Source organism: Streptomyces olindensis (assembly GCF_040645895.1).
Lineage (GTDB): Bacteria > Actinomycetota > Actinomycetes > Streptomycetales > Streptomycetaceae > Streptomyces > Streptomyces olindensis.
In genome coordinates this window covers 1-57,091 of sequence record NZ_JBEYZD010000016.1, presented here as the reverse complement: position 1 = coordinate 57,091, position 57,091 = coordinate 1, and the positions used below count along the sequence as shown (strand labels likewise).

Below are 57,091 nucleotides of genomic sequence, written 5' to 3'. Positions count from 1 at the left end.
CCCGGCCCCGCACCGGATGTTGACTACCCGTCGGAGGTCAGCAACGAGAAATACGCCCCGAAGGAATCCGCCAGGCTCGCCAGGAGTTCCTTCCCCTTTTCCGCCGAACCCAGCGAAGCACGGCCGATGACACCGGAATCGGTATAGCCGGACATGCCGAGGGTGAGCAGATGACGCCGGTCGTCGGCAACGAAATCGGAGGTCTCATAACCGGGTCGGAGCATTTCGGGATGAGCGTGCAGAAGGATGGAGGTTTCTATTTCCCCCGCGTGCATGTCGGTGAGCAGCGAGGTGACCACACCCGCCCGCTCCCGCGCCGCCTCCCAGTCCTCGGGGGCCGGGAAGAGCGCCATCCGCTCGCCGCGGGCGGAGGACTCCTGAACGACATTGCCCAGCACGTAGTTCCCGCCGTGCCCGTTGACCACCACCAGGGCGTCGACACCGGACCGGCGGAGCGAATCCGCTATGTCCCGTACCACCGCATGAAGGGTCACCGAGGAGATGCTGACGGTCCCCGGCCAGGCCGCGTGCTCGTGCGAGCACGAGATCGTCACCGGAGGAAGGAGGTGCACCGGGTACGCGCCGGCTATCTCCCGCGCGACGGCACAGGCCACCAGCGTGTCGGTCGCCAGCGGAAGGAACGGACCGTGCTGCTCGAAGCTCCCCACGGGAAGCACCGCGACCTGCCGTGAGACACCGGCGCCTCGCGTCCGTATGTCTTCCGTGGTGTCCGCCGGTACCAGATCACTCATAACTCCACGGCCTTTCGTCTCTGCTTAGGAACTCGAGAATCATGACAGAAAAAATTGGCGTACTCGGCAAGAAGTCCCCGCAGCGGACCGGCGTGGAACGCGTCGTCAATGCCCCTCTGCCCACCGTGTACGGGAAATTCCAGGCGGTCGGCTACCTGGACCACGACCGCGGTGACGAACAGGTGGCGCTGGTCTACGGCGAGATCGGCGCGGAGGACGTCCTCATCCGGCTGCACTCCGAGTGCCTGACGGGCGACGCCTTCGGCTCCCAGCACTGCGAGTGCGGCGACCAGCTCGACGCCGCCCTGCGCGCGGTCGTCGCCGAGGGCGCCGGTGTCGTCGTCTACCTCAGAGGGCATGAAGGCCGCGGCATCGGCCTGCTCGCCAAGCTGCGCGCGATGGCCCTGCAGGCGGAGGGCCTGGACACCGTCGAGGCCAACCTCGCCCTCGGCCTGCCGGTCGACGCCCGCGACTACGGCGTGGCCGCCCGGATCCTGGAGGACCTGGGCGTGAACTCCGTCCGCCTGATGTCCAACAACCCGCGCAAGCGCGAGGCCCTGGTGAACCACGGCATCCGGGTCGCCGAGCAGGTGCCGCTGCTGATCCCGCCGTGCGAGAACAACATCACCTACCTGCGCACCAAGCGGGAGCGCCTCGACCACCACCTGCCCCACCTGGACGCGGTGGTCAGCTCCTCCTGAAGGCGCCGGCCCCGCAGCGGCTGGTTCCGGTCCTCCGCGACGTGACCTGGGCGAATCCGTGCGCGACCCGTGGGCGGGCCGCGTACGCTTCGTGGACGTCCGCCCCTTGAGCGTCGGCCCCGCAGCGGCCGACGCCTCACGTCCGGAGGCCCACCTGGTATGACCGAGCTCCATCTGTGGCTGCGCCACGAGGCCCGAACGACCGAGCGACGCACTCCGGTCGTTCCCGACGACGCCCGGCGCCTCGTCGAGAACGGAGTGGAACTGACCGTCGAGGAGTCCCCGCAGCGGATCTTCCCGATCGAGGAGTACCAGGCGGCCGGCTGCCGCGTCGCCCCCGCGGGCTCCTGGGTGACGGCGCCGCCGGACGCCGTCGTGCTCGGCCTGAAGGAACTGCCCGACGAGCCCGCCGAACTGACCCACCGGCACATCTTTTTCGGCCACGCCTACAAGGGCCAGCCGGGAGCGGCCGGCCTGTTGCGCCGGTTCGCCGCCGGGGGCGGGGCGCTGTTCGACCTGGAGTACCTGGTCGACGACACCGGACGGCGCCTCGCCGCCTTCGGCTTCTGGGCCGGCTACCTGGGCGCGGCCCTGGCGGTCCTGCAGCACCGGGGCCGGCTGCGGGCGCCGCTCGTGCCCACCACCAAGGACGAACTCGACGAGACCCTCAAGCCCGCCGACACCGACGCCGACTTCACCGGCCTGGTCATCGGCGCCCTGGGACGCAGCGGCCGCGGCGCCCGCGTGGCCTTCGCCGCCGCCGGTGTGGACCCGACCTGCTGGGACCTCGCCGAGACCCGCGACCTGGACCGCGCCGCCCTGCTGCGGCACGACGTGATGGTGAACGCGGTGCTCGCCACCAGCCCCGTCCCGCCCTTCCTGCGCGAGCGGGACCTCGACACCCCGGACCGCCGCCTGCGCACCCTGTGCGACGTGACCTGTGACGTCGGCTCGCCGCTCAACGTCCTGCCGGTGTACGACGACACCACCGACTGGGAGGCGCCGGTCCGCCGGCTGCGCGCGGAACCCCCGCTCGACCTGATCGCCATCGACAACCTGCCGTCCCTGCTGCCGCTGGAGTCCAGCGCCGACTTCTCGGCCGCGCTGCTGCCCCACCTGCTGGACTTCGGTGTCGCCGGGGCGTGGGCGCGCTGCCTGGACCGGTTCCGCCAGGCGTTTCGTGAACACGGTCTCGACGAGGGGGAGTCCCTTGACCACTGACCCGGTACCCGCGAGCGGCACGGTCCACTGGATCGGCGCCGGACTGTCCACCGGCAGCGGCCTGGCCGCACTGTGCGACACCGCCGAGCGCGTCCGGCTCTGGCACCGCACCGAGAGCCGCGCCGCCGACGCCCTCGACCGGCTGGGCCTGGCCGGACGGGCCGAGCCCCGCGCCTACACGCTGTCCGCGCTCGCCGCCGAACTGGCGCCCGGCGACGTCGTCGTGTCGATGCTGCCCGCGCCGGAACACGCCCCGCTGCTCGCCGAGTGCGTACGGCTGGGCGCGCACTTCGCGTGCTCCAGCTATGTGTCCGAGGCGGTGCTGGAGCAGGTGCCCGCCGCCGAGAAGGCCGGGGTGGTCGTCCTCACCGAGTCCGGGCTCGACCCGGGCATCGACCACCTCTTCGCGCACGCCCTCGTCGCCCGGGCCCGGGAGGCCGTCGGCGACGCCACGCCCGCCTCGTACACCCTCACCTCGTACTGCGGCGGCGTCCCCGCCGTCCCGAACGACTTCACCTACCGCTTCAGCTGGGCACCGGCGGGCGTCCTCAACGCCCTGCGCTCCCCGGCCCGTTACATCGACCAAGGCGCCGAGACCGTCGCCGAACGCCCCTGGGAGGCGACCCGGCGGCACGTCGTCGACGGGGAGACCTTCGAGGTGTACCCCAACCGCGACAGCGTCCCGTTCGTCGCCCAGTACGGTCTTCCGGACGCCTGGACACCGCGCACCTTCGTGCGCGGCACCCTGCGCCTCGAGGGCTGGCTGCGCGCCTGGGACGCCGTCTTCGAGGAGCTGAAGACCGGCGACGACGCCCGGATCACGGCCCTGGCCGGGGAACTGGCCGCCGCCCATCCCACCACGGACGACGACCGCGACCGGGTCGTGCTCGCCGTGTCCCTGGAGGTGCGGGCCGAGACGGGAGCGACCTGGACGGGCGGCTACCTCCTCGACCTGGTGGGCGACGCCGAGGAGAGCGCGATGGCCCGCTGCGTCTCGCGCACCCTCGCCCTGGGCGTCCGGCACGTCCTGGACGGCTCCCTGCCGGCGGGCCTGAACCGCGCCGCCGAGACGGCCGGCCGGTCCGAGCAGTGGCTGCGTGAACTCGCCCGGGACGGAATCGAGTTCACGCTCCGCGTCGACCGCTGAGCGGTGTCCGGCCGGACAGGGCCTCGTGGACCAGCCGCTTGAGGTCCTTGAAGACCGTGTGCGAGGTCCTGGGCCGCACCTGCGTCATGAACTGCACCGTCAGGTCGCGGCCCGGGTCCACCCAGAACGTCGTCGTGGCCACCCCGCTCCAGCCGTAGGCGCCGAGTCCGGACGGCACCTGCGTGCGGGACGGGTCGATCACCACGGAGCAGTTGAGGCCGAAGCCGACGCCTTCGTTGCCGGGCTCGTCGTGGGCGGGACGGCTGCCGAAGCTGCGCAGATCGGCGCCGCCGGGCAGGTGGTTGCGGGTCATCAGGTCCACCGTCTCCGGGGCGAGCAGCCGGACCCCGTCCACCTCGCCCCGGCGGCGCAGCAGTTCCATGAAGCGGTGGTAGTCGTGGGCGGAGCACACCATGCCGCCGCTGCCCGACAGGAACCGCGGGCGGCCCCGCAGCGGCAGCCCCGGGATCGGCTCGATGCCGCCGCCGCCCTCCTTCTCCCCGTACATCTCGGACAGCCGGGGCGCCTGCTCGTCCGTGACGTGGAAACCCGCGTCGGTCATGCCGAGCGGCGTGAAGATCCGCTCGGCGAAGAACGCGTCGAGCGGCTGTCCGGACACCACCTCGATCACCCGGCCCAGGACATTGCTGGCGACCGAGTAGTTCCACTCGGTGCCCGGCTCGAACTGCAGCGGCAGGCTCGCGTAGACCTCGACGGTCTCGGCGAGGTCCGCGCCCGGCGGCACCGACGACTCCAGGCCGGCCGCGCGGTACAGGGCGTCGACGGGGTGGGTGTGGTAGAAGCCGAAGGTCAGGCCCGAGGTGTGGGTCAGCAGGTGCCGGACGAGTATCGGGCCGGCGGCCGGGCGGGTCTTCACCTCGGACCCGGAGCCGCTCACGTACACCCGCGGGTCGGCGAAGACCGGCAGGTGGTCGGCGACCGGGTCGTCCAGTGACAGCCGGCCCTCCTCCACCAGCAGCAGCGCGGCGACCGCGGTGACCGGCTTCGTCATGGAGTAGACCCGCCACAGCGTGTCGCGCTCGACGGGAAGCCCGGCCGCGATGTCGCGCAGGCCGTGCGTGGTGAGGTGGGCGACGCGTCCGCCGCGGGCGACGGACACGAGGAAGCCCGGCAGCCGCCCCGCCTCGACCAGGCCGGCGAAGTGCCGGTCCAGGCGGCCCAGCGCCTCCGGGTCCAGCCCCGCCTCACCCGGATCCGCCTCTTGTCGCAGCTGTGCCATCGCTCTTCCTCCATCGCGCTCGTCGAGGTGAGATCCGGCATACCCCGCCCGGACCGCCTCCGATCCCATCCTCGTCCAGGAACCCTTCGTGATCGCGCAGGAACAGGTGAGCGAGTGTCATCGGCGCGGAACGGCGATTGATAGGCAAGTCGTCACTTGCCTATCGTGGGGGTCATGGCGGAGGATGTCTTCAAGGCCCTGGCCGACCCCACGCGTCGGCGCATCCTGGACGAGCTGGTGGAGCGGGACGGGCAGAGCCTGTTCGAGATCTGCACCCGGCTGGTGACCAAGCACGGCCTGGGGCTGTCCCGCCAGGCGATCAGCCAGCATCTGGCGGTACTGGAGTCGGCGGGTCTCGTGGTGACCCGGCGCGAGGGCCGCTACAAGTTCCACGACCTGAACACCGAGCCCCTCGAGCGCATCATGACCCGATGGCTCAGGCCCGACCCACCGGAGGACACCCCATGAGGATCCACATCACCAGCGTCTTCGTCGACGACCAGGAGAAGGCCCTGCGCTTCTACACGGACGTGCTGGGCTTCGTGAAGAAGCACGACGTTCCGGTGGGCACGGACCGGTGGCTGACCGTGGTCTCACCGGAGGACCCCGACGGCACGGAACTGCTCCTGGAGCCCTCCGGTCACCCCGCGGTCCCGCCCTACAAGACGGCCCTCGTCGAGGACGGCATCCCGGCCGCGTCCTTCGCCGTGGACGACGTCCCGGCGGAGTTCGAGCGGCTGCGCGGCCTGGGCGTCACGTTCACCCAGGAGCCGCTGGAGATGGGCCCGATCACCGCGGCGGTGCTGGACGACACGTGCGGCAATCTGATCCAGATCGTGCACACGAAGGCCTAGTCTCCAGGGCCCGCGACCCGCGACCCGCGACCCAGGACCCAGGACCCGGGGCCCAGGACCGATGGCCGATGCCAGGCGGGGGCCGGCCTCCTAGGCTGCGGGGGGATCGCCGCCGCAGATCCGCCGCAGATCCGCCGCAGCTCAGGACGCCACGAGACGAGGTCGCCATGCCCGTGAACGGTCGCAGCCACATCCGGATCGCCCGCCCCTCCCGGGACCTGGCGGCGGCCGAGCGCTTCTGGCGCGAGGGACTCGGGCTCAGCGTCGTGTGGCGGTCCGGGGGCGGAGCCGAACCGGGCCGGCACGACCTGCTGATGCTCGGCTGGCCCGATGCCGACTGGCACCTGGAACTCGTGCACGAGCCGGCCCGGCCGGTCGAGCCCCGCCCCACGGAGGAGGACCTGCTGGTGATCTACGCCGACGACCCCGTCCCGGACGGTCTGGTCACCCGCCTGGAGGAGCACGGCGGCAAGCGGGTGGAGTCCCCCAACCCGTACTGGAACGAGTGGGGAGTCACCGTAGAGGACCCCGACGGCTACCGCCTGGTCCTGTGCCGCCGGGCCTGGTCCAACAGCTGAGTGCCGCCCAGGGGCGTGGGGCCCGCGCGACCAGGCCCCACGCCCCGCCCCCGGCGACAACGACGATCAGACCGTCACCTTGTCGGGCCGGACCGCACCCGCGGTGGCGCGTTCGCCCAGTGCCTCGGTGGGCATCCTGTGGGTCTCCCGCGCCGACACCGCGGCCACCACCGGCGGGACGCACAGCGCCGCGGTGAACAGCGCCACCGCCGACCAGTCGTCCCCGCCCGGCCCCGCGATCTGCGCCGCGAACGTCACCGCGAACCCGGCCGCCGCGAACCCGATCTGTGTGCCGATGGCCACGCCGCTCAGCCGCACGCGGGTCGCGAACATCTCGCCGTAGAAGGCCGGCCACACCCCGTTCGCGGCGCTGTACACCACGCCGAAGCAGAGCACGCCGGTCAGGAAGGTCAGCGGGTAGGAGCCCGTGGAGACCGCCCACAGGTACAGGAACATCGTCACCGCGCTGCCCACCGCGCCGATCAGGAACACCGGGCGGCGGCCGATCCGGTCCGACAGCGTGGCCCACAGCGGGATCGCGGCCAGTGCGACGACGTTGGCCAGGGCGCCCACCCACAGCATCGCCGTGCGGGACATGCCGACCGCGTCGCTCGTGGCGTACGCCAGCGCCCACACCGTGAAGATCGTGCTGACCGAGGCGATGAGCGCGCCCGCGATCACCCGCAGCACGTCCGCCCAGTGCTCGCGCAGCAGCACCAGGAGCGGCATTTTCACGACACCCTCCGCGGCGGCCTGCCGGGCGAAGGCCGGGGTCTCGTCCAGCTTGCGCCGGATGACGTAACCGGCGACGGCGACCGCGACGCTCAGCCAGAACGGCACCCGCCAGCCCCAGGACAGCAACTGCTCCTCGGGCAGCGCGGCGACCGGGATGAAGACCAGCGTGGCCAGCAGCTGCCCGCCCTGGGTGCCGCTGAGGGTGAAGCTGGTGAAGAAGCCACGCCGGTCCGGTGGCGCGTGTTCCAGCGTCATGGAGTTGGCGCTGGCCTGCTCGCCCGCCGCCGAGATGCCCTGCAGCACCCGGCAGAGCACCAGCAGCACCGGGGCGAACGTGCCGACCTGCTCCCTGGTCGGCAGACAGCCGATGAGGAACGTCGACAGGCCCATCAGCATCAGCGTGAAGACCATGATCTTCTTGCGGCCGAGCCGGTCCCCGAAGTGGCCGAGGACCAGCGCGCCGACCGGGCGGGCGGCGTACGCGACGCCGAACGTGGCCAGCGACAGCAGGGTGGCCGTGGCCGGGTCGGACTCGTCGAAGAAGACCTCGGGGAAGATCAGCGCGGCGGCGCTGCCGTAGATGAAGAAGTCGTAGTACTCCAGGGCGCTGCCGATCCACGCGGCGGTGGCGGCTTTCCTGGGCTGGCCGGGAGGGGCGGCGGCCCCTTCGGGCATGGCGGGGACGGACACGGCGGCTCCTTAGGGGGCTCCACCCTAGGCGGAGCGGGGATGCGAGGTGAGCTGAGGGGGCGGGCCGGATCGCGGCTAATTAACCCACTGGGTAGTTAGTAGGGGATGGCCAGTGATGCTGCGCCCGAGTGCCGCCGGTGTCAAGGGGTCGCGCGCCCGGCGTTCAGTCCGCCGCGCGCTCCGCCGTCAGGTACGCGATCACCATGTCGCCCAGCATGGTGCGGTAGTGCGCGCGCTGCGCCGGGTCGAGCAGGTCGCGGCCGAACAGGGCGCCGAAGGTGTGCCGGTTGGAGACCCGGAAGAAGCAGAAGGAGGAGATCATCGCGTGCAGGTCGACGGCGTCGACGTCGGCCGTGAACAGGCCCGACTCCTGGCCCGACGCCAGGATCCGGCGGATGACGTCCAGGGCCGGGGAGCCGATCTTCCCGAGCTTCTCGGAGCCGGCGATGTGGTGCGCCTCGTGGATGTTCTCGATGCTGACCAGGCGGATGAAGTCCGGGTGCTGCTCGTGGTGGTCGAAGGTCAGCTCGGCCAGGCGGCGGATGGCCGCCACGGGGTCGAGGTGGTCGACGTCGAGCTGCTGCTCGGCCCGGCGGATCACGCCGTACGCCCGCTCCAGCACGGCCGTGAACAGTTGCTCCTTGCCGCCGAAGTAGTAGTAGATCATCCGCTTCGTGGTGCGGGTGCGGGCGGCGATCTCGTCGACCCGGGCCCCGTCGTAGCCGGCCCGGGCGAACTCCTGCGTGGCGACGTCGAGGATCTCGGCCCGGGTGCGGGCGGCGTCACGGATGCGCTCGCCGGGACGTGCCGGTTCTTCGACGCTGGTCATCAGGTTCCTTCGGGCGGAGGGGCCGGTGCCGGTGATTGTAGAAGCAGGGGCCCGTCCGCCCACGGGGTCTTCCCGAGGCCGCGCTCGGCTGATATAGCTAACGTACTAGTTCGTACATTAGCGAGCCGCTCGGGAGGCGCGCGTGCCCAAGGACTCCTACCTCGTCGGCCTGATCGGTTCCGGCATCGGTCCGTCGCTCAGCCCGGCGCTGCACGAGAGAGAGGCCGACCGCCAGGGCCTGCGCCTGCTGTACCGGCTCATCGACATCGACACCCTCGGTGTGCCGCCCGAGGCGGTGGGCGATCTGCTGCGGGCCGCCCGCGACCTGGGCTTCGACGGGCTCAACATCACGCACCCGTGCAAGCAGCTCGTCCTGGAGCACCTGGACGCCCTCGCCCCGCAGGCGGAGGCGCTGGGCGCGGTCAACACGGTCGTCTTCGAGGACGGCCGGGCCGTCGGCCACAACACGGACGTCACCGGCTTCGCCGCGTCCTTCGCGCGCGGGCTGCCCGACGCGCCGCTGGAGCGGGTGGTGCAACTGGGCGCCGGCGGTGCGGGCGCGGCCGTCGCCCACGCCCTGCTCACCCTCGGCGCCGGGCACATCACCGTCGTCGACGCCCTGCCCGAGCGGGCCGCCGCGCTCGCCGGCTCCCTGAACCGCGCCTTCGGCCAAGGCCGCGCGGCCGCCGCGCCCCCCGACCGGCAGGCCGACCTGCTCGCACCCGCCGACGGCATCGTCCACGCCACGCCCACCGGCATGGCCGCCCACCCCGGGCTGCCGCTGCCCGCCGGACTGCTCCACCCGGGGCTGTGGGTCGCCGAGGTGGTCTACCGCCCGCTGGAGACCGAACTGCTGCGCACCGCCCGCGCGCTGGGCTGCGCCACCCTCGACGGCGGCGGCATGGCCGCTTTCCAGGCCGCCGACGCGTTCCGCCTCTTCACCGGGCGGGAACCCGACGCCCCGCGCATGCTGGCGGACCTGACGCGGCTGGCCGGGGCCGTGGGCGCACGGAACTAGGAAGGGACACCGACGTTGCGTACGTCCATCGCCACCGTCTCCCTCAGCGGGTCCCTCACCGAGAAGCTCGACGCCGCCGCCCGGGCCGGCTTCGACGGGGTGGAGATCTTCGAGAACGACCTGCTGGCCAGCCCCCTCACCCCCGAGGACGTCCGGGCCCGCTGCGCCGACCTCGGTCTGGGCATCGACCTCTACCAGCCGATGCGGGACATCGAGGCCGTCCCCGAGGCGGAGTTCGCCCGGAACCTGCGACGGGCCCGGCACAAGTTCGAGCTGATGCGCAGGCTGGGCGCCGACACGGTCCTCGTCTGCTCCAGCGTCTCCCCGCAGGCGGTGGACGACGACGCCCTCGCCGCCGAGCAGCTGAGCCGGCTCGCCGACGCGGCACGCGAGTCCGGCGTCCGGGTGGCCTACGAGGCGCTCGCGTGGGGTCGGCACGTCAGCACGTACGACCACGCCTGGCGCATCGTCGAGACGGCGGGGCACCCGGCCCTCGGCACCTGCCTGGACAGCTTCCACATCCTCTCGCGCGGCTCGGACCCCAAGGGCATCGAGGACATCCCCGGCGAGAAGATCTTCTTCCTCCAGCTCGCGGACGCCCCGCTGCTCGCCATGGACGTCCTGCAGTGGAGCCGCCACTACCGCTGCTTCCCCGGCCAGGGAGGCTTCGACGTCGCCGGCCTGGTGCGGCACGTGCTGCGCACCGGCTACGCCGGGCCGCTCTCCCTGGAGGTCTTCAACGACGTCTTCCGGCAGGCCGAGGCCGGCCCGACCGCCGTCGACGCCCGGCGCTCCCTGCTGGTCCTCCAGGAGGCGGTGGGCCGGGCCGCCCTGCCCGAGCCCGTCGTCCCCACCGGCGTGGCCTTCGCGGAGCTGGTCACGCCCGACGCCGAACCCCTCGCCGCGCTGCTCGGCGCCCTGGGCTTCACCCGCACCGCACGGCACCGCGGCAAGCCCGTGGCCCTGTGGGAGCAGGGGGACGCCCGGATCCTCGTCAACACCGGCCCGGCCGCCCGCCGCGACGGCACCCAGCTCGCCGCGATCGGGCTGGAGTCACCGGACCCGGCCGGAGCGGCCCGGCGCGCCGAGGCCCTGCTCGCGCCGGTCCTGCCGCGCCGCCGGGCACCCGAGGACGCCCCGCTCGACGCGGTCGCCGCACCCGACGGCACGGAACTCTTCTTCTGCGCCACCGGCCGCCCGGGCCTGCCCGACTGGCGCGCCGACTTCGAGGACACCGGCCGGCCCGCCCCCGGCGCGGGCATCCGGGGCATCGACCACCTCGCCCTCACCCAGCCCTGGCACCACTTCGACGAGGCGGCCCTCTTCCACCGCGGCGTGCTCGGCCTGCACGCCCAGGAGAGCGTGGACGTCGCCGACCCCTACGGCCTGCTGCGCAGCCGCGCCGTCACCGACGCCGACGGCGCTGTCCGGATCGCCCTCACGGTCGGCGCCGCGCCCACCGACGACACCGTCCACGCCCAGCACATCGCCCTCGCCACCGACGACGTGGTCGCCGCGGCCCGCCGCTTCCGCGAGGCCGGCGGCAGCCTGCTGCCGGTCCCCGCGAACTACTACGACGACCTCGCCGCCCGCTTCGAGTTCGCCGACGGCGAGCTGGAGACGTACCGGGAGCTCGGCATCCTCTACGACCGGGACGCCCACGGCGCCTTCCGTCACTGCTACACGCGCACGATCGGCCGCGTCTTCTTCGAACTGGCCCAGCGCGACGACGGCTACCGCGGCTACGGTGCCCCGAACGCCCCGGTGCGGCTGGCCGCGCAGCACGCGGTGCGGGCACTCACTGGCGGCTGACGGTCCGGGTGATGCCGGTGACGACCGTCGTGGCGAGGATCCAGCCCGTGAGCACCAGGACGTAGGAGAGCCACTGGTGGCCGTCGGTCGGCGCGAACGCGCCCTCCTGTCCGAAGGAGATCACCGGCAGGAGCAGGTCGAGGGTGTAGAACACCGGGTTGAACTGCGGGGCCTCGTCCGGCTTCAGCGGCTGCGGGTGGTGCAGCGCGTAGGCGACGGAGCCGATCAGCAGCAGCGACACCAGCCAGCCCGCGGCGCGCAGCGGGCGGAAGCCGTAGCCGACGGTGGCGTCCTGGACATGGCCCCACAGCCGGCCGTACCAGGGCAGGGTGGCGCGCCGGCGGCGCTGCTTGGCCAGCTGGACGAGGCGGGCGGCGTCGTCGTCGCCGATCCGGCGGTAGGCCGCGGTCAACTGCTCGTAGGAGTGCGGGACATAGCCCTCGCCGTCGCGCTCCAGCATCGCCAGACGCCGCTCGGCGGGCTCGTGCGGGGTGAGGGAGGTGTAGACGAGGCTGTTGAGCAGGACCTCCCCGGGGACCACGTCCGGTTCCAGGAACAGCACGTCCAGCTGGGCGCGGCGCAGGTTGAGGGTGCCGGCCATGGGAGGGCTCTTGCGCAGCCAGAGTTCCCCGATGGTGCAGCTGCTGGCGCGCAGCGCCGCGTCACCGGGGTTCGCCAGACGGGCGTGCGAGAGGTCGAGGCGGCCGGCGACCCGGGCGCCGCGCAGCCCGATCCAGCCGAGCACGTCCACGTCGCGCAGCAGGACGTCGCCCTCCACCGTGAGCGTCTCCGCGTCGAGGGCGACCTCACCGGTGCCGGCTTCCAGCCGCGCCCCGTTCAGGTCGACGGTCCCGGCGACCGAGGCGCCCGTCAGGCGGACCTGGCCGCGCGTCCGCAGGCCGGGCGCCGACAGGCCGTCGCCGACGGCCACGTGGTTGAGCTGGAGCGCGGGCGTCCCGGCGGCGGGCGGTTCGTCGATGCGGGCCCGGTCCATGAACAGCGCCCCGGAGATCTGCGCCCCGCCGAGCCGCACGGGCCCCTCGAACACGCAGTCCGACATGCGCAGCACGCCGTCCACGCGCAGGGTGGCGGCGTCCAGCCCGGGCAGCACCGAGTCGCGCAGGTTCAGCTGACGCAGCCGCGCCCCGTAGAGGACGGGGACCTTCTCGAAGGAGCAGTCGCTCAGGCGCACCGCGTGGTCGACCTCCGCGTACTTGAGGTCCAGCACGCCCGTGATCCGCGCCCCGGCCAGCCGCAGGGCCGCCGTCTCCCCGTCCTCCTGCGGAGCACTGAGCAGCAGGGCCCGCAGCACGGCCGCCCGTACGGTCCGCTCGGGTCCCCATTCCGTGCCCCGTGCCGGGGCCTCGTCCGCCGGTTCCCGGAAGTCCACGTCCGCCCCGCGCGGGAAGGCGCGCCACACCCGCTCCTCGGCGGGTGTCATGTCGTCGATCTGCATCGACGGGGACTCTGACGCGCCCGGCCGGAGGCTGTCAACTCGCCTCCGGCCGGGGTCGGTTACGCCGTGGTGATCACGCCCGGGTGTTCCACTCCGCGATCACGGGCCGGCCGTGCTCGGTGGACAGCCGGCAGACCGTGCCCGTCTCCAGCCGGAACAGCCGCCCCTCGGCGGGCGGCAGGCCCAGCCGGCGGGCCGTCAGGACGCGGAGGAAGTGGCCGTGCGCCACCAGCACCACATCGCCGTCGGGCAGCGCCCCGGCCACCCGGGAGAGCACCCGGTCGGCACGCTCGCCGACCTCCTCGGGGGACTCGCCCGGCTCGCCGCCGGGTCCGGCCGGGCCCCCGTCGGTCCACAGGTCCCAGTCGGGGCGGCCGCGGTGTATCTCGTCGCTGGTGATGCCCTCGTAGGCGCCGTAGTACCACTCGTGCAGGTCCGGGTCCGCCACGGCCCCCGTCAGGCCCGCGAGTTCGGCGGTGCGCACCGCGCGGCCGAGCGGGCTGGTGAGGACCAGCGCGAAGGGCCGGCCCGCGAGGAGCGGGGCCAGCGACTTCGCCTGTTCCTCGCCGTGCCGGGTGAGGGGCAGGTCGGTGAAGCTGGTGTGCTGTCCGCTCCGGCTCCACTCCGTCTCGCCGTGGCGGACCAGCAGCAGATCGCCCACGGTGCTACGCCTTCTTCGCGGACTCGACGGCGTGGCCGCCGAACTGGTTGCGCAGCGCCGCGATCATCTTCATCTGCGGCGAGTCGTCCTGCCGGGAGGCGAACCGGGAGAACAGGGAGGCCGTGATCGCGGGCAGCGGCACGGAGTTGTCGATGGCCGCCTCCACGGTCCAGCGTCCCTCGCCGGAGTCCTGGGCGTAGCCGCGCAGGCCCTCCAGGTGCTCGTCCTCGTCGAGCGCGTTGACCGCGAGGTCGAGCAACCACGAGCGGATGACGGTGCCCTCCTGCCAGGAGCGGAACACCTCGCGGACGTTGTCCACCGAGTCCACGGCCTCCAGCAGCTCCCAGCCCTCGGCGTAGGCCTGCATCATGGCGTACTCGATGCCGTTGTGGACCATCTTCGCGAAGTGCCCGGCGCCCACCTTGCCGGCGTGGACGAAGCCGTAGGGGCCCTCTGGCTTGAGCGCGTCGAAGATCGGCCGCAGCCGGTCGACGTGCTCCTTCTCGCCGCCGACCATCAGGGCGTAGCCGTTCTTCAGGCCCCACACGCCGCCCGAGACGCCCGCGTCGACGAAGCCGATGCCGCGCTTGCTCAGCTCCTCGGCGTGCTTCTCGTCGTCCGTCCAGCGTGAGTTGCCGCCGTCGACGACCGTGTCGTACGGCTTGAGGAGATCCCCCAGCCGGTCGATGACGTGCTGGGTGGGGTCGCCGGCCGGGACCATCACCCAGACCGTGCGGGGTGCCTCCAGCTGGTCGACCAGGTCGGCGAGGCTCGCGACGTCCGACTTCTCGGGGTCGGTGTCGTAGCCGACGACGGTGTGGCCGGCGTTGCGCAGGCGCTCGCGCATGTTGCCGCCCATCTTGCCGAGACCCACAAGACCGATCTGCATGTCAGTTCACTTCCCGAAGATTGCGGTAGGCGGCCACCAGCGCGGCCGTGGACGGGTCGAGACCGGGGACGTCGGCACCCTCGGTGAGCGCGGGTTCGACGCGCTTGGCGAGGACCTTGCCGAGTTCGACGCCCCACTGGTCGAAGGAGTCGATGTTCCAGACGGCCCCCTGCACGAACACCTTGTGCTCGTAGAGGGCGACGAGCTGGCCGAGGACCGACGGGGACAGTTCGGTGGCCAGGATCGTCGTGGTCGGGTGGTTGCCCCGGAAGGTGCGGTGCGGCACCTGCTCCTCGGGCACGCCCTCGGCGCGCACCTCGTCGGCGGTCTTGCCGAAGGCGAGCGCCTGGCCCTGCGCGAACAGGTTGGCCATCAGCAGGTCGTGCTGGGCCTTCAGGTCGTCGCTCAGCTCGGCGACCGGCCGGGCGAAGCCGATCAGGTCGGCCGGGATGAGCTTGGTGCCCTGGTGGATCAACTGGTAGTAGGCGTGCTGCCCGTTGGTGCCGGGCGTGCCCCACACCACCGGCCCGGTCTGCCACTGCACGGGACGCCCGGACCGGTCCACCGACTTGCCGTTGGACTCCATGTCGAGCTGCTGGAGGTAGGCGGTGAACTTGGACAGGTAGTGGCTGTACGGCAGCACCGCGTGCGACTGGGCGTCGTGGAAGTTGCCGTACCAGATGCCGAGCAGGCCCATGATCAGCGGGGCGTTGGCCTCGGCGGGGGCGTTGCGGAAGTGCTCGTCGACGATGCGGAAGCCGTCGAGCATCTCCCGGAAGCGGTCCGGGCCGATCGCGATCATCAGGGAGAGCCCGATCGCGGAGTCGTACGAGTAGCGGCCGCCGACCCAGTCCCAGAACTCGAACATGTTGTCGACGTCGATGCCGAATCCGGCGACCTTCTCCGCGTTGGTCGACAGCGCCACGAAGTGCTTCGCGACCGCCTTCTCGTCGCCCCCGAGCCCCTCCAGCAGCCAGGAGCGCGCCGAGGTCGCGTTCGTGATCGTCTCGATCGTGGTGAAGGTCTTGGACGCGACGATGAACAGCGTCTCCGCCGGGTCCAGATCGCGCGTGGCCTCGTGCAGGTCGGAGCCGTCCACGTTGGACACGAAGCGGAACGTCAGGTCCCGGGCGGTGAACGGCCGCAGCGCCTCGTAGGCCATCGCGGGCCCGAGGTCCGAGCCGCCGATGCCGATGTTGACGACGTTGCGGATGCGCTTGCCGGTGTGGCCGGTCCACTCCCCGGAGCGGACCCGGTTCGCGAAGTCGGCCATCCTGTCGAGCACGGCGTGCACGCCGGGGACGACGTTCTCGCCGTCGACCTCGATCACCGCGTCCCGCGAGGCGCGCAGCGCGGTGTGCAGCACGGCCCGGTTCTCGGTGGTGTTGATCTTCTCGCCGCGGAACATGGCGTCGCGCAGCCCGAACACGTCGGTGGCGCTCGCCAGCTCCTGGAGCAGGGCCAGCGTCTCGTCGGTGACCAGGTGCTTGGAGTAGTCGATGCGCAGGTCGCCGACGTGCACGACGTAGCGCTCGGCGCGCCCCGGGTCCGCCGCGAACAGCTCCCGCAGGTTCGGCTGCGGCAGGGCGTCCGCGCGGTGGTCCTCCAGGGCGGTCCACTCGGGCCGCCGCGTGAGCAGGGGGGAGCCGGAGGGGGAGTCAGACATGAGCGGGGGTCTCCTCGGTTGCCTCGCCGTTCAGGGCGATGGCGTACATCTCGTCCGCGTCGAGGCGCCGCAGCTCCTCGGCGATGAGTTCGGAGGTGGCACGGACCTTCAGCGCGAGGGTGCGCGACGGCTGGCCCGGCAGGGTCAGCGTGGCCAGGGGTCCCTCGGGGCGGTCGATGACGATCTCGCCGTTCTCCGTGCCCAGGCGGACGGCGGTCACGACCGGCCCGGCGGTGACCACGCGGTCGACCCGGACGTGCAGCCGCGCCTCCAGCCAGCGGGCCAGCAGCTCGGCGGCCGGGTTCTCGGCCTCGGCCTCCACGGCCGCCGAGATCACCTTGGCCCGGGCCTGGTCCAGCGCCGCCGCCAGCATCGAACGCCAGGGCGTCAGCCGGGTCCAGGCCAGGTCGGTGTCGCCGGGCGCGTAGGAGCGGACCCGGGTCTCCAGGGTCTCCAGGGGGTTCTCCACGGCGTACAGGTCGGTGATCCGCCGCTGGGCCAGCGCGCCGAGCGGGTCCTTCGAGGGCACGTCGGGGGCGTCCACCGGCCACCACACCACCACCGGCGCGTCCGGCAGCAGCAGCGGCAGCACCACCGAGTCGGCGTGGTCGGACACCTCGCCGTAGGTCCGCAGGATCACCGTCTCGCCGGTGCCCGCGTCCGCGCCCACCCGGACCTCCGCGTCCAGCCGGGAGGACTGGCGGTCGCGGGGGGTGCGGGCGTGCCGCTTGATGACGACCAGGGTGCGCGAGGGGTGCTCGTGCGAGGCCTCCTCGGCGGCCTTGATCGCGTCGTAGGCGTTCTCCTCGTCCGTGACGATCACCATCGTCAGGACCATGCCCACGGCCGGCGTGCCGATGGCGCGGCGACCCTGCACCAGCGCCTTGTTGATCTTGCTTGCCGTGGTGTCGGTCAGGTCGATCTTCATGGCCTGCGCCAGCTCCGTCCGTCTCGTGCGAGCATCTCGTCGGCTTCCTCGGGTCCCCAGCTGCCCGAGGCGTACTGCGCGGGCCGGCCGTGCGTGGCCCAGTACTGCTCGATCGGGTCGAGGATCTTCCAGGACTCTTCCACTTCCTGGTGACGGGGGAACAGGTTGGCGTCGCCCAGGAGTACGTCCAGGATCAGCCGTTCGTACGCCTCCGGGCTCGATTCGGTGAACGACTCGCCGTAGGCGAAGTCCATCGTCACGTCCCGGATCTCCATCGACGTGCCCGGCACCTTGGAGCCGAAGCGGACCGTCATGCCCTCGTCCGGCTGGACGCGGATGACGATCGCGTTGGCGCCCAGCTCCTCGGTCGCCGTGGAGTCGAAGGGGGAGTGCGGGGCCCGCTGGAACACCACCGCGATCTCCGTCACCCGGCGCCCGAGCCGCTTGCCGGTGCGCAGGTAGAACGGGACGCCGGCCCAGCGGCGGTTGTCCACCTGGAGCTTGACCGCGGCGTAGGTGTCGGTCGTGGAGCCCGGGTCGATGCCCTCCTCCTCCAGGTAGCCGCGGACCTTCGCGCCGCCCTGCCAGGCGCCCGCGTACTGCCCGCGCACGGTGTGCAGCCCCAGGTTCTCCGGCAGCTTCACGGCGCGCAGGACCTTCAGCTTCTCGGTCAGCAGCGAGGCGGCGTCGAAGGCGGCCGGCTCCTCCATCGCGGTGAGGGCCATCAGCTGGAGCAGGTGGTTCTGGATGACGTCCCGCGCGGCGCCGATGCCGTCGTAGTAACCGGCCCGGCCGCCGATGCCGATGTCCTCGGCCATGGTGATCTGCACGTGGTCCACGTACGACCGGTTCCAGATCGGCTCGAACATCTGGTTGGCGAAGCGCAGGGCCAGGAGGTTCTGGACGGTCTCCTTGCCGAGGTAGTGGTCGATGCGGAAGACCTGCTCCGGGTCGAACACGTCGTGCACGATCGCGTTCAGCTCGCAGGCGCTGTCCAGGTCGTGCCCGAACGGCTTTTCGATGACCGCGCGGCGCCAGGATCCCTCCGGGGCGTCGGCCAGCTTGTGCTTCTTCAGCTGCTGGACGACCTTGGGGAAGAACTTCGGCGGCACCGACAGGTAGAAGGCGTAGTTGCCGCTGGTGCCCCGGGAGGCGTCCAGCTCCTCGACGGCGGAGCGCAGCTGCTTGAACGCCGTGTCGTCGTCGAAGTCGCCGGGGATGAACCGCATGCCCTCGGCGAGCTGCTGCCAGACCTCCTCGCGGAACGGGGTCCGCGCGTGCTCCCGGACGGCGTCGTGCACGACCTGTGCGAAGTCCTGGTCCTCCCAGTCCCGGCGGGCGAAGCCCACCAGCGAGAAGCCGGGCGGCAGCAGACCGCGGTTGGCCAGGTCGTACACGGCCGGCATCAGCTTCTTGCGGGACAGGTCGCCCGTCACGCCGAAGATGACCAGCCCGGAGGGGCCGGCGATCCTGGGCAGACGGCGGTCGCGCGCGTCGCGCAGCGGGTTGGTGAAGTCGGCGTCGGCGTGGTCCGTGCGCGGGGCGGGCCGCGCGGTGCCGCTCACCCCGGTCTGCTCGACCCCGGCCGCCTCCTGGGCGGCCCGGGCCTCCTTGTCCTCCTTGGTCTCCTTCGTCTCCTGCTCGGCCGTCTGGGGGATGCCCTCGCTCATTCCGCGTCAACTCCCTTGCTGTTCAAGGACTTGGTGACCGCGTCCAGCAGGTCCTGCCAGGCCACCTCGAACTTGGCCACTCCCTCGTCCTCCAGTTGCCGCACCACCTCGTCGTAGGAGATCCCGAGCCGCTCGACGGCCGCCAGGTCCGCTCGGGCCTGGGCGTAGCCGCCCGTGACGGTGTCGCCCTGGACGTCGCCGTGGTCGGCGACGGCGTTCAGCGTGGCCTCCGGCATGGTGTTGACCGTGCCGGGGGCGACCAGCTCGTCCACGTACAGGGTGTCCTTGTAGGCGGGGTCCTTCACACCGGTGGAGGCCCAAAGGGGGCGCTGCCGGTTCGCGTGGGCGCCTCCCAGGGCCTGCCAGCGCGGCCCGGCGAAGACCTGTTCGTACGCCTCGTAGGCGAGCCGCGCGTTGGCCAGGGCCGCCCGGCCCTTCAGGGCGAGCGCCTCCTCGGTGCCCAGCAGCGTCAGCCGCTTGTCGATCTCGGCGTCGACGCGGGAGACGAAGAAGGACGCGACCGAGTGGATGGCCGACAGGTCCAGGCCGGCCGCCTGCGCCCGCTCCAGGCCCGCCAGATAAGCGTCCATCACCTCGCGGTAGCGCTCCAGCGAGAAGATCAGCGTCACATTGACACTGATACCCGCGCCGATCACCTCGGTGATCGCCGGCAGGCCCGCCTTCGTCGCCGGGATCTTGATCATCACGTTGGGACGGTCCACCAGCCAGGCCAGCTGCCGGGCCTCGGCGACGGTCGCCGCCGTGTGGTGCGCCAGCCGGGGGTCGACCTCGATGGAGACCCGGCCGTCCCGGCCGCCCGTCGCCTCGTACACCGGGCGCAGCACGTCGGCGGCGGCCCGCACGTCGGCGGTCGTCATCATCCGGACGGCCTCGTCGACGGTCACGCCCCGCACCGCCAGGTCGGCGAGCTGCTCCTCGTAGCCCTCGCCGGAGCCGATGGCGGCCTGGAAGATGGACGGGTTGGTGGTGACGCCGACGACGTTCCTCGTCTCCACGAGCCCGGCCAGGTTGCCGGACTCGATCCGCCGGCGGGACAGATCGTCCAGCCAGATCGACACGCCCTCGTCGGACAGGCGCTTGAGTGCTCCCGCGCTCGCGGTCGCTTCGGTCACAGTGATCATCTTCTTTCAGGCGGTCAGCCGCGCGCGGCGGTGAGGGATTCCCGGGCGGCGGCGACGACGTTCTCGGGGGTGAAGCCGAACTCGGCGAACAGGGTCTTCGCGTCGGCGGAGGCGCCGAAGTGCTCCAGGGAGACGATGCGTCCCGCGTCGCCCACGAACCGGTGCCAGGTCAGGCCGATCCCGGCCTCGACCGCGACCCGGGCCTTCACGGACGGCGGGAGCACGCTGTCGCGGTACGCGCGCGGCTGCTCCTCGAACCACTCCACGGACGGCATCGACACCACCCGCGTGCCCACTCCCTCGGCCTCCAGCGCCTCGCGCGCGGCGACCGCGAGCTGCACCTCGGAACCGGTGGCGATCAGCACCACCTCCGGCACCTCCGTGGCGGAGTCCGCGAGGACGTAACCGCCCCGCGCCGCGTCCGGGTTCGGCTCGTACGTGGGCACGCCCTGGCGGGTGAGCGCGAGGCCGTGCGGGGCCGGGTCGGTGGTGTGCCGCCGCAGGATCTCGGCCCAGACGACCGCGGTCTCGTTGGCGTCGGCGGGCCGTACGACGTTCAGCCCGGGGATGGCGCGCAGCGCGGCCAGGTGCTCCACCGGCTGGTGGGTCGGGCCGTCCTCGCCGAGGCCGATCGAGTCGTGCGTCCACACGTACGTCACCGGCAGCTGCATCAGGGCCGACATGCGGACGGCGTTGCGCATGTAGTCGGAGAACACCAGGAAGGTGCCGCCGTAGATCCGGGTGTTTCCGTGCAGGGCGATGCCGTTCATCTCCGCGGCCATGGAGAACTCGCGGATGCCGAAGTGCACCGTGCGGCCGTACGGGTCGGCCTCGGGCAGCGGGTTGCCCTCCGGCAGGAAGGACGACGTCTTGTCGATGGTGGTGTTGTTCGAACCGGCGAGGTCCGCGGAGCCGCCCCACAGCTCGGGCAGGACCGCGCCGAGTGCCTGGAGCACCTTGCCGGACGCGGCGCGCGTGGCGACCGCCTTGCCCGGCTCGAACACCGGCAGGGCGTCCTCCCAGCCCTCGGGCAGCTCGCCCTTGCTGACGCGGTCGAAGGTCGCGGCGCGCTCCGGGTGCTCCCCGCGCCAGGCCGCGATCCGCTTGTCCCAGGCGGCGTGCGCCTCGGCGCCCCGGTCCAGGGCCGTGCGGGTGTGGGCCAGCACCTCGTCGGCCACCTCGAAGGATTCCTCCGGGTCGAAGCCCAGGACGCGCTTGGTGGCGGCGACCTCGTCCGCGCCGAGCGCCGAGCCGTGGGAGGCCTCGGTGTTCCGCGCGTTCGGGGCGGGCCAGGCGATGATCGTGCGCATCGCGATGATCGAGGGCCGCCCGGTCTCGGCCCGCGCCGCCCGCAGCGCCGCGTGCAGCGCGCGCACGTCGATGTCGCCGTCCTCCTGCGGGGTGATCCGCTGTACGTGCCAGCCGTAGGCCTCGTAGCGCTTCAGCACGTCCTCGGAGAACGCGGTCGCGGTGTCGCCCTCGATGGAGATGTGGTTGTCGTCGTAGAGGAAGACCAGGTTGCCGAGCCTCTGGTGCCCGGCGAGCGAGGAGGCCTCGGCGGAGACGCCCTCCTGGAGGTCGCCGTCGGAGACGATCGCCCAGATCGTGTGGTCGAAGGGCGACTCGCCCTCGGGGGCGTCCGGGTCGAACAGGCCGCGCTCGTAGCGGGCGGCCATCGCCATGCCGACCGCGTTCGCGACGCCCTGGCCGAGCGGGCCGGTGGTGGTCTCCACGCCCGCGGTGTGGCCGTACTCGGGGTGGCCGGGCGTCTTGGAGCCGTGCGTGCGGAACGCCTTCAGGTCGTCCAGCTCCAGCTCGTAGCCCGCGAGGTAGAGCTGCGTGTAGAGGGTCAGCGAGGTGTGGCCGGGGGAGAGGACGAAGCGGTCACGGCCCGTCCACTCGGGGTCGGCGGGGTCGTGCCGCATCACCTTCTGAAAAAGCGTGTAGGCGGCCGGCGCCAGGCTCATCGCGGTGCCGGGGTGGCCGTTGCCGACCCGCTGCACGGCATCCGCCGCCAGCAGGCGGGCGGTGTCGACGGCACGCCGGTCGAGGTCGGTCCATTCGAAGCTGTCCGCTGTCTGCGTGCTCATCTTCAAGAAATCCTCGATAGGAGCGGAGGGGCTGCTCTGACGCGTTCAACGCTAAAAGTCTGACTTTTTCGACGGAAGGTCGCCGTGTGCCAGCCTGTGGTGAAAGTGGGACACCCACGGGCAGCGCGACCAGGCGACGGGGCGGTACGAGGCGGACATGGCGGACAGAAGCATCCAAGGCGGCGACGGGATCAGAACGTTCCCCTTCCCGGTCGAGCTGAGCGTCGGCGGTGTCGGCATGCAGATCGGCCCGATGGGCACCGGCCGCACCTGGCACGCCGACGCGCCGCTGGAGCGCGTGCACCGCATCGACTTCCACGTCGTGATGCTGTTCGGCGAGGGGCCGGTCCGGCACATGGTCGACTTCACCGAGTACGAGGCCACGGCCGGGGACCTGCTGTGGATCCGCCCGGGGCAGGTCCACCGCTTCTCGCGCACCAGCGAGTACCGCGGAACGGTGCTCACCATGCAGCCCGGCTTCCTGCCCCGCGCGACCGTGGAGGCCACCGGCCTCTACCGCTACGACCTGCCGCCGCTGCTGCGCCCCGACGAGGGGCAGCGCGCCGCCCTGCGCGCCGCGCTCGGGCAGTTGCGGCGCGAGTACGAGGACACGGCCACGCTGCCGCTGAGCCTGCACACCGCCGTCCTGCGCCACACCCTGACGGCGTTCCTGCTGCGCCTCGCGCACCTGGCCACGAGTTCCGCGGAGGCGGTGCGCCGGCAGTCCGACTCCACGTTCACCCTCTTCCGGGACGCCGTGGAGAAGGACTTCGCCACCAACCACAGCGTCAGCGCCTACGCCGACGCGCTCGGTTACTCCCGCCGCACCCTGGTCCGCGCGGTCCGCGCCGCCACCGGCGAGACCCCCAAGTCCTTCATCGACAAGCGCGTGGTCCTGGAGGCCAAGCGGCTCCTCGCCCACACCGACCTGCCGATCGGCCGGGTCGGCGCGGCGGTCGGCTTCCCCGACGCCGCGAACTTCTCCAAGTTCTTCCACCAGCACACCGACCAGACGCCGGCGGCGTTCCGCGCGGAGCTGCGCTGAGGACAGCGCGAAGGGGGCTCCACGCACGCGTGGAACCCCCTTCGCGGGTCCGGTCAGCGCCCGAAGGTGAACCAGTTGACGTTCACGAAGTCCGCCGGCTGCCCGCTGGTGAAGGTCAGGTACACGTCGTGCGTGCCCGTCACGGAGCTGATGTTCGCCGGGACGGTCCGCCACGACTGCCAGCCTCCGGTGTTGCCCACCGCGAAGCTCCCGACGGGCGGGTTGCTCCGGCTGTCCAGCCGCACCTCGACCAGTCCGCTGACGCCGCCCGCCGCGCCGCTCGCGACCCGTGCGCTGAACTGCCGGGCGGCCGTGGAACCGAAGTCGACGCCCTTGAACTGCAGCCAGTCGCCGTTGGCCAGCGCGCCGACGTTCTGGCCGCCGCCGGAGTCGGTGGTCGTCTCGGTCATGGTGCCGGACTGGCCGTCGTAGGACTCCGCCTGGATGGTGCCGTAGGCGTCGCGGTTGCCGGTGGGCGGAGGCGTGGTGCCGCCACCGCCCGAGGACAGCACCTGCACGTAGTCGACGACCATCGGGTGGCCGGGCTGGGTGCCGGCGTCGGGGCCGCCGCCGAACGCGTCGGGGAAGCCGCCGCCCATGGCCACGTTGAGGATGATGAAGAAGCCGTGGTCGGTGGCGTTGCGCCAGGTCGTCGCGTCGACCTGGTTGGCGCGCACGGTGTGGAAGTTGACGCCGTCGAGGTAGAAGCGGATCTCCTCGACGCTCGTCGAGCGGTCCCACTCCATCCGGTACGTGTGGAACCCGGCCTGACAGGTGGTGCCCTGGCAGGTGGTCGAACTGCCGATGCCGCTGGTCTCGTTGCAGGGGCCGCCGGGGGAGGTGCCGCAGTGCATCGTGGCGAACACCGTGTTCTGGCCCTGGGTGTTCTCCATGATGTCCAGCTCGCCGACGCTCGGCCAGTTCCAGTAGTTGCCGCGGTAGGGGGCGCCCAGCATCCAGAAGGCGGGCCAGTACCCCTTGGCCGCCGCTCCGGTGACGTTCGGCACCTGGAGCCGTGACTCGACGCGCAGCTTTCCGCCGGCCGGGGGCTGGAAGTCGGTGCGGTTGGTCTCGATGCGGCCGGAGGTCCAGTTCCCGGCGGCGTCCCGGCGGGGCGTGATGCGCAGGTTGCCGTTGCCGTCGAGGGAGACGTTGTCGGTGCTGCTCGTCATCGTCTCGACCTCGCCGGTGCCCCAGTTGGCGGGGCCGCCCGGGTAGCCCTTGCCGGTCGCGTACTGCCAGTGGGAGGTGTTGACGCCGCTGCCGGCCGGCCCGTCGAAGTCGTCCACGAACACCTGCGTCCAGCCCGACGGGGGCGGTGGTGCGGAGGCGTTCGCGGCCGGAGTGGCGGCCGTGGCGGCGGCCGCCGCGAGTCCGAGCGTGCCGACGACGGCGACGAAGGCCCGCCGGAAGGGGCGGGGTCTGCGGGAGGTGCCGGAGGTTTCGCTCATGTGGGGGCCTCTCGCTTGGAGGAGGATGAGAGCGCTCTCAAAGTGCCGTCAATGTGCTCCCCCGTCAGCAGGTCGTCAAGAGGTAAAGCCAGGAAAAGTGCGGGGCGGTTTCTGGGTGCAGAGCCTGAACGAGGCGGTCTCGCGGAGGGCCGGGGCCTGTCCGGCGGCTCTCGCCGGACAGGCCCCGCCGCTTCTGAGGAGGGCTCAGCGCTTGAGCGTGAAGGTGAAGTCGCCGGAGAGCTTGCCGTTCAGGCGGACCGCCGAGACGAGTTTCCCGTCAGCGATCAGTCTCTCCACCTCCGCCCGTGACAGACCGCAGCCCTGAGCGATCAGCCGCACCGGCCGGACCGGGATCGGCGCGGCGAAGCGGACCGAGACGTCGATCACCTCGCGGTCCCCGTGGTCCGTTCCGCCGGTGTCGAGGCGCCAGGCGCCGTCCCAGTCGAGGGCGATGCGATTGCGGTGCCTGACGAGCGGATCCTGGAGCAGTTCGGCTGTCAGGCCGAGGTCGTTGTCATGCAGCCGCTCCAGCAGCTCGGGTCGTACGGAGCGCACGTTCATCCGCTCCAGGATCGGGAGCTTGGCTGTTTCCCCGCAGCCGGTACAGAGCACGAGGAGCCAGGCGTCGATGACCTTGTGGTTGGCGTTGACGCGGAATTTACCGCTTGCCCGGAAGCGCTCCGCCGCGCATGTGTGGCAACGGCGGACGACGAGCGGCAGGCAGGTGGGCGTGACCACCCAGTTTTCGAGCACAGGAGTACACCGGTTTCAGTGAGAAGTCCGCAGCAAAAAGGAGCGCGGCGCGGATGCGCGACGCGCGACGATTCATCGCTCGGGAGGTCTCACAGGGTGTACAACGGCAGGTCCTTGGTCAGACGACTCGGTCCGGCGTCACGGTAGTGACGCACGGCGGCGCGGTGCCACTGCTTTTCGGGGGCCGGCCTCACCGCCGGGCCCTGTCCGGCGGCTCCTCAACAGGCGGGCGGGCCACCCCGGTTACTCGTCCCGCCGGGCAGCCCGCCGCTTGCCGTGCGCCTTCAGTACGTCGTCGATGAACAGCAGCAGCAGGACCCCGATCACCGGCGTCCACGAGGGCAGCCCGGCCAAGGCGGCGAAGAGCCCCGTGAGCACCGCGAGCCCGACCAGCACGAGCAGCCGCAGCAGCCCCCACCGCCCGCCGCGTGACCCCAGCCACCGTGCCCCGTCCCGCATCATCGCCGACCCCCCCGTCCCAGGGCCCGTCGGGCCCTCCGCGGAGTCCGACTGCCCACGGCGGGCAACGGTTGCCTCTCCACGGACGACTTGTCCGGGATCACGGCGCGCCGGGCCGTTGTCAGACCCTCCTGCGATGCTCGCGGCATGGATGTGACGTTGCAGGTGACCATCGACTGCGCCGACCCGGCGACCCTGGTGAACTTCTGGACGCGGGCCCTCGGTTACGAGCCCGAGCCGCCTCCGGGCGGGCACCCCAGCTGGCGGGCCTACTGGGAGGACATGGGGGTCCCGGCGGAGGAGCTGACCGACGGGGCCGGGGAGACTCCCGAGTCGATCGTCGATCCCGAGGGGAAGGGGCCCCGCATCTGGTTCCAGCAGGTGCCGGAGGGCAAGACCGTCAAGAACCGGGTGCATCTCGACCTCAAGGTGGGCGGCGGCCGGGGCGTTCCCCTGCCGGAGCGCACCCGGCGGGTCGCGGCGAAGGTCGACCGCTTGGTCGCGGCGGGCGCGACGGTCCTGCGCACCATGGACGAGCCGGACATGGACTACTACGGGGTGGTGCTGAGCGACCCGGAGGGCAACGAGTTCTGCGTGGCGTAGGACCTGCCGTCCGGTCTCCAGCAGCACCCCACCTGGGCCTCCGGGCGCGAGCCGAGCGGGCTTTGTCACCGCCGCGCACCTGGGCACCGCACGGTTCGTAATTCTTTAACTAGCACTGCTCACCGACGCGTTCGTACCGTCGTCACGCCTCAGCTCCCCCCACCGAAGGAGCCTCAGACGTGATGTCACACAGGTCGAAGAAGCCGTCGGTGCGCAGAGTCGCGCTGCTCGGGGCCGGTGCCCTGTTCGCGACCGCGCTCGCCGTCCCCGCGGCGACGGCCGACGCCGCACCGGCGGCCGACTGCGCCGCGGCCGACGCCGCGATCTACCAGCCCCCGGCGAGCGTCACCGCCGTCCCCGGTACCGTCCTCGCCTGCCGCCGGGTCGACGCCCTGCCGCTCGTCGGCGACGTTCCGCTGACCGCCTGGAAGGTGCAGTACGCCTCGACGGACGGACGGGGCCGGCCCGTCGCCGTGTCCGGCACGGTCGTCGTGCCCCGGGCGGCGTGGACCGGCCCCGGCGAGCGTCCCCTGGTCGCGTTCGCGCCCGGCACCCTCGGCATCGGGCCCCAGTGCGCCTTCTCCAAGCAGCTCGCGGGCGAGTACCAGGACGCCTACGAGGGCGGCAACATCGCCGCGCTGCTGCGCGCCGGGTACGCCGTCGCGGCCACGGACGGCGCCGGCTACCTCGACGGCCAGGTCCATCCGTACGTCTCGGGCGCCGACGCGGGACACGCGCTGCTGGACATCGCGCGGGCGGCGCCCCGGGTGCCCGGCAGCGGGCTGAGCGCCGCGGCCCCGGTCGGCCTGTGGGGCTACTCCGAGGGCGGCGCCGGCAGCCTGTGGGCTGCGCAGCTGGCGCGGTCGTACGCCCCGGGTCTGAACGTCGTGGGCGTGGCGTCCGGCGGGGTGCCCGGGGACCTGAAGGTCGTGGCGAGGAGCCTCGACGGCGGGGCGTTCGCCGGGTTCCTGCTCGACGCCGTCATCGGCATGGCCACCACCCACCCGGAGATGCCCTTCGACGAACTCCTCGACGAGGAGGGCCGCACCGCCGTACGGGACGCGAAGACGCTCTGTCTGGTCGGCACCCTCGCCCGTTTCGCCGGCGGCCGGACGGAGAACTACACCCGCGACCGGCTGACGCTCGACCAGATCTTCGCGGTGCGCGGCCCCGACGGCAGGACCTGGGGCCAGATCGTCGAGACGAACAAGCTCGGCACCGGCGTCGGGCCCGCCGGATCCGGCGCCCGCCACGAGATCCGCTTCCCCGTGCTCCAGTACCGCGGCCTGCTCGACGAGGTGATCCCCGCCGAGACCGAGGAGGCCACGCGCCGGGCGTACTGCGACGCCCGCGTCCCCACCCAGTGGAACACCTACCTCGGCGACCACCTCCTGGCCGACTTCCAGGCGGTCGACGACGTGGTGAAGTGGCTCGGCGACCGCTTCGCCGGCCGGCCCATGCCGGGCAACTGCTGATCCCGCCGCGTCCTGGGCGGGCGCGGTTCAGGCCCGCTCCGGCTGCCACCCCAGCGCCCGCGAGATGCCGCGCGCCGCCACCCGTACCGCCGGGGCCAGCACCGGCACCTGGGCGTCCGCGTGGGGCACCACGATCGAGACGGCGGCGGTCACCGTGCCGTCCGCACCGCGTACCGGCGCGGCCACCGACAGGGCGTCCTCCGTGACCTGACGGTCGCTCACCGCGATCCCCGACCGCCGCACCTCGGCCAGCACCCGCCGCAGCCGCCCCGGATCGGTGATCGTGTACGAGGTGAAGGACGCCAGGCCGCCCGTGCAGTACTCCTCCTGGAACTCCGGCTCGCCGTGCGCCAGCAGGGCGAGCCCGACCCCGGTGGCGTGCAGCGGCCAGCGCGCGCCGACGCGGATGTGCACGCCGACCGCCGAACGGCCCGACAGCCACTCGATGTAGACGACGTCCCGGCCGTCCCGCACGGCCAGCTGCACGTTCTCGTGCGTCGCCTCGTACAGGTCCTCCAGGTACGGCAGCGCGATCTGCCGCAGGGCGAGGCCCCGGGGCGCCAGTGCGGCGACCTCCCACAGCCGGAGTCCGACGTGGTAGACGCCGGACTCGTCCCGCTCCAGGGCGCCCCACTCGGTGAGCGCGCCCACCAGCCGGTGCGCGGTGGTCAGGGTCAGCCCGGCCCGCCGGCTGATGTCCGTCAGGCTCAGCGCCGGGTGCTCGTGGTCGAAGGCCGCGAGCACGGACAGCAGCCGGTCGGCGGCGGTGGGGGCGCCCCGGGGCAGAACGGTCATGGCCGGGCGTCTCCCGGGTGGGAGAGGTCGTAGGGGCGGGGGTAGGCGGTCGGGCGGTAGGGGGCGTAGCGGGGCTCGGCCGCCGGGTCCGCCGCCCGCGCGCGGGCGTTGAGCGCGCCGGGCGAGACGTCCCAGCGGCCCGTGTCCAGGCGGTGTTCCAGGGTGCGCAGGGCGGCCAGTGTCTCGCCGGTGGTGAAGGTGCAGTGGCCGGGGCCGTCCACGTACGCCTGGCGCAGGAGCCCCGACGAGCCCGCCGCGGTGGCCGCCCGCCGGTAGGCGCTCTGCGCCTGCACCGGGATCAGCGCGTCACCGGTCGTGTGGATGTTCAGCTGGGGGTCGGCCAGCCGGCCGGAGAGCACGCTGGTGTCCCGCATCCACCGCACGGCCGACGCGTCGGCGGAGATCCGGGGTGCCCGGCCCAGGGCCGAGAGGTCGGTGCGCAAGGACAGTCCCGCCTCCTTGTAGAGCTCGGTCACCTCTTTGTACAGCGGGGACCGGGCGAGCATCACCCCGTAGTCGACCCCCGTGTTCCAGGACGGGTTGCCGCCGGCCCGGCTCTCGGCCTCCTGCCGCCAGCTGAAGGCGGGCATCTGCAGCAGGCCCCGGACGGCGGTGTACTGGTTGGCCTGCCGGGCCTCCCAGTCCGTGGGACCGGGCTCGGTCTGCGAGGGGTCGTTGTGGCCGGGGATGTTGTGCAGGGCGGCGGCCAGGGCGATCCGGGCCCGGCCCTCGGGGGTCCGCTGGGCGGCGTCGACCTTGGAGGTGAGCGACTTGGCGGCGGCGACCGCCTCCGCCTGACCGGCGAAGTCCGCGAGCGGGACACCGGAGCCCGGGGCGAGCAGGGTGCGCAGTGCGAACACCGGATCCAGGGTGCTGTTCCAGTTGGCGACGCCGCCCTGCACCAGCCCGCACATCGACAGCGAACCGTCGAAGCGGCCGGGGTGCCGCTCGGCGAGCATCGCGGTGACGAACCCGCCGTAGGACGTGCCCCAGGCGAGGGTCCGCCGCGCCGCCCCGAACCTCTGCGTGAACAGGTCCAGGGTGGCCAGCTGGTCGGGGACCGCTTCCGTGACGGCCCAGCCGGTCGTCGCGTACGAGGAGCCGATCAGGGCGTACCCCTCGGCCAGCAGTGTGTCGCGGGCGGCCGGACCGGGCGTGTTCTGGGCCGGGTTGGGGGCCCCGGCCGGGGTGTAGCCGTGGCTGTACAGCAGCACCGTGCCGTTCCAGGACGCGGGGACGTCCATCACGTAGGCGGCGCCGGAGGGGAGCCGGCCCTCCAGGTGGGTGTCCGTGGCGGCGGCCTGCGCCGGCAGCGCGGTCACCGCCAGGGACAGGCAGGCGGTCAGTAAAGCGAGGCGGATCCTCAACGCGGCGTTCCTTCCAGGGTGGGGGTGGCGGTGGGGGAGTCCAGGGCGTCCGTGTGGGTCTCGCGCAGCCGCCACACGGTGACGGCGGTGATCGCCGCGCCCGCGCACAGCAGCAGCGACACCGGGGCGCTGCCGCCGCCGAAGGAGGCGAGGAGGCTGCCGGCGATCAGCGGGGAGAACCCGGCGCCGATCAGGGTGGCGCCCTGGTAGCCGAGGGAGGCGCCGGTGTAGCGGACGCGGGTGCCGAACATCTCGGTGAGCAGGGCGCCGAGCGGCCCGTACATCGTGGACTGGGCCACGCCGTGGCCGAGGGCCAGGGCGAGGATCAGCAGGCCGGGCGAGCCGGAGTCGACCAGGGCCAGCACGGGGAAGGCGAGCGCCGCCGAGGCGACGGCACCGGCGAGCACGACGGGCCGGCGGCCGACCCGGTCCGACAGCGCGGACGCGGCGGGCAGCACGGCCAGGGCCACGCAGGAGGCGACCGTCACCGCGGTCAGCACCTGCGGGCGGGTGTACCCCTGGTCGACGGCGTAGGAGATCATGAAGCTGGTCAGCAGCGACTGGGCGGTGAACGCGCCGATGCCGACGCACGCGGCCAGCAGCACCGGCTTCGGGCGGCGCAGCACCTCAACGATCGGCGGCTTGTCCACGGGCTCCCGCTTGACCTGCGCGAACAGCGGGCTCTCGGCGACCTTCAGGCGCACGAACAGCCCGACGGCCAGCAGCACGATGCTCAGCAGGAACGGCACCCGCCAGCCCCAGGAACGGAAGTCGTCGTCGGGCAGCGTGGCGACCAGGGTGACCACACCGGCGGACAGCACGGAACCGAGCGGGGCGCCGAGCTGGGTGAAGCTGGACCACAGGCCGCGCCGGGACCCCTGCGCGTGCTCGGCGTGCTCGACGACCATCAGCATCGCGCCGCCCCACTCGCCGCCGATGGCGATGCCCTGCACGACGCGCAGGGCGACGAGCAGGACCGGCGCCCAGACCCCGATCGCGTCGTACGTCGGCAGCAGGCCGATGAGGAAGCTGCCGCAGCCCATCAGGACCATGGTCAGCAGCATCATCGACTTGCGGCCGAGCCGGTCGCCGAAGTGGCCGAAGACGATGCCGCCCAGCGGACGGGCCAGATAGCCCGCGGCGAACGTGCCGAACGCCGCGATGGTGCCGACCGCCGGGTCGGCCTGCGGGAAGAACAACTCGCCGAAGACGAGCGCGGCGACGGTTCCGTACACGAGGAAGTCGTAGAACTCGACGGCCGTGCCGAGCAGGCCGGACACGGCGACGCGGCGCAACTGCCGCGGATCGGGGGCGAGTTGAGCGGCAGAGGGGGATGGCTGCACGGGGAGCTCCCTGGGGACGGGTCTCGGTTGCCCCGTGAAGTTAGGCATCAGACGTGCAGCCGTCAATCATTTGCACAACATCAGTTCAGTCCGTCCTCCGCGATCCGCAGCAGCAGCGCGTGCAGCGTCTCCCGTTCGGCCGGGTCCAGCGGGGCCAGCAGTTCGCCGGTCACCCGCTGGCCGGCCTCGTCGGTGTCGCGGAGGAACGCGCGGCCGCTCTCGGTCAGTACGACGATCCGGCTGCGGCGGTCGTCGGGGGAGGGGCGGCGCTCGGCGAAGCCCAGCTTCTCGAGGTCGTCGACCAGACCGACGATCGCGCTGGGGTCGTAGCCGAGCCGGGCGCTCAGCTCGCGCTGGAGGGTGCCGTCGGAGGTGGCGAGGAAGCGCAGCACCGCGTAGTGGCGCAGGCGCAGGCCCGACTCCTGGAGGCAGGCGTTGAACAGCTGCCCCGAGCGCAGGCCCAGGCGGTACAGCAGGTAGCCCGTGTCGGCGTGCAGCCCGCGCATCCACGGCTCGTGGGCGTCGATGGGGGCCTGGTTCATGGCGTGCTGGCGGCTGATGGCGGGCTCCCTGGTCGTGCGGCGAACGCTGGTCCGGTCCAGTGTCCCGCACACGGCGGACGGCAACAACTATTGACGACAACAATTATTGCTCTTAGCTTCGATCTCGTAGCCGCACCGCCCGTATCACCATGCGAAGGGACCCGCTCGTGCCCAGCATCGATCTCACCGGCAAGGCCGCCGTCGTCACCGGAAGCGGCCGGGGCCTCGGCCTCGCCTATGCCCATGCCCTGGCCGCCCACGGCGCGTCCGTGGTCGTCAACGACGTCGACGAGGCGGTGGCCGAGGCGGCCGTGAAGTCCCTCACCGAGGCGGGCGGCACGGCCGTGGCCGAGGTGGTCCCGGTCGGCACCACCGAGGCGGCGGACCGGCTGGTCGCCCGCGCGGTCGAGGAGTTCGGCCGGCTGGACGTCCTGGTCACCAACGCGGGCATCCTGCGCGACAAGGTGCTGTGGAAGATGTCCGACGAGGACTTCGACGCGGTGATCACCACGCATCTGAAGGGCACCTTCACCTGCGCCCGTGCCGCCGCCGTGCGGATGCGCGAGCAGGGCGAGGGCGGCTCGCTGATCCTGGTCGGCTCCCCGGCCGGACAGCGCGGCAACTTCGGCCAGACGAACTACGCCGCCGCCAAGGCCGGCATCGCGGCGATGGCCCGCACCTGGTCCATGGAGCTGGGCCGGGCGAACATCACCGTCAACGCGATCGTGCCGGTCGCCGCGACCGCGATGACCGAGACCATCCCCGCCTTCGCCCCGTACATCGAGGCCATGAGGAACGGCGAGCCGCTGCCGGACTTCCTGCGCAAGGGCGAGGGCTTCGGCACCCCCGAGGACTGCGCCGCCCTCGTCCCGTTCCTGGCCTCCGAGGCCGCGCGCGGTGTGACCGGCCAGTGCGTCGGCATCGGCGGCGACAAGGTGGCACTCTGGTCGCATCCGCAGGAGATCAGGGCGGCCTACGCCGACGGCGGCTGGACCCCCGGCACCCTGGCGGACGCCTGGCCCACCTCGGTCGGCGCCGAACTCCAGTCGGTCGGCATCCCGGCGCCGAAGTTCCCGGAGGCGTGATGGACCGCGTGATGGACCCGGAGTCACTCGTCGCGATCGACGTCCACACCCACGCGGAGGTGTCCTCCAAGGGGCATTCCTCCCTGGACGACGACCTGCACGACGCCTCCTCCGCCTACTTCAAGGTCGAGGGCAAGCGGAAGCCCACGCTGGAGGAGACGGCCGCCTACTACCGGGAGCGGAACATGGCCGCCGTGATCTTCACGGTGGACGCCGAGTCAGCCACCGGCACCCCGCCCGTCCCGAACGAGGAGGTCGCCGAGGCCGCCGCCGCCAACGCCGACGTCCTCATCCCCTTCGCCTCCATCGACCCCTTCCGGGGGAAGGCGGGCGTACGGCAGGCCCGCCGGCTGGTCGAGGAGTACGGGGTCAAGGGCTTCAAGTTCCACCCCAGCATCCAGGGGTTCTTCCCCAACGACCGGGCGGTGGCGTACGCCCTGTACGAGGTGATCGAGGAGACCGGCACCATCGCCCTCTTCCACACCGGCCAGACGGGCATCGGCGCGGGCGTCCCGGGCGGCGGCGGCATCCGCCTCAAGTACTCCAACCCCCTCCACGTCGACGACGTCGCCGCCGACTTCCCGCACCTGAAGATCATCCTGGCGCACCCGTCCTTCCCCTGGCAGGACGAGGCCCTCGCCGTCGCCACGCACAAGCCGGGCGTGCACATCGACCTGTCCGGCTGGTCGCCGAAGTACTTCCCGCCGCAGCTCGTGCAGTACGCGAACACGCTGCTGAAGGACAAGGTGCTCTTCGGATCCGACTTCCCCGTCCTCACCCCCGACCGCTGGCTCGCCGACTTCGAGAAGCTGTCGATCAAGGACGAGGTGCGGCCGAAGATCCTCAAGGAGAACGCCGCCCGCCTGCTCGGGCTGACCAAGACGTAAGGGGCGTGACATGCGCAACGAGGGACTGGGGTCGTGGCCCGCACGCCGGGCCCGCAAGACCCCGCACCGCACCGCCCTGATCCACGGCGAGCACGCCACCGACTACGGCACCCTGCACACCCGCACCACACGCCTGGCCCATGCCCTGCGCGCCCGGGGCGTGCGCCGCGGCGACCGGATCGCCTACCTCGGCCCGAACCACCCCTCCTACCTGGAGACGCTGTTCGCGGCCGGCACGCTCGGCGCGGTCTTCGTCCCGCTCAACATCCGCCTCGCCGGGCCGGAGATCGCCTACCAGCTCGCCGACTCCGGCGCGAAGGCCCTGGTCTACGGCCCGTCCCACGCCGGTCTGGTCGCGGGCCTGCCGGGCAGCACGGACGTACGCGCCTACGTGGAGGTGGGGCCCGAGTACGAGGCGGCGATCGCCGGGGCGTCCGCGGAGCCGATCGACGAACCCGTCGGCGCCGACGACACCTGCATCATCATGTACACCTCGGGTACGACCGGCCGCCCCAAGGGCGCCATGCTCACCCACGGCAACCTCACGTGGAACGCGGTCAACGTCCTCGTCGACACCGACCTGATCGCCGACGAGCGCGCCCTGGTCTCGGCCCCGCTGTTCCACACCGCCGGCCTGAACATGCTGACCCTGCCGGTCCTGCTGAAGGGCGGCACCTGCGTCCTGGTCGAGGCGTTCGACCCGGACGCCACCTTCGACCTGATCGCACGGCACCGGATCACCTTCATGTTCGGCGTGCCGACGATGTTCGACCAGGTGGCCCGCCACCCGCGCTGGCCGGACGCCGACCTGTCCTCGCTGCGGATCCTGACCTGCGGCGGCTCCCCGGTCCCGACCCCGCTGATCGCCGCCTACCAGGAGCGCGGCCTGACCTTCCTCCAGGGCTACGGCATGACCGAGGCCGCCCCCGGCACGCTCTTCCTGGACGCCGAGCACGCCGTGAGCAAGGCGGGGTCGGCGGGCGTGCCGCACTTCTTCAGCGACGTCCGCGTCGTACGGCCCGACCTGACGCCCGTCGACGTCGGCGAGGTCGGCGAGGTCGTGGTGCGCGGGCCGCACGTGATGCCCGGCTACTGGGGGCTGCCCGAGGAGACGGCCGCGTCCTTCGCGGACGGCTGGTTCCGCAGCGGCGACGCCGCCCAGGTCGACGAGGACGGATACGTCCACATCGTCGACCGCATCAAGGACATGATCATCTCGGGCGGGGAGAACGTCTACCCCGCCGAGATCGAGGACCGGCTCCTCGCCCACCCGGACATCGCCGAGTGCGCGGTGATCGGGGTGCCGGACGACAAGTGGGGCGAGGTGCCGCGCGCGGTCGTCGTGCCCCGCGAGGGTGCCGCGCTCGACCCCGACGAGGTGCTCGCCGGGCTCGCGGGACACCTCGCCAAGTACAAGATCCCGAAATCGCTGGTGCTGGCGGACGAACTGCCCCGCACCGCCTCCGGAAAGCTCCTCAAGTCCCGTGTGCGCAAGCGCTACGGCAACCAGTAAGGAACCGCATGAGCATCACCGTCAACGGCCTCGACGAACTGAAGAAGCTCGCCGGCGGCGACCTCGGCACCAGCGAGTGGATCGAGGTCACCCAGGAGCGGATCGACACCTTCGCCGACGCCACGGGCGACCACCAGTGGATCCACGTGGACCCCGAGCGCGCCAAGGCGGGCCCCTTCGGCGCCCCCATCGCGCACGGCTACCTCACGCTCTCCCTCTTCATCCCGCTCTTCACCGAACTGCTGGACGTCCAGGGCGTCACCACGAAGGTCAACTACGGCCTGAACAAGGTGCGCTTCCCCGCTCCGGTGAAGGCCGGCTCCCGCATCCGGCTCACGGCGAGGCTCGCCGAGGTCGAGGACGTGCCCGGCGGTGTGCAGATCACCGTGGAGGGCGCCATCGAGATCGAGGGCGGCGGCAAGCCGGCGGCGGTGCTGCAGAGCCTGTCGCGGTTCTACGCCTGAGGCCGCGCGGGCACCAGGTCCAGAAGGCGTTCCGAGGCGTCACGGGCGAGCGGTGAGAGCCGCTCGTGCACGGCCCGGAACGTCTTCTCGGCCCCTTCCGCCGGCCAGTCGTCCGGCAGGTGCTTGACGGGCAGGCGCGGGTCCCGCCGCACGATCCGCAGCCACTCCGTCTGCAGCCGCAGCCGCAGCACGAGCGCCTCGTCGGCCTCCGGCAGCCGGTCCTGCCAGGGCTGCCAGCGCCGTACGAACCCCGCGTAACCGGCGGCCAGGTCGGACAGCTCCCAGGTCTCCTCGATCATCTGCCCGATGTCCATGCCGGCGTCCGCGTGCGCCCGGAACACCTTCACGTGCGCGGACAGGCCGAGCTCGGCCACCAGGGCCGACACGTCGACCTCGCCCGGGGCGATCCACAGGCCGTTGAACAGCGGGCCGAAGCCGCTCCAGGTCAGCTGGGAGCGCAGGTCGTGGCGCTGGCGCTGCCAGGACTCGGGCAGGGAGAAGCCGAGCAGCGTCCAGGTGCCGTCCCAGTGCCGGTTGACGGCACCGGTCTGCCAGATGCGCCGCTCACCGTCGCGCAGCACCGCCGCCGAGCGTTCGGTCAGCCCGAAGTACATGCGGCGGCCCTCGCGCTGGCGGCGCAGCAGGCCCCGGTTCACCATGCGGGTCAGCGTGGAGCGGGTGGCCTGCTCGCCGATCCCGGCGCGGGCGAACACGTCGATGACGCTGCCGGAGTACACGCACACGTCACGGCCGAGCACCTGGTCGCCCAGGAACGTCAGCATGAGGGACTGGGGCCGCAGCGACTCTTCACCGGTCACGCGGCCCACCGTACCTCCGCCCGATCAGTCCGTGACCTGCTGGTACGCGTGCACGGCCGTCGTCACCGCGCACACCCCGGGCGGGATCATCTGCACCCGCAGGGTGCCGCCGCGCGCGTCGTGGTCGATGCCTTCCGTCTCGAAGGTGCCCGTGCACGTGCTGCGCTGCGGCAGCGCGAACAGGCTCGTCACCGTGCCGGTGACCGGCCGCCCGTCGACCTCGTGCGGCAGGTCGACCTGGAGGAGCGGCCGGACCTGGGGGAAGAGGGTGCCTGTGGCGTCGTTCGAGGCGCACAGCAGGCGGGTGCCGGTGACGAAGTCACAGCCCTGGATGTCGCGGACCGGCTTGTCCAGGGTGATCTGCCCGGCCTGCGCCAGCGTGCCTCCGGTGGCCGGAGTGGACGGGTTGAGCAGGGGAGCGGGGAAGACCTGGAGCCGGTTCTGCAGGCCCCACTCGCCCGAGACCAGCCACTGCCCGTCGGGCGAGACGGCCGCGAAGGAGTTGTTGAGCTTCTCGCCCGCGTCGAGCGGGTGGACGTACTCGTAGCGCTTCCCGGCCGGGGTGGTGACCGCGAACATCTTGGACTGGGCGTTGTCCGGGCCCTGGTAGGCGTCGAAGACATGACCGCGCGCGATGTCCGGGTCGCCTATGTGGTTCCAGCCCTTGACTCTCAGGTCCAGCGGGATGGAGGCCAGTCCGCGGAACAGCAGGGAGCCGTCCGCGCGGCTGGCCAGGCCCTGCCCGCCACCGAGGGTGCCGGTGTACGTCGTTCCGGTCTCCGCCCACCGCGGGGCGCCGGCGGCCGAGGCCGTACCGGCGCCCAGCGCGAAGGCACTCAATAACGCTGTCGCCGCCAGCAGTTGACGTCTCATCAGGTCAGGACCCTTCCACGTCGACGAACACGGGGTTCGAATAGAACCACGTATCGGCCCACGGGTCACCGTCCCCGGGCGGGTGCGGGACCGGCCCGTGCGGGTCGACCGAGGCGCCGAGGTAGCCGGTGCCGTGCCGGTTGCCGTCGCTGCCGCGCAGCCGGACGTAGAAGGACTCCTCGCCCGCGTCGAGCGGGACGCGCAGGGTGTAGGTGCCCGTGCGGCCGGAGACGTCCTGCGACCGGACGACCCGCGTGTCCGGGGCCTTCCAGGAGTCGCGGTCGGTGACGGGCCCGCGTACCGCGCCGCGGATGACGTCCACGTGCGCCAACTCGGGGAGGATGCCCTGCGGGTTGGGGCGCGAGGCGGTCGTCACCGTGACCTCCAGCGTCAGCCTCTCGCCCGCGCGGACCCGCAGCCGGCCGCCGAGCGTCACGCCCCGGCCCCGGTCGCGCTCCCGCTTCAGCCGGACGTCGAGCCCGTCGAGCAGGTGTCCGTGGTCGAGCCAGACGCGGCCCGCCCGCAGACCCGCCATGACCGCCCGGTAGCCGTAGCGGGTCACGCCCACGTGGGTGCGGCTGAACTGCCCCGGCCAGAAGTCGCTGCCCGGCTGCGGGGTGTCCGTGTTCACCGGGTCGGGCAGCTTTCCGGTGGTGTCGAAGGTCTGGCCGGGCTGCCAGTCGCCGTTCTTCCACGTGTCGAAGACGATCCGGTGGGCGTCGGAGTTGGTGGTGACGGAGAACAGCCGGCCCTCGGCGAGCAGCGAGTCCCACAGCCCGCCGACGGTCGCGGTCGCCCAGTCGAAGCCCCCGTAGGTCAGGTAGGCGTCCGCCGGGTAGCCGGGCCAGGACTGCGCGGACGGCTTGTTCTCGTACTCGCCGCGGATCGAGTTCGCCCCGCGCCAGCCGGGGATGGCCGCGCCCTGGGCGCCGGGCGCGCCCTCCATGCCGATCATGATGCCGGGCGCCGCGTCCCGCCAGTTGCGCATCTCGTGCGGGGAGTCGATGCCGAGACGCATGGGATGGTTGGCGAGGACCAGGACGTCGTCGACGTAGCCCGAACGGCGCTGCCCCTCCAGCCACTTGAGGGCCTTCACGGCGTGCGCCTCGTTGCGGGCGGTGTCCGCGTCGGCGGGTCCGCCCTTGTCGTAGGCGAGGAGCTTGCCGTCGTAGGCGCGCTCGAAGCGGGTGAGCACGTCGACCTCGTGCGGGCCGGGCGCGATGAACACCGTGCAGTGCTCGGCCGCGGGGATGTACCACTCCAGGCCCTGGAAGATCAGCTGGCGCGGGTTCTCCGCCCGTGCCCTGAGGATCTCCTCGTGCTCCAGCGCCGCGCCGAAGTCGGCGTGCCCGAAGTTGGAGTGCTCGGTGAACACCATCCAGTCCAGGCCGTACTTCGCGCCCGCGGCGGCCAGTTGGGAGAAGGTGTACTTGGCGTCGTGGCTGTAGACGGTGTGGATGTGGTGGTCGCCGACGAGGTAGGCGAGGCGGGGGTCCTCGCCGCCCAGCCGTCCGCCGTCGCCGGCCGCGCGGGCGGGGGTGGCCGCCGAACCCAGGGCGAAGGCGGCGCCGAACAGGCCCGCGCGGCGCAGGAGCCCGCGGCGGGAGACGCCCTGCGGATCGAGGGCGGCGGGGGAGACGGACGGGTCGGCCCAGGCGGGCAGCTGCTGCTCGGTCATCACGGGTCCTCGCCGGTCAGTGGTTCATGAAGGAGGTGACGGGCAGCGCCCGTGCGACGATCCGGACGTCGCCGAGCCGGCCGTGCAGGATCTGGTCGATCTTCCCGCCGTACTCGTAGCCGCCGAGCAGCCAGGGCAGGCCGACGGAGGTGATGCCGACCGCGGACGCCCTGGGGTTGCGGACCACCGGGCAGCCCTCGACGTACAGCGTGGTGTGCGTGCCGTCGTTGACGACGGCCAGGTGCCACCAGGTCTCCAGCGGGGTCTCCTGGCCCCAGTTGGTGGCGATGCCCTGCTGGTTGAGCGGGCGCATCGCCCACTGCGGTTCGCGGTCGTTGGAGAGCGACAGCGTGGCGAGCGGCTCGTCGGGGTCGTCGGCGGTCTTGCCGGCCGCGCCGCCCGTGCCCGTCCGGCTCACCAGGCCCGACCAGGCGTTGTGGTCCGGGTCCCAGTCGGCGGGCAGCCGGTAGAACGCCTCGATGGTGTAGCCGTCCTCGAAGGTGGCCCGGTTGAGCGGGGCGGCGTCGACCGTGCGCAGATAGGCGCCCTTCAGCGGCGACTTGAAGCCCCGGAACTCCAGGCTGCCGTGGCCCGGCTGGTCGGGGTGGTGGTCGGCGGACCAGCCCAGCGTCCCGCCGCCCACGGTGACCAGGGAGAGGTCGTTGCCCCGCCCGGACAGGTCGCGGACCGTGCCGTCCGTGCCGTCCACGGGCTGCTCGAAGCGCCAGTAGGCGACGGTGCCCGGCACCAGCATCTTCGCCACGGGCCGCGCCGGCCGCGCGGGCACGGGCGCGAACCCGGAGAAGCGCTCCTGGAAGTCGATGTCGACGGAGAACCGGTCGGCGTCGCCGCTCAGCTCCATCTCCTGCCGCTCCAGCTCGTTGAGCCCCTTCTTCGCCCGGCCCAGGATCCACGGGGAGACCGTCTCCACGTCGATGACGTTCCGGTCCAGGTCGAAGCGGTAGAGGCGGATCATCGCCGCGCCGCCGAAATAGCGGTTCTGGTAGTTCGTCAGGTGCAGATGGACGTCGTGCCCGGCCGCGTTCTCGCGGGTGGCCCGGGCGGCGGGCCAGTAGTGCCCGTTGAGGGTGAGGAAGATCTGGTCGTGGTCCTCGATCAGCTGGTCCCACAGCTGCTGCCCGTAGGCCGACAACGCGTCGTCCTCGACGACCAGTTCGTGGGTCGTGAGGATCACCGGCGTCCTCGGGTGCCGCGCCATGACCTCCTTCGCCCACGCGTACCCCTGCGGCGACAGCCGCCAGTCCAGCGCGAGCACCATCCACTCCCGGCCGCCCGCCGTGAACAGGTGGAAGGAGTTGTAGCCGTCCGGGGAGGCACCGCCGAACGTCCGCTGCCCCTCGAACCGCCGCGGCCCGAAGGCGTCCAGGTACGGTGTCGCACCGCGCTGGTCGGTCGTCGACGACCTCACGTCGTGGTTGCCGGCCAGGACGCTGTAGCCGACGCCCCGCCGGTCCAGCAGCCGGAACGCCTCGCCGATCGCCGCGAACTCCTCCTTCGCGCCGTTCTGCGTGAGGTCCCCGAGGTGCGACAGGAAGACGATGTTCTCCTCCCGGCCGTGCTCCAGCAGATAGCGCAGCGAGGCCTCGACGGGCGCCTTGTCGATGCTCGGCCCGTCGAAGAGGTACTGGGTGTCGGGCATCACGGCGAGCGTGAAGCGGCGGCTGTCCGGGTCGGGGCGCCAACTCGACGCGGCGGCCTCGGCGGTGACGGCGGGCAGCGCGCTCACCGCGGCGGCGGTGGCGCCGAGCAGCGCGGTCGCCCGCAGGAAACTGCGTCTGCCGGCACCGGCCTGGGGCGCCTCGCCCCGGTCGTGGTCATGCGAAGTGCACACGGGTGCTCCATGAGGTGACGGGGAGGGGAGGAACTCAGAGAACGCGCAGCGTCCAGCTCCAGCGGTGGACGCCGGCGGCGATGAGGTAGGAGGCGAAGGTGTCGGGCCCGCACGAGGCCGTGCCCAGCCCGCGGTGCGCCGCGTCGATGTGCACCACGCACCCGGCCCGCGGCACCAGTTCGTCGTGGTGCGCGACGGCGGCGAGGTCGGCCGCGCGATGCCGGGTCACGGACACCTGGCGGGGCCGGTCGAGCCGCACCGCCAGGCCGGTGGCGTCCGGCGCGGACAACGTGAACCGCCGTACGCCGTGCCGCCCGCCGCTCTCCTGGGGCCGCAGATAGGGCGTGAACAGCTCGTCCACCGGCAGCGCGTGGTGACCGACGGGCGCGCCCGCGGCCCGGTCCGGGTACGACTCCCAGGGGCCCTGCCCGAACCACTCCCACAGGTTCAGCCCGGCGACCGTCTCGAACACCGACCCGACCCGGGCCACGTCGTGCAGCGCCTCGGGCAGCTCCGCGCACTCCTCGACGAGCAGCCCGCCCTCGACGGCCGTGAACACCTGCTCGTGCCGGACGGTCCCGCCCGCGCAGAGGTGGTCGGCGACCACCGTCACCCGGCCCGGGTCACGCCGCACGGCGACGACCTTGCGGACGGGCGCCTCCAGCCCCCAGTCCCGCCAGCGGGCCGCCATGCCGCCCAGTTCGTCGTTGTCGGTCGGGGCGCGCCACAGGGACAGCGTGGGCGCGGCCGTCAGCAGCGGATGGACCAGCAGCCCGTCCTCGTCGACCTCGACCGCGCGGCCCGCGGCCGGCGTGTGCGCCACCGGGGACGCCGCCCGCAGCCGCACCCGCGGCAGGCACACGACCGTGCCGCGCGGCGCCCACGGCTCGTCGCCGGCCGTGGTGACCCGCAGCGTCAGCCACGCCTCGCCGCCGTCCTCCGGCAGCGCGAACGGCAGCGGCACGGCGGCCGTCTCACCCGGGCGCAGGTCGGGCAGCTCGGCGGGGGCCGTGAGGGTGCCGCCGTCGGCGAGGGACAGCTCCCACTCGCCGGACAGCCAGTCCAGGCCGCGGAAGTGCTGGTGGTTGCCCAGGACAATGCCCTCGTGCCGGAAGCAGTCGATCCGCAGGGGCGCGGCGATCTCCCGGTGCTCGAACATCACGGGCTTGGGGGTGCGGTCGGGGAAGACGACCCCGTCGGCGATGAAGGCGCCGTCGTGGTCTCTCTCCCCGAAGTCGCCGCCGTACGCCCAGCGGTGCCCGGGCGCGGCGACACCGTTGTCGTAGAGCCCGGCGCCCCCACGCCCGGCCGGTCTGCCGTCGTTCACACGCTGGAGGATGCCGTGGTCCCAGAACTCCCAGATGAATCCGCCCTGAAGACCCGGGGTGGCCTCGATGGCCGCCCAATGGTCCGCCAGCGTGCCGTTGCTGTTGCCCATGGCGTGCGAGTACTCGCACTGGATGAGCGGCTTGGTCTGCGTCCCCGACATGGCGTGCGCGATGCACTCCTCCAGGGGGGCGTACATCGGGCAGGCGATGTCGGAGGCCAGGTCCGGGTCGGCCCAGCCGCGCTTGGCCGCGCCCTCGTACTGCAAGGGCCGGGTCGGGTCGTGCCGGCGGACCCAGCCGGCGGCCGCGTCGTGGTTGGCGCCGTAGTCGGACTCGTTGCCCAGCGACCAGACGATGACGGACGGGTGGTTCTTGTCGCGCAGCACCATCCGCGCGACCCGGTCGACGAACGCGCCCAGGTAGCGCGGGTCGTCGGCGATCTCGTGCGCGTGGTCGTGGGACTCGATGTCGGCCTCGTCGACGACGTAGAAGCCGAGCTCGTCGGCCAGGTCGTACAGGGCCGGGTCGTTCGGGTAGTGCGCGGTGCGGATCGCGTTGAAGCCGAACCGTTTGAGCAGGACGAGGTCGGCGCGCATGTCGTCGTACGACACCGTCCGGCCCGTCAGGGGATGGAAGTCGTGCCGGTTGACGCCCCGGATGAACACGCGCTCGCCGTTGACCAGCAGGTCCCGGCCGTCGATCTCGACGTCCCGGAAGCCGATCCGGTGACGCGAGGTGTCGGCGACGGTGCCGTCGGCGCGGTGCAGCCGCACGGTCAGGCCGTACAGCTCGGGCGTCTCGGCGCTCCAGACGCGCACGTCGGGGACGGCGGCCCGCAGCCGGGCCTCGCCGAGGAACCCGGAGACGCGCTCGTCCTCGGCGTTGGCCCGGTCGAACTCGGCGTCCTGCGTGAGCAACTGCCCGTCCAGCTCCCCGCTGACGTACCAGCCCTCGGGCAGTGCCCCGCCCGCGTCCCGCACCCGGCAGTCCACCCGCAGGTCCCCGTCCCGCCGGGCGCGCACGGTCACGTCCGCGAGATGCAGCGGGTCGGTGGCGTACAGCAGCACCGACCGGGTGATCCCGCCGTGCCACCACTGGTCCTGGTCCTCGATGTGCGAGGCGTCCGACCACTTGACGACGGTCAGCCGCACCGTGGCCCGCTCGCCGGGGCGGACGTGTGCTGTCAGGTCGAACTCGGCGGCCAGGTGGGAGTCCTTGGAGAGGCCGACGGGCCGCCCGTCCACGTGCACCAGCAGCACGCTCTCGGCGGCGCCGACCTGGAGCACGATCCGCCGCCCGGCCCACTCGGCCGGCACGTCCACCGCGCGCTCGTGGACGCCCGTCGGGTTGGCGGCCGGCACGTCCGGCGGGAACTCGGCGAACGGCATGCGGACGTTCAGGTACCGCGGGAGGTCGTCCGTGCCCTGCAGGGTCCAGACGCCGGGCACGTACGACGACGACCAGGCCTCCCCGAGCGGGGCGTCCGGGGCGGGGAGCAACCGGAAACGCCAGTCGCCGTCGAGGCAGACGGCTCCGGAACGCCGGTCCACGGCGTTCATCGGCAGTCGCCCCCAGGAGGTCAGCTCGGGGGCCGACCAGGGGCGCAGGGCGATCAGCGGATCGAGGGGTGTGTCGGTCATGACCATTCCGAAGTCGGGGCGGTGGGCCGGGCCAGAACGCGCCCCGGCAGCTCCCAGGCCGGGTCGGCGGGGATGCCGAGTCGGTCCAGGACGGTGGGGGCGATGTCGACGAGGCGGGGGGTGTCGAGCCGGGTGCCTCCGGGCGTGCCGGGCCCGGCGAGGACGACGAAGACCTCCCGCTCGGCGCGCGTGTCGCCGCCGTGGCCGCCGGTGTCGAGGTGACCGTGGTCCGTCGTGACCAGCACGGTCCAGTGCTCGTGGGCGGGCCGCGCGTCGATCGCCGCCAGGAGCCGCCCGAGGTGGGCGTCCTGGGCGAGCAGGGCGTCGTCGTAGGCGGGGGAGAGCGGGCCGGTGGCGTGGCCCGCCTCGTCGGTGGCGCCGAAGTACACGAACAGGGCGTCCGGGTCGTCCTCGGTGAGCCAGCGGACCGCGGTGTCGGCGACGAGGCGGTCCGCGGTCGCGTAGCCGTCGGACTCGCCGTCGTGGCGCACCCGCGTGCCGATGGCGGGGCCGAGGACGCCCCGGTCGACCAGCTCCGGCCAGGACACCACCGCCGCGGTGCGCAGACCGGGCCGGGCGGTGGCGGCGCGGCTGAGGAAGTCGGGGTGGCGGGTGTAGTCGGCGCCGAGGAAGTCGTTGCCGGTCACCCCGTGCCGGTCGGGCCACAGCCCGGTCAGCACGCTCGACCAGCCGGGACCGGAGTCGGTGTAGGCCACGTCGGCCGACGGTCCGTCCTCGGCCCGGCCATAGGGGAGCAGGCTGGTGCCGTGCGCTCCCGCGGTCATCAGGGCGTGGAGAACAGGGGCGTTGGACGGCTCGCGGGTCAGGCGGTCGTGGCGGAGGCCGTCCATGCCGACGACCAGTACCTTGCCGTGTGCGTCTGGCACTGCCTACCCCTCTCGTCCAAGAGCTCGGGACCGACCGTCGGTTCTTGGGTGCGCGCCCGCTGTGGCTGGTCGCGCAGTTCCCCGCGCCCCTTCGGGGCGCGGATCAGCTGCCCTGTACCGCTCCCTCCGTCGCGCCCGCGATGAAGCCCCGGGCGAAGATCGTGAAGACCACGACCAGGGGGACGGACGCCATGAGGACGCCGGCCATGACCATGCTGTAGTCGGTGGTGTGGCCGACGTGGAGCTGGGCGAGCGCCACCTGGAGCGTGAGGTGGCCGGGGTCGGTGAGGACGACCAGCGGCCAGATGTAGTCGTTCCAGGCGCCGACGAAGGCGTAGATGGCCAGGAAGGACAGCGCCGGCTTGATCATCGGCAGCACGATGTTCCAGTACTGGCGGAAGAACCCGGCGCCGTCGATGCGCGCGGCGTCGAGGAGTTCGTCCGGCACGCCGTTCGCGATGTACTGGCGCAGCCAGAAGATGCCGAAGGCGTTGGCGAGGGCGGGCGGGACGAGCGCCTTGAGCGTACCGACCCAGCCGATGTCGGACATGAGGATGAACTGCGGCAGGACGGCCAGCTGGAGCGGCAGCATCATGAAGCCCAGCAGCGTCGCGAAGAGCACCCTGCGCCCGGGGAAGTCGAACTTGGCGAAGGCGAAGGCCGCCAGCGAGTCGACGAACAGCACCAGGACGGTGGTGACGGACGCGACGATGATCGTGTTCAGCATCGACCCGAAGAAGTCGATGGTGTCGAGCACGTGCCGGACGTTCTCCAGCAGGTGGGAACCGAAGGTCAGCTTCGGCGGGCTCTTGTAGATGTCCTCGGTGGTGTTCGTCGCCATGACGATCGTCCACACGAACGGGAAGATCGAGATCAGGACGGCGAGGACGAGGACGATGTGCGCGGTCAGGCCCTTGGGGCGCCGGGACCGCTTGGTGACCACCGCGGTCATGACTTCCTCCCGCGCTGCACTACGCGCCAGTTGATGACGACCATGACCAGGATCAGCACGAAGAAGGCCCACACGATGGCGGCGCCGTAGCCGTAGTCGTTGTTGACGAAAGCGGACTGGTAGAAGTACAGCAGCGTGGTCAGGCCCGCCTGGCCGGGGCCGCCGAGGTTGGGGTTGGCGGCGTTGCTGCCGAACAGGACCTGGGGTTCGCTGAAGCTCTGCAGGCCGTTGATGGTCGAGATGACGACCGTGAAGAGGATGATGGGCCGCATGATCGGCATGGTGATCTGGAAGAACGTGCGGATCGGTCCGGCGCCGTCCAGCTTGGCCGCCTCGTAGATCTGCGTCGGGATGGCCTGGAGACCGGCCAGGTAGATGATCATGTTGTAGCCGGTCCACATCCACGTCATCAGCAGCGCGATGACCAGCTTGATCAGCCACGGGTTGCTCAGCCACGGGACGGGCGGGATGCCGACCATCCCCAGGATCGCGTTGACCAGGCCGAAGTTGTTGCTGAACACCGCGCCGAAGAAGATCGACACGGCGACGATCGAGGTGACGTTCGGGACGTAGAGGGCGATGCGGTAGAAGCCCTTGAAGCGACGCACCGAATGCAGCAGCGTCGCCAGCACCAGGGCGCCGAACAGCGTGGGAACGGTGGACAGCACCCAGATCACCAGGGTGTTGCGGATCGACATCCAGAAGACCGGGTCGTCCCACAGGAACCGGAACTGGTCCAGCCCCACGAACTGCATGGTGCCCATGCCGTCCCAGCGCTGGAAGGCCAGGTACAGCGAGTAGAACACCGGGAAGAACGAGAAGGTGATGAAGATCAGGAAGAAGGGCGAGATCGCCAGGTACTGCCGCCAGTAGGACAGCACCCGGCGACGCGCCGGCCGCACGGCGCCCGCGGGCGGTGTGCGCCGCGGGCGGAAGCGGGCCGGGCCCGGCCCGCCGGGGTGCTGGGGCACCGCGGCGGGACCGGTGACCGGAGGTGACGTCACCTCACTTCACCCCCTGTCGCCGGGCGATCTGCTTGGCCTGGGCGACCGCGTCCTGCCAGGCGTCGTCGGGCTTCACGCCCTTGGCCTCGATGCTGGTCAGCCCGGTCATGAAGGGGGCCATGACGGCGGCGTCGGCGGGTGCCTCGTAGGCGGCCGGGATGGACTTGGCGGCCGGGCCGAAGACTTCGATGACCTTCTGACCGCCGAAGAAGGGGTCGCCGCCCGTCATGGCCGGCATGGAGTACGCGGCCGGCGCGGCGGGGAAGATCGCGGCGTCGGCGAAGCCGCGGGCGTCGTTCTCCGGGCTGAGGATCCAGCTGATGATCTTGAATGCCTCTTCGGGGTTCCGGCACTGCTTGGGCAGGGCCAGGTAGGAGCCGCCCTGGTTGGCCGGTCCGCCGGGCATGGCGCAGACCCGCCACTTGCCCTTGGTGTTCGGGGCCGCCTGCTCGATGTCCAGCGCGTGCCAGGCCGCGCCGAGTTCGGTGGTCAGGCTCTTGCCGATGGCGGCGTTCCAGCTGTTGTCGTTGATCTTGGCGTCGAGGCCGAGGGTGTAGGGGCGGACCGCCGTGTTCCACGCGGCGCGGATGTGGTCCTGGTCGCCGATGAAGCGGTTGTCCCGGTCGATGAACCGCTCGGTGCCCTGCCCGACCGCCATGTTGAACACCGAGCTGATGTTGTTGACCAGGTAGGTGCCGGGCAGCTTCTTCCTCAGCTCCGTGCCGAGCGCGAAGTACTCCTCCCAGGTCCCGGCCCGGGCGGCGACCTTGTCGGGGTCGGTGGGCAGTCCGGCCTTGTCGAACAGGTCCGCGCGGTAGAAGAGCGCGGTGGGGCCGATGTCGATCGGGAAGCCGATCTGCTTGCCGTCCTCGGTCCGGGCGAGCTTGGTCTTCCAGTCCAGGTACTTGGACGAGATCTCCTTGAAGCCCAGGTCGTTCAGGTCGAGGAAGCGGCCCGCGTTGGGCAGGAAGGCCGCCATGTCCTCACCCTTGATGCCGGTGATGTCGGGCACGGAGGTGCCGGCCGCCAGGGTGGTGGTGAGCTTCGACTTGAAGTCGCCGCCGATGGAGGCGACGGTCAGCTTCACGTCCTTGCCGAAGTGCGTCTTCGCCTCGGCGACCACCTTGTCGCTGAGCGCGCCGCCCCAGTACCACATGGTGAGGTTCTTGCCGTTCTTGCTGCCGGCCGAGCCCGAGCCGTTGCCGCACGCGACGGTCAGGCCGGAGGCGGCCGCGGTGAGCGCGGCGGCCTGGAGGAAGCCTCTACGGGAAAGGTCCACGGGTCACTCCTGTTGTTGCTGTTCGACGTGCTGAGGGGATTCGGGGGTCAGTGCCGCCCTGCGGAGGCGCCCGGACCCACGGGCGTGAGAGGGGCCGGCGGGGTGACGGGGGCGTGGTGCACCGCGGGGCCGACGTTGGCCGGGATGCGGTCGGCCAGGAAGCCGTACGCCCGCCGCAGGCCGGGGTCCGTCAGCGAGCGCCACCAGCGGTCCACGCCGTACCAGCCCGGGGCCGCGAGGGCCCCGCCGTGATGCCGGACGGACAGCCCGGCGGCGAGCACCGCGAACCGCAGCCGCTCCGCCAGCGGCCAGCCGCCGAGCGAGGCCGCGACGAAACTCGCGCCGAAGACGTCCCCGGCGCCCGTCGCGTCCAGGACGTCGGTGTCCAGGGCCGGGACCTCCGCGTACTCGCCGGTGATCTGGTCGACGGCGACGGCGCCGTCCCCGCCCCGCGTGACCACGGCGACCGGCACCAGCTCGGAGAGCGTGCCGAGCGCGGCCACCGCGCTGTCGGTGCGGGTGTAGGCCATCGCCTCGGCCTCGTTCGGGAGGAAGGCGTGGCACAGGGCCAGCTGCTCCAGGAGGGCCGTCGACCACTCCTGGGTGGGGTCCCAGCCGACGTCGGCGTAGATCAGGGTGCCGTTGGCTGCGGACTTGGCGAGCCACTCGCGGGGCTCCGCCTCGAGGTGCACCAGGGCGGTCCGCGCCTCGGGCGGGTCGCCCATCAGCACGTCCTGCGAGTACGGCGGCTCCTGCCCGTGGGTGAGCAGGGCCCGGTCCTGGCCGTAGGCGACGGAGACGGTGACCGGGGTCGGCCAGTCGTCCGCCGTACGCGAGAGCGAGAGGTCGACGCCTTCCTGGTCGCACAGGACGTCGCGGCAGTACTCGCCGTAGAAGTCGTCGCCGAACACCGTGGCCAGGGAGGTCGTGAGGCCGAAGCGGGAGGCGGCCACCGCGAGGTTCGCGATGCCGCCCGGGCCGCAGCCCATGCCCCCGGTCCAGATTTCCTCGCCGGGTGTCGGCGGCTTTCCCAGCCCCGTGAGGACGAGGTCGTAGAAGAGCAGCCCGGTCAGCAGCACATCGGGCCGGTCGTCGTCCACGGATGCGTCCTCTCGCTCGGGACCTCGACGGAGATCGTCAAAACTCTTCATTTCGGTGAGCGGAATCGTGCGCCGATCGGAGAGATTGGTCAATACCCGAGCAGAAATGAGCATGGCATTGATTGAAGATGACGAGTAGTGTGCACCGCGTGCTGGCAGAACGACGACACCAACTCATCCTGCGGGCCCTGCGCTCCGGCGGCCCCGCAGCTGTGACCGACCTCTCCGAGCAGCTGGGCGTGAGCCCCGCCACAATCAGGCGTGACCTGGTCAAACTGGAAGAAGACGGGCTGCTCACGCGCGTCCACGGCGGCGCCGTGGTCGAGGAGGGCGACCAGCCCTTCGCCGAGGTCGCCGAGGTGCGCGTGGCCGAGAAGGACGCCATAGCGGAGCGCGCCGCGGCCATGGTCAGCGACGGCCAGTCGGTGCTGCTGGACATCGGGACGACGGCCTACCGTCTGGCCCGGCAGCTGCACGGCCGCCGCCTCACCGTCATCACCAGCAACCTGGTGGTCTACGAGGAGCTCGCCGACGACGAGGGCATCGAGCTGGTCCTGCTCGGCGGCATGGTCCGCCGCGAGTACCGCTCCCTGGTCGGCTTCCTCACCGAGGACAACCTGCGCCAGCTCCACGCCGACTGGCTCTTCCTCGGCACCAGCGGCGTGCGGCCCGGCGGGCAGGTCATGGACACCACCGTCGTGGAGGTGCCGGTCAAGCGCGCCATGATCAAGGCCGGTGAGAAGGTCGTGCTGCTCGCCGACGCGGCGAAGTTCCCGGGGCACGGCATGGCGAAGGTCTGCGGTCCCGAGGACCTGGACGTGGTGGTCACGAACGAGCCGGTCGACGCGGCGACGCGGGCCTCTTTGCAGGAGGCGGGCGTCGAGGTCGTCGTGGCGGGAAAGGTGCAAGCGTGAGGCTGACGATTCTGGGCGGCGGAGGATTCCGCGTGCCACTGGTGTACGGGGCGCTTCTTCAGGACCACGCCGAGGGCCGGGTGACCCACGTCGTCCTGCACGATCTGGACGCCGGGCGGCTGTCGGCGGTGGCACGGGTCCTCGCCGAGCAGGCGGCCGGTGTTCCCGACGCGCCCGAGGTGACCGCCACCACCGACCTCGACGAGGCCCTGCGCGGCGCCGACTTCGTGTTCTCCGCGATCCGCGTCGGCGGCCTGAAGGGCAGGGCCGACGACGAGCGCGTGGCGCTCGCCGAGGGCGTCCTCGGCCAGGAGACGGTCGGCGCCGGCGGCATCGCCTACGGGCTGCGCACGGTCCCGGTCGCCGAGGACATCGCCCGGCGGGTGGCCCGGCTCGCGCCCGAGGCGTGGGTCATCAACTTCACCAACCCGGCCGGCCTGGTCACCGAGGCCATGTCCCGCCACCTCGGCGACCGGGTCATCGGCATCTGCGACTCCCCGGTCGGCCTCGGCCGCCGCATCGCCCGCGTGCTCGGCGCGAACCCGAAGGAGGCCTGGATCGACTACGTCGGCCTCAACCACCTCGGCTGGGTGCGCGGCCTGCGCGTCGCCGGCCGGGACGAGCTCCCGCGCCTGCTCGCCGACCCCGACCTGCTCGGCTCCTTCGAGGAGGGCAAGCTGTTCGGCACCGACTGGCTGCGCTCCCTCGGGGCGATCCCCAACGAATACCTGCACTACTACTACTTCAACCGCGAGGCCGTCCGCGCCTACCAGCAGGCCGAGAAGACCCGCGGTGCCTTCCTGCACGACCAGCAGGCCCGCTTCTACGCCGAGATGCGCAACCCCGACGCCCCCGCGTGGAAGGTGTGGGACGACACCCGCGCCGAGCGCGAGGCCACCTACATGGCCGAGAACCGGGAGACCGCGGGCGCCGGTGAACGCGACGAGGACGACCTGTCCGGCGGCTACGAGAAGGTCGCCCTCGCCCTGATGCGTGCCATCGCCCGCGACGAGCGCACCACCCTGATCCTCAACGTCCGCAACCAGCACACGCTGTCCGTCCTGGACACGGACGCCGTGATCGAGGTCCCCTGCCTCGTCGACGCCAACGGCGCCCACCCCGTCACCGTCGACCCGCTGCCCGACCACGCCACCGGCCTGGTCTGCGCGGTCAAGGCGGTCGAGCGCGAGGTGCTGGCCGCCGCCCGGTCCGGCTCCCGCGCGACCGCTGTGAAAGCCTTTGCCCTGCACCCGCTCGTCGACTCCGTCAACGTGGCCCGGCGGCTGGTCGAGGGCTATACCGAGGTCCACCCCGGGCTGGCGTACCTTAGGTGAACGCCGCTCGGTAAGCGCTTTCCCCGCTCGCCCCGCTCGCCCCGCTTCCTGGAGACAACCCATGCACGACGAAAGCCGCCGGATCGAAGAGCGCGTGCAGCGCCTCCACGACCAGCGCATCAAGACCGCGGTCTACGCGGCCACCGTCCCCTTCGAGGTGGAGGCGTGGCAGGCTCCCGGGGAGCCGGTGTCCTTCGAGGAGGCGGCCGCCGCCTCCTACGAGCCGTTCGCGATGGGCACCCCGTGGGGCCCGCCCTGGGGCACCACCTGGTTCCGCATGCGCGGGCAGGTGCCGAGCGAGTGGGCCGGCAAGCGCGTCGAGGCCGTCATCGACCTCGGCTTCGTGGGCGACTGGCCCGGCAACCAGGCCGAGGCCCTCGTCCACCTCACGGACGGCACCCCGCTCAAGGCCGTGAACCCGCTCAACCAGTACGTCCCGATCGCCAACCCGGCGACCGGCGGCGAGACGGTCGACTACCTGGTCGAGGCCGCCTCCAACCCGGACATCCTCGCGGACAACTTCTCCAAGGTGACGCCCCTCGGCGACAAGCTGACGGCGGGCGACAAGCCGCTCTACACCTTCCGCGCCGCCGACATCGCCGTCCTGGACGAGGAGGTCTGGCACCTCGACCTCGACGTGCAGGTGCTGCGCGAGCTGATGCTGGAGCTCGGCGAGCACGACCCGCGCCGGCACGAGATCGCGCACGCCCTCGACCGGGCCATGGACCTGCTCGACCTGGACGACGTCTCCGGCTCCGCCGCCGCCGTGCGCGAGGCGCTGAAGCCGGTGCTGTCCAAGCCCGCGCACGCCAGCGCGCACACGATCTCCGGCGTCGGCCACGCCCACATCGACTCGGCTTGGCTCTGGCCGATCCGCGAGACCAAGCGCAAGACGTCCCGCACGTTCTCCAACGTCACGTCCCTGGCCGACGAGTACGAGGACTTCATCTTCGCCTGCTCCCAGGCCCAGCAGTACGAGTGGGTCCGCGACAACTACCCCAAGGTCTGGGCCCGCATCCAGGAGTCGGTCAAGAACGGCCAGTGGGCGCCCGTCGGCGGCATGTGGGTCGAGTCCGACGGCAACCTGCCCGGCGGCGAGGCCGTCGCCCGCCAGTTCGTCCACGGCAAGCGGTTCTTCATGGACCACTTCGGCATCGAGACCAAGGGCGTGTGGCTGCCGGACTCCTTCGGCTACAACGCGGCCTACCCGCAGATCGCCAAGCTCGCCGGCAACGAGTGGTTCCTCACCCAGAAGATCTCCTGGAACCAGACCAACAGGTTCCCGCACCACACCTTCTGGTGGGAGGGCATCGACGGCACCCGCATCTTCACCCACTTCCCGCCGGTCGACACCTACAACGCCCGGTTCAGCGGCGAGGAGATGTCCCGTGCGGTCCGCAACTACCAGGAGAAGGGCGGCGCCTCCCGCTCCCTGGCCCCCTTCGGCTGGGGCGACGGCGGTGGCGGCCCCACCCGCGAGATCATGGAGCGCGCCCGCCGCCTCGCGGACCTGGAGGGCTCCGCCAAGGTCGTCGTCGAACACCCCGACGAGTTCTTCGCCAAGGCCCGCGAGGAGTACCCGGACGCGCCCGTGTGGGTCGGCGAGCTCTACCTGGAGCTGCACCGCGCCACCTACACCTCCCAGGCCCGCACCAAGCAGGGCAACCGCCGCTCCGAGCACCTCCTGCGCGAGGCCGAGCTGTGGGCGACCACGGCCGCGCTGCACGCCCCGGACTACTCCTACCCGTACGAGAAGCTCGACCGGCTCTGGAAGACGGTGCTGCTGCACCAGTTCCACGACATCCTGCCCGGCTCCTCCATCGCCTGGGTGCACCGCGAGGCCGAGGCCGAGTACGCCCGTGTCGCCCGTGAACTCCAGGAGCTGACCGCCGAGGCGCTCGCCGCGCTGGGCACGGGCGGGCCCCGGGCCTTCAACACCAGCCCCCGCGACCGCGCCGAAGTGACGCGCACCGCCGACGGCGCACCGGTGTACGTGGAGGTGCCCGCCAGCGGCTCCGCGCCCCTCGGTGCCGCCGAGCCCCCGCAGCCGGTGACGGTGAGCGGCCGGGTCCTCGACAACGGACTCGTCCGGGTCGAGGTCGCCGAGGACGGCACCCTGGCGTCCGTCCGCGACCTGCGCGCCGGCCGCGAGGTCCTCGCCGAGCCGGGCAACCTGCTCCGCCTGCACACGGACCTGCCCAACTACTGGGACGCCTGGGACATCGACAAGCACTACAGGAACCGCTACACGGACCTCCTCGACGCCTCCTCCGTGACGGTCGTCGAGCAGGACCCGCTCATCGGCGCGATCCGCGTCGAGCGGTCCTTCGGCAAGGGCTCGACGATCACCCAGACGATCACCGTCCGCGCCGGCAGCCCCCGCATCGACATCGAGACGGACATCGACTGGCACGAGACCGAGAAGATCCTCAAGGCGGCCTTCCCGGTCGACATCCGCGCCCCGCACTCCTCCGCCGAGATCCAGTTCGGCCACATCCAGCGCCCCACGCACACCAACACCAGCTGGGAGGCGGCCCGCTTCGAGGTCTCCGGCCACCGCTGGGTGCACATCGGCGAACCCGGCTACGGCGTCGCCGTCATCAACGACTCCACCTACGGCCACGATGTCTCCCGCACGGTCCGCGAGGACGGCGGCACCACGACCACCGTCCGCCTCAGCCTGGTCCGCGCCCCGCGCATCCCCGACCCCGAGGCCGACCAGGGCCGCCACCGCTTCACCTACGCGCTGCTGCCCGGCGCGACCATCGAGGACGCCGTCGCCGAGGGCTACGCCCTCAACCTCCCGCTCCGGGTGGCCGACGCGGCCGGCGCCCCCGCACCGGTCGTCTCCGTGGACGGCGAGGGAGTGACGGTGGAGGCGGTCAAGCTGGCCGACGACGCCTCCGGCGACGTCGTCGTACGGCTCTACGAGTCCCGCGGCGGCCGCGCCACCGGCGTCCTGCGCACCGGCTTCCCGCTCGCCGGCGCCCAGGTCACCGACCTGCTGGAGCGCCCGCTGGAGGACGCGGAGACGACCGACGGCGGGGTCGCCGTCGCCCTGCGGCCCTTCCAGATCCTCACGCTCCGCCTGCGAAGGGGCTGACCTCCATGGCGATGCAACCGTGGTTCACGGACGCCAAACTCGGCATCTTCATCCACTGGGGCATCTACGCCGTCGACGGCGTCCAGGAGTCCTGGTCGTTCTACGACGACATCGTCCCCTACGACCGGTACATGTCCCAGCTCGACCGGTTCACCGCCGCCCGCTACGACCCGCGCGACTGGGCGAAGCTCTTCGCGCGGGCCGGCGCCAAGTACGCCGTGCTGACCAGCCGCCACCACGACGGCGTCGCCCTGTGGGACACCGCGTACGGCGACCTGAACGTGGGCCGGGACCTGATCGGCGGCTACGCGGACGCCCTGCGCGAGCAGGGCCTCAAGGTCGGCCTCTACTACTCGCACTCCGACTGGAGCCACCCCGACTACGCCTCCACCCGCAAGCCCGGCCGCCCGCCGGAGCTGGAGGACAACCGCTACTCGGAGGTCGCCGCCGAGGACGAGGACCTCGACGCCTGGGAGAGGTTCCTCGCCTACCGGGACGGCCAGATCCGCGAACTCACCAGCCGCTACAGGCCCGACCTGATGTGGTTCGACGGCGAGTGGGACCGCAGCGAGGAGCAGTGGCGCATCCGCGAACTCGCCGCCCTCATCCGCTCCGAGGTGCCGGACGTCGTCTTCAACGCCCGCATGCTCGGTGAGGGCGACTACGCCACCCCCGAGCAGGGCGCCCCCGTCATCCCCCCGGAGGGCCCCTGGGAGCTGTGCCTCACGATCAACGACTCCTGGGGCCACCAGCACCACGACCACCACCACAAGTCGGTCGACCAGCTCGTCCGCTACTTCACCGAGACCATCGGCGGCGGCGGCAACCTGCTCCTCAGCGTCGGCCCGCGCGAGGACGGCACGATCACGGACGAGCAGCGGGAACGGCTGGAAGGCCTCGGCGACTGGATCGCCCGGCACGCGGAGGCCGTGTACGGCACCGAGCGGGGACTGCCGCCCGGGCACCACTACGGCCCGAGCACCCTCTCCAAGGACCGCCGCACCCTCTACCTGACCCTCTTCGACGCCCCGCGCGCCGAGATCAACGTCCGCGGCCTGCTCAGCGGAGTGCGCCGCGTCTCGGTCCTGGGCAGCGGCACGGAACTCGCCCACGAGATCACCGGCGGCCTCCACGAGACCCCCGGCATCCTCTGGATCCAGCCGCCCGCCGCGGCCGACCTCGACCCGCACGCCACCGTGCTGGCCGTCGAACTGGAAGGGGAACTGGAGCTGTACCGCGGCGCCGGCAGGTTCTGACGAAAGTTTAAGAAACGGGTAAGCGGCCTGCTCACGGGCGTATGTGGACGCCCGTGAGCAGGCCGGTTCGCCTGATGGACATCTGACGTTCGCCCGTTCCCCCTGGGATGCGGAATGCCCGCGCGAAAGAAAGGTGTCACGGTGCGAGACCCGCGCATGTCCGCGATCGGCAAGGGACTGAAGCGTCGCGGAAGGCTGGTGATGGAGGCGGTGAGTCCCCCGCGCCGGACCCTCGACGCCATCCCCGCTCCCCGCCCGGCCGCCGACCCCTACACGGCCCCGCCCGCACCCCGGCTGGTGGACTCCCCGGTCTTCGTGCTGTCCTCGGTCCGCTCCGGCTCGACCCTGCTGCGGGTCCTGCTCAACAGCCACAGCCGCATCCGCGCCCCGCACGAGATGCACCTGCGCACCGTGCACGTGCACCTCTCCCGCGAGTTCACCGCGGACGCCATGCGGGCCCTCCACCTCGACAAGGACGAGCTGGAGCACGTGCTGTGGGACCGGGTGCTGCACCTGGAGCTGACCCGCAGCGGCAAGGACGTCATCGTCGACAAGACCCCGCCCAACGTCCTCATCTGGCCCCGGCTGCGCCGATGTTGGCCGAACGCCCGGCACATCCTGCTGCTCCGCCACCCCGGCGCCGTCATCGCGTCCCTCACCGACCGCCGCGCCGACCCCGACCACGAGGCCATCCGCGCCGAGGTCCTCGACTACAGCGAGAAGCTGGAGGAGGCCCGCCGGAACCTCGACTGCCATGTGATCACGTACGAGGAGCTCACCGCCGAGCCGGAGCGGGTCACCCGGGGCGTCTGCGACCACCTCGGCCTCCCCTGGGAGCCCGGCATGCTCGACTACGGCAGCAAGGACCACGGCACCTTCCGCCCCCAGCTCGGCGACTGGTCCAGCACCATCAAGTCCGGCCGCATCCAGTCCGCCCGCACCGCCGCCCCGGACGCCGACCTGCCCCCACGCCTGCGGGAACTCGCCGAGGCGTGGGGGTACGGCGCCTAGGGGGTGTCCGCAAAGTCCCGCCTGCCCCGCGACGCCCGGCACTCCCCCAAGCTCTTCGAGCAGGGGGTACCCCCACTCGCCGCACCGGTCGAACACCCGAGTACAGCCAGTACGCGGGCGTCCGCCCGGCACGCCGAGAGCACGCTCCCCCAAGCTCTCGGCTTCGCTCGAGCAGGGGGGACCCCCATGACGCCGCAGGGC

At 72.0% G+C, this 57,091-nt stretch carries 49 protein-coding genes; 20 read left to right on the top strand and 29 right to left on the bottom strand.

Going from position 1 to position 57,091, the window contains the following annotated elements:
• Positions 1–23 precede the first annotated feature (23 nt).
• The gene (locus ABZ948_RS12845; protein WP_114256432.1) at positions 24–752 is read right to left on the bottom strand and encodes a creatininase family protein; all 729 of its coding nucleotides are present in this window, start codon (positions 750–752) and stop codon (positions 24–26) included.
• A 41-nt stretch (positions 753–793) separates the two neighbouring features.
• Between ABZ948_RS12845 and ribA the strand changes: the two genes are divergently transcribed.
• The 3 genes from ribA (at position 794) to ABZ948_RS12830 (ending at position 3,821) form a co-directional block, all read left to right on the top strand.
• Complete coding sequence (gene ribA, locus ABZ948_RS12840) at positions 794–1,453, top strand: GTP cyclohydrolase II (RefSeq protein ID WP_359758945.1); 660 nt, start codon at positions 794–796, stop codon at positions 1,451–1,453.
• 159 nt (positions 1,454–1,612) lie between these two features.
• On the top strand, positions 1,613–2,674 hold the full coding sequence (locus ABZ948_RS12835) for a saccharopine dehydrogenase (RefSeq protein ID WP_359758944.1): 1,062 nt from the start codon (positions 1,613–1,615) through the stop codon (positions 2,672–2,674).
• A complete protein-coding gene (locus ABZ948_RS12830) occupies positions 2,664–3,821 on the top strand; it encodes a saccharopine dehydrogenase family protein (RefSeq protein WP_359758943.1) in 1,158 nt (385 codons plus the stop codon). Before ABZ948_RS12835 ends, ABZ948_RS12830 begins: the two co-directional genes overlap by 11 nt.
• Here the strand turns inward: ABZ948_RS12830 and ABZ948_RS12825 are convergent.
• On the bottom strand, positions 3,799–5,061 hold the full coding sequence (locus ABZ948_RS12825; protein ID WP_359758942.1) for a serine hydrolase domain-containing protein: 1,263 nt from the start codon (positions 5,059–5,061) through the stop codon (positions 3,799–3,801). The two genes, ABZ948_RS12830 and ABZ948_RS12825, sit on opposite strands and share 23 nt — an antisense overlap.
• A 174-nt stretch (positions 5,062–5,235) precedes the next feature.
• Here ABZ948_RS12825 and ABZ948_RS12820 point away from each other — a divergent pair, with 174 nt between their 5' ends.
• The 3 genes from ABZ948_RS12820 to ABZ948_RS12810 all read left to right on the top strand — a co-directional run bounded on the left by ABZ948_RS12820 (position 5,236) and on the right by ABZ948_RS12810 (position 6,493).
• Complete coding sequence (locus ABZ948_RS12820; RefSeq protein WP_114256437.1) at positions 5,236–5,529, top strand: ArsR/SmtB family transcription factor; 294 nt, start codon at positions 5,236–5,238, stop codon at positions 5,527–5,529.
• A complete protein-coding gene (locus tag ABZ948_RS12815) occupies positions 5,526–5,915 on the top strand; it encodes a VOC family protein (protein ID WP_359758941.1) in 390 nt (129 codons plus the stop codon). Before ABZ948_RS12820 ends, ABZ948_RS12815 begins: the two co-directional genes overlap by 4 nt.
• A gap of 167 nt (positions 5,916–6,082) precedes the next feature.
• Positions 6,083–6,493, top strand: a complete 411-nt coding sequence (locus ABZ948_RS12810; protein WP_359758940.1) for a VOC family protein — start codon at positions 6,083–6,085, stop codon at positions 6,491–6,493.
• Between the two features lie 66 nt (positions 6,494–6,559).
• Here the strand turns inward: ABZ948_RS12810 and ABZ948_RS12805 are convergent, their stop codons facing one another.
• Positions 6,560–7,918 (bottom strand): MFS transporter, encoded by a 1,359-nt coding sequence (locus ABZ948_RS12805; protein WP_359758939.1) that lies wholly within the window; start codon positions 7,916–7,918, stop codon positions 6,560–6,562.
• 163 nt (positions 7,919–8,081) lie between these two features.
• Entirely contained in the window at positions 8,082–8,747 is a 666-nt protein-coding gene (locus tag ABZ948_RS12800; protein WP_031118560.1) for a TetR/AcrR family transcriptional regulator, read from the bottom strand.
• Positions 8,748–8,889: 142 nt separating this feature from the next.
• Between ABZ948_RS12800 and ABZ948_RS12795 the strand changes: the two genes are divergently transcribed.
• Positions 8,890–9,765 (top strand): shikimate dehydrogenase, encoded by an 876-nt coding sequence (locus tag ABZ948_RS12795; RefSeq protein WP_359758938.1) that lies wholly within the window; start codon positions 8,890–8,892, stop codon positions 9,763–9,765.
• 15 nt (positions 9,766–9,780) lie between these two features.
• Positions 9,781–11,577, top strand: a complete 1,797-nt coding sequence (locus ABZ948_RS12790) for a bifunctional sugar phosphate isomerase/epimerase/4-hydroxyphenylpyruvate dioxygenase family protein (RefSeq protein WP_359758937.1) — start codon at positions 9,781–9,783, stop codon at positions 11,575–11,577.
• Here the strand turns inward: ABZ948_RS12790 and ABZ948_RS12785 are convergent.
• The 8 genes from ABZ948_RS12785 to tkt form a co-directional block, all read right to left on the bottom strand.
• Complete coding sequence (locus ABZ948_RS12785; RefSeq protein ID WP_359758936.1) at positions 11,564–13,033, bottom strand: membrane-associated oxidoreductase; 1,470 nt, start codon at positions 13,031–13,033, stop codon at positions 11,564–11,566. The genes ABZ948_RS12790 and ABZ948_RS12785 overlap by 14 nt on opposite strands.
• 73 nt (positions 13,034–13,106) lie before the next feature.
• Positions 13,107–13,694, bottom strand: coding sequence for a histidine phosphatase family protein (locus tag ABZ948_RS12780; RefSeq protein WP_359758935.1), 588 nt, complete (start codon positions 13,692–13,694; stop codon positions 13,107–13,109).
• 4 nt (positions 13,695–13,698) lie between these two features.
• Positions 13,699–14,583: a phosphogluconate dehydrogenase (NAD(+)-dependent, decarboxylating) gene (gnd, locus tag ABZ948_RS12775; protein WP_359758934.1), complete on the bottom strand. Its 885-nt coding sequence runs from the start codon at positions 14,581–14,583 to the stop codon at positions 13,699–13,701.
• Between the two features lies 1 nt (position 14,584).
• The gene (pgi, locus tag ABZ948_RS12770) at positions 14,585–16,249 is read right to left on the bottom strand and encodes a glucose-6-phosphate isomerase (RefSeq protein WP_359758933.1); all 1,665 of its coding nucleotides are present in this window, start codon (positions 16,247–16,249) and stop codon (positions 14,585–14,587) included.
• The gene (opcA, locus tag ABZ948_RS12765; protein ID WP_359758932.1) at positions 16,242–17,177 is read right to left on the bottom strand and encodes a glucose-6-phosphate dehydrogenase assembly protein OpcA; all 936 of its coding nucleotides are present in this window, start codon (positions 17,175–17,177) and stop codon (positions 16,242–16,244) included. Before opcA ends, pgi begins: the two co-directional genes overlap by 8 nt.
• Positions 17,174–18,847, bottom strand: coding sequence for a glucose-6-phosphate dehydrogenase (gene zwf / locus ABZ948_RS12760; protein WP_359758931.1), 1,674 nt, complete (start codon positions 18,845–18,847; stop codon positions 17,174–17,176). The genes opcA and zwf overlap by 4 nt, the downstream gene beginning before the upstream one ends.
• Positions 18,844–19,989 (bottom strand): transaldolase, encoded by a 1,146-nt coding sequence (gene tal / locus ABZ948_RS12755; RefSeq protein WP_359758930.1) that lies wholly within the window; start codon positions 19,987–19,989, stop codon positions 18,844–18,846. The genes zwf and tal overlap by 4 nt, the downstream gene beginning before the upstream one ends.
• Positions 19,990–20,003: 14 nt before the next feature.
• Complete coding sequence (tkt, locus tag ABZ948_RS12750) at positions 20,004–22,079, bottom strand: transketolase (protein ID WP_359758929.1); 2,076 nt, start codon at positions 22,077–22,079, stop codon at positions 20,004–20,006.
• Between the two features lie 157 nt (positions 22,080–22,236).
• Between tkt and ABZ948_RS12745 the strand changes: the two genes are divergently transcribed.
• A complete protein-coding gene (locus ABZ948_RS12745) occupies positions 22,237–23,124 on the top strand; it encodes a helix-turn-helix domain-containing protein (protein WP_359758928.1) in 888 nt (295 codons plus the stop codon).
• A gap of 53 nt (positions 23,125–23,177) precedes the next feature.
• Here the strand turns inward: ABZ948_RS12745 and ABZ948_RS12740 are convergent, their stop codons facing one another.
• The 3 genes from ABZ948_RS12740 to ABZ948_RS12730 all read right to left on the bottom strand — a co-directional run bounded on the left by ABZ948_RS12740 (position 23,178) and on the right by ABZ948_RS12730 (position 25,790).
• Positions 23,178–24,575 (bottom strand): glycoside hydrolase family 16 protein, encoded by a 1,398-nt coding sequence (locus ABZ948_RS12740; protein WP_359758927.1) that lies wholly within the window; start codon positions 24,573–24,575, stop codon positions 23,178–23,180.
• Between the two features lie 204 nt (positions 24,576–24,779).
• On the bottom strand, positions 24,780–25,328 hold the full coding sequence (locus tag ABZ948_RS12735; protein WP_359758926.1) for a DUF1062 domain-containing protein: 549 nt from the start codon (positions 25,326–25,328) through the stop codon (positions 24,780–24,782).
• Positions 25,329–25,571: 243 nt separating this feature from the next.
• Positions 25,572–25,790 (bottom strand): hypothetical protein, encoded by a 219-nt coding sequence (locus tag ABZ948_RS12730; protein ID WP_359758925.1) that lies wholly within the window; start codon positions 25,788–25,790, stop codon positions 25,572–25,574.
• 144 nt (positions 25,791–25,934) lie between these two features.
• Between ABZ948_RS12730 and ABZ948_RS12725 the strand changes: the two genes are divergently transcribed.
• Together ABZ948_RS12725 and ABZ948_RS12720 are read left to right on the top strand one after the other, a co-directional pair.
• On the top strand, positions 25,935–26,390 hold the full coding sequence (locus ABZ948_RS12725; RefSeq protein WP_359758924.1) for a VOC family protein: 456 nt from the start codon (positions 25,935–25,937) through the stop codon (positions 26,388–26,390).
• Between the two features lie 209 nt (positions 26,391–26,599).
• A complete protein-coding gene (locus ABZ948_RS12720) occupies positions 26,600–27,865 on the top strand; it encodes a lipase family protein (protein WP_435857484.1) in 1,266 nt (421 codons plus the stop codon).
• A 27-nt stretch (positions 27,866–27,892) separates the two neighbouring features.
• On the opposite strand, the gene ABZ948_RS12715 is transcribed toward ABZ948_RS12720, so the two are convergent.
• The 4 genes from ABZ948_RS12715 to ABZ948_RS12700 form a co-directional block, all read right to left on the bottom strand.
• Positions 27,893–28,660: an IclR family transcriptional regulator gene (locus ABZ948_RS12715; RefSeq protein ID WP_359758922.1), complete on the bottom strand. Its 768-nt coding sequence runs from the start codon at positions 28,658–28,660 to the stop codon at positions 27,893–27,895.
• On the bottom strand, positions 28,657–30,027 hold the full coding sequence (locus ABZ948_RS12710; RefSeq protein WP_359758921.1) for an alpha/beta hydrolase family protein: 1,371 nt from the start codon (positions 30,025–30,027) through the stop codon (positions 28,657–28,659). Before ABZ948_RS12710 ends, ABZ948_RS12715 begins: the two co-directional genes overlap by 4 nt.
• Positions 30,024–31,370 (bottom strand): MFS transporter, encoded by a 1,347-nt coding sequence (locus ABZ948_RS12705; protein ID WP_359758920.1) that lies wholly within the window; start codon positions 31,368–31,370, stop codon positions 30,024–30,026. Before ABZ948_RS12705 ends, ABZ948_RS12710 begins: the two co-directional genes overlap by 4 nt.
• Positions 31,371–31,450: 80 nt before the next feature.
• A complete protein-coding gene (locus ABZ948_RS12700) occupies positions 31,451–31,912 on the bottom strand; it encodes a MarR family winged helix-turn-helix transcriptional regulator (RefSeq protein ID WP_359758919.1) in 462 nt (153 codons plus the stop codon).
• Positions 31,913–32,079: 167 nt separating this feature from the next.
• Between ABZ948_RS12700 and ABZ948_RS12695 the strand changes: the two genes are divergently transcribed.
• The 4 genes from ABZ948_RS12695 to ABZ948_RS12680 are packed head-to-tail and all read left to right on the top strand — an operon-like array spanning position 32,080 to position 35,861.
• A complete protein-coding gene (locus ABZ948_RS12695) occupies positions 32,080–32,997 on the top strand; it encodes an SDR family NAD(P)-dependent oxidoreductase (protein ID WP_359758918.1) in 918 nt (305 codons plus the stop codon).
• A gap of 11 nt (positions 32,998–33,008) precedes the next feature.
• Positions 33,009–33,884 carry an amidohydrolase family protein gene (locus ABZ948_RS12690; protein ID WP_359759010.1) on the top strand — a complete coding sequence of 292 codons (876 nt, stop codon included), beginning with the start codon at positions 33,009–33,011 and terminating at the stop codon, positions 33,882–33,884.
• A gap of 10 nt (positions 33,885–33,894) precedes the next feature.
• Positions 33,895–35,397 (top strand): acyl-CoA synthetase, encoded by a 1,503-nt coding sequence (locus ABZ948_RS12685; RefSeq protein ID WP_359758917.1) that lies wholly within the window; start codon positions 33,895–33,897, stop codon positions 35,395–35,397.
• 8 nt (positions 35,398–35,405) lie between these two features.
• The gene (locus ABZ948_RS12680; RefSeq protein WP_359758916.1) at positions 35,406–35,861 is read left to right on the top strand and encodes a MaoC family dehydratase; all 456 of its coding nucleotides are present in this window, start codon (positions 35,406–35,408) and stop codon (positions 35,859–35,861) included.
• Here ABZ948_RS12680 and ABZ948_RS12675 read toward each other — a convergent pair.
• From ABZ948_RS12675 to ABZ948_RS12630, 10 genes are all read right to left on the bottom strand, one after another.
• Complete coding sequence (locus tag ABZ948_RS12675; protein ID WP_359758915.1) at positions 35,852–36,679, bottom strand: PaaX family transcriptional regulator; 828 nt, start codon at positions 36,677–36,679, stop codon at positions 35,852–35,854. The genes ABZ948_RS12680 and ABZ948_RS12675 overlap by 10 nt on opposite strands.
• A 24-nt stretch (positions 36,680–36,703) precedes the next feature.
• Positions 36,704–37,552, bottom strand: a complete 849-nt coding sequence (locus ABZ948_RS12670) for a hypothetical protein (RefSeq protein WP_359758914.1) — start codon at positions 37,550–37,552, stop codon at positions 36,704–36,706.
• 4 nt (positions 37,553–37,556) lie between these two features.
• Complete coding sequence (locus tag ABZ948_RS12665; protein ID WP_359758913.1) at positions 37,557–39,230, bottom strand: PHP domain-containing protein; 1,674 nt, start codon at positions 39,228–39,230, stop codon at positions 37,557–37,559.
• A gap of 16 nt (positions 39,231–39,246) precedes the next feature.
• On the bottom strand, positions 39,247–41,082 hold the full coding sequence (locus ABZ948_RS12660) for a LamG-like jellyroll fold domain-containing protein (RefSeq protein ID WP_359758912.1): 1,836 nt from the start codon (positions 41,080–41,082) through the stop codon (positions 39,247–39,249).
• 34 nt (positions 41,083–41,116) lie between these two features.
• Entirely contained in the window at positions 41,117–44,050 is a 2,934-nt protein-coding gene (locus ABZ948_RS12655; protein WP_359758911.1) for a glycoside hydrolase family 2 TIM barrel-domain containing protein, read from the bottom strand.
• The gene (locus tag ABZ948_RS12650; protein ID WP_359758910.1) at positions 44,047–44,937 is read right to left on the bottom strand and encodes an alkaline phosphatase family protein; all 891 of its coding nucleotides are present in this window, start codon (positions 44,935–44,937) and stop codon (positions 44,047–44,049) included. Before ABZ948_RS12650 ends, ABZ948_RS12655 begins: the two co-directional genes overlap by 4 nt.
• Before the next feature lie 103 nt (positions 44,938–45,040).
• Positions 45,041–45,889 carry a carbohydrate ABC transporter permease gene (locus tag ABZ948_RS12645; protein ID WP_359758909.1) on the bottom strand — a complete coding sequence of 283 codons (849 nt, stop codon included), beginning with the start codon at positions 45,887–45,889 and terminating at the stop codon, positions 45,041–45,043.
• Positions 45,886–46,770, bottom strand: coding sequence for a carbohydrate ABC transporter permease (locus ABZ948_RS12640; protein WP_359759009.1), 885 nt, complete (start codon positions 46,768–46,770; stop codon positions 45,886–45,888). The genes ABZ948_RS12645 and ABZ948_RS12640 overlap by 4 nt, the downstream gene beginning before the upstream one ends.
• 124 nt (positions 46,771–46,894) lie before the next feature.
• Entirely contained in the window at positions 46,895–48,172 is a 1,278-nt protein-coding gene (locus ABZ948_RS12635) for an ABC transporter substrate-binding protein (RefSeq protein WP_359758908.1), read from the bottom strand.
• Positions 48,173–48,219: 47 nt separating this feature from the next.
• Positions 48,220–49,272 (bottom strand): carbohydrate kinase family protein, encoded by a 1,053-nt coding sequence (locus tag ABZ948_RS12630; protein ID WP_359758907.1) that lies wholly within the window; start codon positions 49,270–49,272, stop codon positions 48,220–48,222.
• Positions 49,273–49,421: 149 nt separating this feature from the next.
• Between ABZ948_RS12630 and ABZ948_RS12625 the strand changes: the two genes are divergently transcribed.
• From ABZ948_RS12625 to ABZ948_RS12605, 5 genes are all read left to right on the top strand, one after another.
• On the top strand, positions 49,422–50,186 hold the full coding sequence (locus tag ABZ948_RS12625) for a DeoR/GlpR family DNA-binding transcription regulator (protein ID WP_359758906.1): 765 nt from the start codon (positions 49,422–49,424) through the stop codon (positions 50,184–50,186).
• Complete coding sequence (locus ABZ948_RS12620; protein ID WP_359758905.1) at positions 50,183–51,520, top strand: 6-phospho-beta-glucosidase; 1,338 nt, start codon at positions 50,183–50,185, stop codon at positions 51,518–51,520. Before ABZ948_RS12625 ends, ABZ948_RS12620 begins: the two co-directional genes overlap by 4 nt.
• A gap of 61 nt (positions 51,521–51,581) precedes the next feature.
• Complete coding sequence (locus tag ABZ948_RS12615) at positions 51,582–54,623, top strand: glycoside hydrolase family 38 N-terminal domain-containing protein (protein ID WP_359758904.1); 3,042 nt, start codon at positions 51,582–51,584, stop codon at positions 54,621–54,623.
• 5 nt (positions 54,624–54,628) lie between these two features.
• Complete coding sequence (locus ABZ948_RS12610; RefSeq protein WP_359758903.1) at positions 54,629–55,879, top strand: alpha-L-fucosidase; 1,251 nt, start codon at positions 54,629–54,631, stop codon at positions 55,877–55,879.
• Between the two features lie 141 nt (positions 55,880–56,020).
• Positions 56,021–56,890 carry a sulfotransferase family protein gene (locus ABZ948_RS12605; RefSeq protein ID WP_359758902.1) on the top strand — a complete coding sequence of 290 codons (870 nt, stop codon included), beginning with the start codon at positions 56,021–56,023 and terminating at the stop codon, positions 56,888–56,890.
• Positions 56,891–57,091: the final 201 nt, after the last annotated feature.

Bases quoted from the DNA above. Each gene is read 5' to 3' on its own strand.
- ABZ948_RS12700 (WP_359758919.1), bottom strand. From the start codon at position 31,912: ATGAACCAGGCCCCCATCGACGCCCACGAGCCGTGGATGCGCGGGCTG.
- ABZ948_RS12725 (WP_359758924.1), top strand. From the start codon at position 25,935: ATGGATGTGACGTTGCAGGTGACCATCGACTGCGCCGACCCGGCGACC.
- ABZ948_RS12815 (WP_359758941.1), top strand. From the start codon at position 5,526: ATGAGGATCCACATCACCAGCGTCTTCGTCGACGACCAGGAGAAGGCC.
- ABZ948_RS12825 (WP_359758942.1), bottom strand. From the start codon at position 5,061: ATGGCACAGCTGCGACAAGAGGCGGATCCGGGTGAGGCGGGGCTGGAC.
- ABZ948_RS12785 (WP_359758936.1), bottom strand. From the start codon at position 13,033: ATGCAGATCGACGACATGACACCCGCCGAGGAGCGGGTGTGGCGCGCC.
- gnd (WP_359758934.1), bottom strand. From the start codon at position 14,583: ATGCAGATCGGTCTTGTGGGTCTCGGCAAGATGGGCGGCAACATGCGC.
- opcA (WP_359758932.1), bottom strand. From the start codon at position 17,177: ATGAAGATCGACCTGACCGACACCACGGCAAGCAAGATCAACAAGGCG.
- zwf (WP_359758931.1), bottom strand. From the start codon at position 18,847: ATGAGCGAGGGCATCCCCCAGACGGCCGAGCAGGAGACGAAGGAGACC.
- ABZ948_RS12845 (WP_114256432.1), bottom strand. From the start codon at position 752: ATGAGTGATCTGGTACCGGCGGACACCACGGAAGACATACGGACGCGA.
- ABZ948_RS12820 (WP_114256437.1), top strand. From the start codon at position 5,236: ATGGCGGAGGATGTCTTCAAGGCCCTGGCCGACCCCACGCGTCGGCGC.
- ABZ948_RS12665 (WP_359758913.1), bottom strand. From the start codon at position 39,230: ATGACCGAGCAGCAGCTGCCCGCCTGGGCCGACCCGTCCGTCTCCCCC.
- pgi (WP_359758933.1), bottom strand. From the start codon at position 16,249: ATGTCTGACTCCCCCTCCGGCTCCCCCCTGCTCACGCGGCGGCCCGAG.
- ABZ948_RS12740 (WP_359758927.1), bottom strand. From the start codon at position 24,575: ATGAGCGAAACCTCCGGCACCTCCCGCAGACCCCGCCCCTTCCGGCGG.
- ABZ948_RS12685 (WP_359758917.1), top strand. From the start codon at position 33,895: ATGCGCAACGAGGGACTGGGGTCGTGGCCCGCACGCCGGGCCCGCAAG.
- ABZ948_RS12615 (WP_359758904.1), top strand. From the start codon at position 51,582: ATGCACGACGAAAGCCGCCGGATCGAAGAGCGCGTGCAGCGCCTCCAC.
- ABZ948_RS12690 (WP_359759010.1), top strand. From the start codon at position 33,009: ATGGACCCGGAGTCACTCGTCGCGATCGACGTCCACACCCACGCGGAG.
- tal (WP_359758930.1), bottom strand. From the start codon at position 19,989: ATGATCACTGTGACCGAAGCGACCGCGAGCGCGGGAGCACTCAAGCGC.
- ABZ948_RS12670 (WP_359758914.1), bottom strand. From the start codon at position 37,552: ATGAGACGTCAACTGCTGGCGGCGACAGCGTTATTGAGTGCCTTCGCG.
- ABZ948_RS12745 (WP_359758928.1), top strand. From the start codon at position 22,237: ATGGCGGACAGAAGCATCCAAGGCGGCGACGGGATCAGAACGTTCCCC.
- ABZ948_RS12680 (WP_359758916.1), top strand. From the start codon at position 35,406: ATGAGCATCACCGTCAACGGCCTCGACGAACTGAAGAAGCTCGCCGGC.
- ABZ948_RS12835 (WP_359758944.1), top strand. From the start codon at position 1,613: ATGACCGAGCTCCATCTGTGGCTGCGCCACGAGGCCCGAACGACCGAG.
- ABZ948_RS12730 (WP_359758925.1), bottom strand. From the start codon at position 25,790: ATGATGCGGGACGGGGCACGGTGGCTGGGGTCACGCGGCGGGCGGTGG.
- ABZ948_RS12800 (WP_031118560.1), bottom strand. From the start codon at position 8,747: ATGACCAGCGTCGAAGAACCGGCACGTCCCGGCGAGCGCATCCGTGAC.
- tkt (WP_359758929.1), bottom strand. From the start codon at position 22,079: ATGAGCACGCAGACAGCGGACAGCTTCGAATGGACCGACCTCGACCGG.
- ABZ948_RS12645 (WP_359758909.1), bottom strand. From the start codon at position 45,889: ATGACCGCGGTGGTCACCAAGCGGTCCCGGCGCCCCAAGGGCCTGACC.
- ribA (WP_359758945.1), top strand. From the start codon at position 794: ATGACAGAAAAAATTGGCGTACTCGGCAAGAAGTCCCCGCAGCGGACC.
- ABZ948_RS12655 (WP_359758911.1), bottom strand. From the start codon at position 44,050: ATGACCGACACACCCCTCGATCCGCTGATCGCCCTGCGCCCCTGGTCG.
- ABZ948_RS12715 (WP_359758922.1), bottom strand. From the start codon at position 28,660: ATGACCGTTCTGCCCCGGGGCGCCCCCACCGCCGCCGACCGGCTGCTG.
- ABZ948_RS12610 (WP_359758903.1), top strand. From the start codon at position 54,629: ATGGCGATGCAACCGTGGTTCACGGACGCCAAACTCGGCATCTTCATC.
- ABZ948_RS12810 (WP_359758940.1), top strand. From the start codon at position 6,083: ATGCCCGTGAACGGTCGCAGCCACATCCGGATCGCCCGCCCCTCCCGG.